The 57,671-nt window shown below is 36.5% G+C and carries 58 protein-coding genes and 6 tRNA genes (2 of these 64 running past the window's edge); 45 read left to right on the top strand and 19 right to left on the bottom strand.

Going from position 1 to position 57,671, the window contains the following annotated elements:
• Both AYC65_RS15620 and ruvB read right to left on the bottom strand, forming a co-directional pair.
• On the bottom strand, positions 1-491 hold the 5' portion of the coding sequence (locus AYC65_RS15620; protein ID WP_034867880.1) for an FMN-binding negative transcriptional regulator. It extends 139 nt beyond the left edge of the window; 491 of the gene's 630 nt are visible here — the first part of the coding sequence; the start codon lies at positions 489-491; the stop codon falls past the left edge of the window.
• Positions 492-565: 74 nt separating this feature from the next.
• Complete coding sequence (gene ruvB, locus AYC65_RS15615) at positions 566-1,588, bottom strand: Holliday junction branch migration DNA helicase RuvB (RefSeq protein ID WP_034867879.1); 1,023 nt, start codon at positions 1,586-1,588, stop codon at positions 566-568.
• Between the two features lie 77 nt (positions 1,589-1,665).
• On the opposite strand from ruvB, the gene hutI reads away from it, so the two are divergent.
• From hutI to AYC65_RS15600, 3 genes are read left to right on the top strand one after another with little or no spacing between them, the layout of a single operon-like run.
• Entirely contained in the window at positions 1,666-2,889 is a 1,224-nt protein-coding gene (hutI, locus tag AYC65_RS15610; RefSeq protein ID WP_034867878.1) for an imidazolonepropionase, read from the top strand.
• Between the two features lies 1 nt (position 2,890).
• A complete protein-coding gene (gene hutG / locus AYC65_RS15605) occupies positions 2,891-3,808 on the top strand; it encodes a formimidoylglutamase (RefSeq protein ID WP_034868106.1) in 918 nt (305 codons plus the stop codon).
• 19 nt (positions 3,809-3,827) lie between these two features.
• A complete protein-coding gene (locus AYC65_RS15600; RefSeq protein ID WP_052114632.1) occupies positions 3,828-5,129 on the top strand; it encodes an aldehyde dehydrogenase family protein in 1,302 nt (433 codons plus the stop codon).
• A 62-nt stretch (positions 5,130-5,191) separates the two neighbouring features.
• On the opposite strand, the gene AYC65_RS15595 is transcribed toward AYC65_RS15600, so the two are convergent.
• The 6 genes from AYC65_RS15595 to AYC65_RS15570 form a co-directional block, all read right to left on the bottom strand.
• The gene (locus AYC65_RS15595; protein ID WP_034867876.1) at positions 5,192-6,649 is read right to left on the bottom strand and encodes an alanine/glycine:cation symporter family protein; all 1,458 of its coding nucleotides are present in this window, start codon (positions 6,647-6,649) and stop codon (positions 5,192-5,194) included.
• A gap of 98 nt (positions 6,650-6,747) precedes the next feature.
• Positions 6,748-8,193, bottom strand: a complete 1,446-nt coding sequence (gene pyk / locus AYC65_RS15590) for a pyruvate kinase (protein WP_034867875.1) — start codon at positions 8,191-8,193, stop codon at positions 6,748-6,750.
• A complete protein-coding gene (locus AYC65_RS15585; protein ID WP_009085607.1) occupies positions 8,186-8,656 on the bottom strand; it encodes an IPExxxVDY family protein in 471 nt (156 codons plus the stop codon). Before AYC65_RS15585 ends, pyk begins: the two co-directional genes overlap by 8 nt.
• Positions 8,628-9,398 carry a ribonuclease III family protein gene (locus tag AYC65_RS15580; protein ID WP_034867872.1) on the bottom strand — a complete coding sequence of 257 codons (771 nt, stop codon included), beginning with the start codon at positions 9,396-9,398 and terminating at the stop codon, positions 8,628-8,630. Before AYC65_RS15580 ends, AYC65_RS15585 begins: the two co-directional genes overlap by 29 nt.
• Entirely contained in the window at positions 9,398-10,645 is a 1,248-nt protein-coding gene (fabF, locus tag AYC65_RS15575) for a beta-ketoacyl-ACP synthase II (protein ID WP_034867870.1), read from the bottom strand. The genes AYC65_RS15580 and fabF overlap by 1 nt, the downstream gene beginning before the upstream one ends.
• A gap of 26 nt (positions 10,646-10,671) precedes the next feature.
• Positions 10,672-10,911, bottom strand: a complete 240-nt coding sequence (locus AYC65_RS15570) for an acyl carrier protein (RefSeq protein ID WP_002976354.1) — start codon at positions 10,909-10,911, stop codon at positions 10,672-10,674.
• A 193-nt stretch (positions 10,912-11,104) separates the two neighbouring features.
• Between AYC65_RS15570 and folE the strand changes: the two genes are divergently transcribed.
• The 8 genes from folE (at position 11,105) to hutH (ending at position 20,413) form a co-directional block, all read left to right on the top strand.
• Complete coding sequence (folE, locus tag AYC65_RS15565; RefSeq protein ID WP_034867868.1) at positions 11,105-11,770, top strand: GTP cyclohydrolase I FolE; 666 nt, start codon at positions 11,105-11,107, stop codon at positions 11,768-11,770.
• A 144-nt stretch (positions 11,771-11,914) separates the two neighbouring features.
• Positions 11,915-13,378, top strand: a complete 1,464-nt coding sequence (gene cysS / locus AYC65_RS15560) for a cysteine--tRNA ligase (protein WP_034867866.1) — start codon at positions 11,915-11,917, stop codon at positions 13,376-13,378.
• 10 nt (positions 13,379-13,388) lie between these two features.
• Positions 13,389-16,043: a 4-alpha-glucanotransferase gene (locus AYC65_RS15555; RefSeq protein WP_034867864.1), complete on the top strand. Its 2,655-nt coding sequence runs from the start codon at positions 13,389-13,391 to the stop codon at positions 16,041-16,043.
• 123 nt (positions 16,044-16,166) lie between these two features.
• Entirely contained in the window at positions 16,167-16,628 is a 462-nt protein-coding gene (locus tag AYC65_RS15550) for a hypothetical protein (RefSeq protein WP_034867860.1), read from the top strand.
• Between the two features lie 127 nt (positions 16,629-16,755).
• Positions 16,756-17,739, top strand: a complete 984-nt coding sequence (locus tag AYC65_RS15545) for a glycosyltransferase family protein (protein ID WP_034867857.1) — start codon at positions 16,756-16,758, stop codon at positions 17,737-17,739.
• A 100-nt stretch (positions 17,740-17,839) separates the two neighbouring features.
• Positions 17,840-18,259 carry a hypothetical protein gene (locus AYC65_RS15540; protein WP_034867855.1) on the top strand — a complete coding sequence of 140 codons (420 nt, stop codon included), beginning with the start codon at positions 17,840-17,842 and terminating at the stop codon, positions 18,257-18,259.
• A gap of 78 nt (positions 18,260-18,337) precedes the next feature.
• The gene (locus AYC65_RS15535) at positions 18,338-18,847 is read left to right on the top strand and encodes a ferritin (protein ID WP_024564743.1); all 510 of its coding nucleotides are present in this window, start codon (positions 18,338-18,340) and stop codon (positions 18,845-18,847) included.
• A gap of 72 nt (positions 18,848-18,919) precedes the next feature.
• Positions 18,920-20,413: a histidine ammonia-lyase gene (hutH, locus tag AYC65_RS15530; RefSeq protein ID WP_034867852.1), complete on the top strand. Its 1,494-nt coding sequence runs from the start codon at positions 18,920-18,922 to the stop codon at positions 20,411-20,413.
• Between the two features lie 59 nt (positions 20,414-20,472).
• Here hutH and AYC65_RS15525 read toward each other — a convergent pair whose 3' ends face one another.
• Together AYC65_RS15525 and AYC65_RS15520 are read right to left on the bottom strand one after the other, a co-directional pair.
• A complete protein-coding gene (locus AYC65_RS15525; protein ID WP_034867850.1) occupies positions 20,473-22,101 on the bottom strand; it encodes an acyl-CoA carboxylase subunit beta in 1,629 nt (542 codons plus the stop codon).
• A gap of 320 nt (positions 22,102-22,421) precedes the next feature.
• A complete protein-coding gene (locus tag AYC65_RS15520; RefSeq protein ID WP_034867848.1) occupies positions 22,422-23,249 on the bottom strand; it encodes a TerC family protein in 828 nt (275 codons plus the stop codon).
• Positions 23,250-23,307: 58 nt separating this feature from the next.
• Between AYC65_RS15520 and AYC65_RS15515 the strand changes: the two genes are divergently transcribed.
• Positions 23,308-24,198, top strand: coding sequence for a DMT family transporter (locus AYC65_RS15515; protein ID WP_059333894.1), 891 nt, complete (start codon positions 23,308-23,310; stop codon positions 24,196-24,198).
• Here AYC65_RS15515 and AYC65_RS15510 read toward each other — a convergent pair.
• Complete coding sequence (locus tag AYC65_RS15510) at positions 24,188-24,937, bottom strand: 4-hydroxy-tetrahydrodipicolinate reductase (protein ID WP_034869627.1); 750 nt, start codon at positions 24,935-24,937, stop codon at positions 24,188-24,190. The genes AYC65_RS15515 and AYC65_RS15510 overlap by 11 nt on opposite strands.
• A gap of 192 nt (positions 24,938-25,129) precedes the next feature.
• Here AYC65_RS15510 and AYC65_RS15505 point away from each other — a divergent pair, with 192 nt between their 5' ends.
• The gene (locus AYC65_RS15505; RefSeq protein ID WP_034869625.1) at positions 25,130-25,936 is read left to right on the top strand and encodes a hypothetical protein; all 807 of its coding nucleotides are present in this window, start codon (positions 25,130-25,132) and stop codon (positions 25,934-25,936) included.
• Positions 25,937-25,974: 38 nt separating this feature from the next.
• Here AYC65_RS15505 and uvrC read toward each other — a convergent pair whose 3' ends face one another.
• Positions 25,975-27,777 carry an excinuclease ABC subunit UvrC gene (gene uvrC / locus AYC65_RS15500; RefSeq protein ID WP_034869623.1) on the bottom strand — a complete coding sequence of 601 codons (1,803 nt, stop codon included), beginning with the start codon at positions 27,775-27,777 and terminating at the stop codon, positions 25,975-25,977.
• Between the two features lie 98 nt (positions 27,778-27,875).
• Between uvrC and AYC65_RS15495 the strand changes: the two genes are divergently transcribed.
• Together AYC65_RS15495 and AYC65_RS15490 are read left to right on the top strand one after the other, a co-directional pair.
• Entirely contained in the window at positions 27,876-28,709 is an 834-nt protein-coding gene (locus AYC65_RS15495; protein WP_034869646.1) for a GLPGLI family protein, read from the top strand.
• 138 nt (positions 28,710-28,847) lie between these two features.
• Positions 28,848-29,669, top strand: a complete 822-nt coding sequence (locus AYC65_RS15490) for a GLPGLI family protein (RefSeq protein WP_034869622.1) — start codon at positions 28,848-28,850, stop codon at positions 29,667-29,669.
• Positions 29,670-29,752: 83 nt separating this feature from the next.
• On the opposite strand, the gene AYC65_RS15485 is transcribed toward AYC65_RS15490, so the two are convergent.
• The gene (locus AYC65_RS15485; RefSeq protein ID WP_034869621.1) at positions 29,753-32,884 is read right to left on the bottom strand and encodes a UvrD-helicase domain-containing protein; all 3,132 of its coding nucleotides are present in this window, start codon (positions 32,882-32,884) and stop codon (positions 29,753-29,755) included.
• A 92-nt stretch (positions 32,885-32,976) separates the two neighbouring features.
• On the opposite strand from AYC65_RS15485, the gene rpsU reads away from it, so the two are divergent.
• The 11 genes from rpsU (at position 32,977) to nusG (ending at position 37,309) form a co-directional block, all read left to right on the top strand.
• Positions 32,977-33,174, top strand: coding sequence for a 30S ribosomal protein S21 (rpsU, locus tag AYC65_RS15480; RefSeq protein ID WP_034869620.1), 198 nt, complete (start codon positions 32,977-32,979; stop codon positions 33,172-33,174).
• A 79-nt stretch (positions 33,175-33,253) separates the two neighbouring features.
• Positions 33,254-34,144, top strand: a complete 891-nt coding sequence (locus AYC65_RS15475; RefSeq protein WP_034869618.1) for a tyrosine-type recombinase/integrase — start codon at positions 33,254-33,256, stop codon at positions 34,142-34,144.
• Positions 34,141-34,431, top strand: coding sequence for a ribosome hibernation-promoting factor, HPF/YfiA family (gene hpf, locus AYC65_RS15470; protein ID WP_034869616.1), 291 nt, complete (start codon positions 34,141-34,143; stop codon positions 34,429-34,431). Before AYC65_RS15475 ends, hpf begins: the two co-directional genes overlap by 4 nt.
• Positions 34,432-34,544: 113 nt before the next feature.
• Positions 34,545-34,618: transfer RNA gene (locus AYC65_RS15465), tRNA-Thr, on the top strand.
• A gap of 20 nt (positions 34,619-34,638) precedes the next feature.
• Positions 34,639-34,721 (top strand) — tRNA-Tyr (locus AYC65_RS15460).
• Positions 34,722-34,809: 88 nt separating this feature from the next.
• Positions 34,810-34,882 (top strand) — tRNA-Gly (locus tag AYC65_RS15455).
• Between the two features lie 44 nt (positions 34,883-34,926).
• Positions 34,927-34,998: transfer RNA gene (locus tag AYC65_RS15450), tRNA-Thr, on the top strand.
• A 228-nt stretch (positions 34,999-35,226) separates the two neighbouring features.
• Entirely contained in the window at positions 35,227-36,414 is a 1,188-nt protein-coding gene (gene tuf / locus AYC65_RS15445; RefSeq protein WP_034869614.1) for an elongation factor Tu, read from the top strand.
• 52 nt (positions 36,415-36,466) lie between these two features.
• A tRNA-Trp gene (locus AYC65_RS15440) sits at positions 36,467-36,537 on the top strand.
• 13 nt (positions 36,538-36,550) lie between these two features.
• Positions 36,551-36,754 carry a preprotein translocase subunit SecE gene (secE, locus tag AYC65_RS15435; protein WP_034869613.1) on the top strand — a complete coding sequence of 68 codons (204 nt, stop codon included), beginning with the start codon at positions 36,551-36,553 and terminating at the stop codon, positions 36,752-36,754.
• A 12-nt stretch (positions 36,755-36,766) separates the two neighbouring features.
• Entirely contained in the window at positions 36,767-37,309 is a 543-nt protein-coding gene (gene nusG, locus AYC65_RS15430) for a transcription termination/antitermination protein NusG (RefSeq protein WP_009085655.1), read from the top strand.
• 491 nt (positions 37,310-37,800) lie between these two features.
• Here the strand turns inward: nusG and AYC65_RS15425 are convergent, their stop codons facing one another.
• Together AYC65_RS15425 and AYC65_RS15420 are read right to left on the bottom strand one after the other, a co-directional pair.
• Positions 37,801-38,406: an OmpW/AlkL family protein gene (locus AYC65_RS15425; protein ID WP_034869612.1), complete on the bottom strand. Its 606-nt coding sequence runs from the start codon at positions 38,404-38,406 to the stop codon at positions 37,801-37,803.
• A gap of 268 nt (positions 38,407-38,674) precedes the next feature.
• Positions 38,675-39,046, bottom strand: coding sequence for a winged helix-turn-helix transcriptional regulator (locus AYC65_RS15420; protein ID WP_024564732.1), 372 nt, complete (start codon positions 39,044-39,046; stop codon positions 38,675-38,677).
• A 78-nt stretch (positions 39,047-39,124) separates the two neighbouring features.
• On the opposite strand from AYC65_RS15420, the gene AYC65_RS15415 reads away from it, so the two are divergent.
• The 5 genes from AYC65_RS15415 to rplL all read left to right on the top strand — a co-directional run bounded on the left by AYC65_RS15415 (position 39,125) and on the right by rplL (position 42,863).
• Positions 39,125-40,534: an MFS transporter gene (locus AYC65_RS15415; RefSeq protein ID WP_034869611.1), complete on the top strand. Its 1,410-nt coding sequence runs from the start codon at positions 39,125-39,127 to the stop codon at positions 40,532-40,534.
• Positions 40,535-40,695: 161 nt separating this feature from the next.
• Positions 40,696-41,139, top strand: a complete 444-nt coding sequence (rplK, locus tag AYC65_RS15410) for a 50S ribosomal protein L11 (protein WP_009085663.1) — start codon at positions 40,696-40,698, stop codon at positions 41,137-41,139.
• A gap of 11 nt (positions 41,140-41,150) precedes the next feature.
• Positions 41,151-41,843, top strand: coding sequence for a 50S ribosomal protein L1 (gene rplA, locus AYC65_RS15405; protein WP_034869610.1), 693 nt, complete (start codon positions 41,151-41,153; stop codon positions 41,841-41,843).
• 13 nt (positions 41,844-41,856) lie between these two features.
• The gene (gene rplJ / locus AYC65_RS15400) at positions 41,857-42,444 is read left to right on the top strand and encodes a 50S ribosomal protein L10 (RefSeq protein WP_034869609.1); all 588 of its coding nucleotides are present in this window, start codon (positions 41,857-41,859) and stop codon (positions 42,442-42,444) included.
• Positions 42,445-42,494: 50 nt separating this feature from the next.
• The gene (gene rplL / locus AYC65_RS15395; RefSeq protein ID WP_034869608.1) at positions 42,495-42,863 is read left to right on the top strand and encodes a 50S ribosomal protein L7/L12; all 369 of its coding nucleotides are present in this window, start codon (positions 42,495-42,497) and stop codon (positions 42,861-42,863) included.
• A 74-nt stretch (positions 42,864-42,937) separates the two neighbouring features.
• Here rplL and AYC65_RS15390 read toward each other — a convergent pair whose 3' ends face one another.
• The 3 genes from AYC65_RS15390 to AYC65_RS15380 form a co-directional block, all read right to left on the bottom strand.
• A complete protein-coding gene (locus AYC65_RS15390; protein WP_034869607.1) occupies positions 42,938-44,035 on the bottom strand; it encodes a TlpA family protein disulfide reductase in 1,098 nt (365 codons plus the stop codon).
• 101 nt (positions 44,036-44,136) lie between these two features.
• Complete coding sequence (gene lpxK / locus AYC65_RS15385; RefSeq protein ID WP_034869606.1) at positions 44,137-45,168, bottom strand: tetraacyldisaccharide 4'-kinase; 1,032 nt, start codon at positions 45,166-45,168, stop codon at positions 44,137-44,139.
• A gap of 50 nt (positions 45,169-45,218) precedes the next feature.
• Positions 45,219-46,298: a baeRF3 domain-containing protein gene (locus AYC65_RS15380; RefSeq protein WP_034869605.1), complete on the bottom strand. Its 1,080-nt coding sequence runs from the start codon at positions 46,296-46,298 to the stop codon at positions 45,219-45,221.
• A 178-nt stretch (positions 46,299-46,476) separates the two neighbouring features.
• Here AYC65_RS15380 and AYC65_RS15375 point away from each other — a divergent pair, with 178 nt between their 5' ends.
• From AYC65_RS15375 to miaA, 14 genes are all read left to right on the top strand, one after another.
• The gene (locus tag AYC65_RS15375; RefSeq protein WP_034869603.1) at positions 46,477-47,334 is read left to right on the top strand and encodes a YicC/YloC family endoribonuclease; all 858 of its coding nucleotides are present in this window, start codon (positions 46,477-46,479) and stop codon (positions 47,332-47,334) included.
• An 81-nt stretch (positions 47,335-47,415) separates the two neighbouring features.
• Positions 47,416-48,183, top strand: a complete 768-nt coding sequence (locus AYC65_RS15370; RefSeq protein ID WP_034869602.1) for a methyltransferase domain-containing protein — start codon at positions 47,416-47,418, stop codon at positions 48,181-48,183.
• 64 nt (positions 48,184-48,247) lie between these two features.
• Positions 48,248-48,811 carry a guanylate kinase gene (gene gmk, locus AYC65_RS15365; protein ID WP_034869600.1) on the top strand — a complete coding sequence of 188 codons (564 nt, stop codon included), beginning with the start codon at positions 48,248-48,250 and terminating at the stop codon, positions 48,809-48,811.
• Positions 48,812-48,852: 41 nt separating this feature from the next.
• The gene (nadA, locus tag AYC65_RS15360; RefSeq protein ID WP_009085683.1) at positions 48,853-49,869 is read left to right on the top strand and encodes a quinolinate synthase NadA; all 1,017 of its coding nucleotides are present in this window, start codon (positions 48,853-48,855) and stop codon (positions 49,867-49,869) included.
• 78 nt (positions 49,870-49,947) lie between these two features.
• Positions 49,948-50,307 carry a dihydroneopterin aldolase gene (gene folB, locus AYC65_RS15355; RefSeq protein ID WP_034869645.1) on the top strand — a complete coding sequence of 120 codons (360 nt, stop codon included), beginning with the start codon at positions 49,948-49,950 and terminating at the stop codon, positions 50,305-50,307.
• Positions 50,308-50,319: 12 nt separating this feature from the next.
• Positions 50,320-51,462 (top strand): hypothetical protein, encoded by a 1,143-nt coding sequence (locus tag AYC65_RS15350; protein ID WP_034869599.1) that lies wholly within the window; start codon positions 50,320-50,322, stop codon positions 51,460-51,462.
• A gap of 7 nt (positions 51,463-51,469) precedes the next feature.
• Entirely contained in the window at positions 51,470-51,976 is a 507-nt protein-coding gene (locus AYC65_RS15345) for an RDD family protein (RefSeq protein WP_034869597.1), read from the top strand.
• A 68-nt stretch (positions 51,977-52,044) separates the two neighbouring features.
• Positions 52,045-52,115, top strand: a tRNA-Cys gene (locus AYC65_RS15340).
• Positions 52,116-52,382: 267 nt separating this feature from the next.
• Positions 52,383-52,979: a glycine zipper domain-containing protein gene (locus AYC65_RS15335; protein WP_034869644.1), complete on the top strand. Its 597-nt coding sequence runs from the start codon at positions 52,383-52,385 to the stop codon at positions 52,977-52,979.
• A 163-nt stretch (positions 52,980-53,142) separates the two neighbouring features.
• Positions 53,143-54,204: a chorismate synthase gene (gene aroC / locus AYC65_RS15330; protein ID WP_034869594.1), complete on the top strand. Its 1,062-nt coding sequence runs from the start codon at positions 53,143-53,145 to the stop codon at positions 54,202-54,204.
• The gene (locus tag AYC65_RS15325; protein WP_034869592.1) at positions 54,204-54,782 is read left to right on the top strand and encodes a thioredoxin family protein; all 579 of its coding nucleotides are present in this window, start codon (positions 54,204-54,206) and stop codon (positions 54,780-54,782) included. Before aroC ends, AYC65_RS15325 begins: the two co-directional genes overlap by 1 nt.
• A 9-nt stretch (positions 54,783-54,791) precedes the next feature.
• The gene (locus tag AYC65_RS15320) at positions 54,792-55,343 is read left to right on the top strand and encodes a TlpA family protein disulfide reductase (protein WP_034869589.1); all 552 of its coding nucleotides are present in this window, start codon (positions 54,792-54,794) and stop codon (positions 55,341-55,343) included.
• A 57-nt stretch (positions 55,344-55,400) separates the two neighbouring features.
• On the top strand, positions 55,401-55,739 hold the full coding sequence (locus AYC65_RS15315; protein WP_034869587.1) for a YkvA family protein: 339 nt from the start codon (positions 55,401-55,403) through the stop codon (positions 55,737-55,739).
• Positions 55,740-55,822: 83 nt separating this feature from the next.
• Positions 55,823-56,758, top strand: a complete 936-nt coding sequence (gene miaA / locus AYC65_RS15310; protein ID WP_034869586.1) for a tRNA (adenosine(37)-N6)-dimethylallyltransferase MiaA — start codon at positions 55,823-55,825, stop codon at positions 56,756-56,758.
• Between the two features lie 63 nt (positions 56,759-56,821).
• Here the strand turns inward: miaA and AYC65_RS15305 are convergent, their stop codons facing one another.
• Positions 56,822-57,671, bottom strand: partial view of an efflux transporter outer membrane subunit gene (locus AYC65_RS15305; protein ID WP_034869585.1) — the 3' portion only. It continues 563 nt past the right edge of the window; 850 of the gene's 1,413 nt are visible here — the last part of the coding sequence; its start codon lies beyond the right edge, outside the window — the gene reads right to left on this strand; the stop codon is at positions 56,822-56,824.

Raw genomic sequence — 57,671 nt, 5'->3', positions numbered from 1 at the left:
TTAATGAAGATTTCGTCCGGAATAATATTCATCCCAAAGGCTCCTTTCATTTCTTTCCTTACAAACTCATCTCCCATATTCTGAACATACATTGGGCACTTCTGGTATTTCTCATATTTAATCGTCAGCTTCTCCAGATGTTTGTAGAGCTCTTCATCGGTCATTATTCTTATTGTACCGCGAACCTGTACTGCTTCATAATTCCATGTTGAAACATTTATATGATCGTACCAGGAGGACGAAATATAGGTATGCGCACCAAGAAAATCACATAGCACCTGATCTCCGTCTTTCAGAGCTTTAGCCTGAAAATTGGCTTTAGAAATATGGGTTTCCAGTATAAAATCCTCATTGGTGCCACTCATCAAAAACATAGAATGGGTAGCAAACAGTTTTTCTTTGGAAGAGATCAGAAGACCAAAGGAATGATTACTAATAATCTCCTCTAGCAAATCAAAATCCTCACTTTTATAGAGTTTAGGAATATGCATGTATATAAGTTTTTATCTGAAACAATAGATTTTAGCAAAGTCCTCAGGAGACAATGCTACACTATAAAGATAAATTAAAAAAGCTCGTCCGGCCTCTTAGGCTTGGCCATATTTAAATGCTTGTAGGCTTTATCTGTTACTTCACGCCCTCTCGGAGTTCGGATAATAAAGCCTTCCTGAATAAGAAAAGGTTCATATACTTCCTCCAGTGTTTCCGGATTTTCTCCAATTGAAGTAGCCAAAGCACTGATGCCAACGGGACGTGCCTTAAAGTTTTCGATCATGGTTCTCAATATCTTGTTGTCCATTTCATCAAGTCCATATTCATCAACTTTTAATGCATTTAGAGCAAATTTGGTAATTTCAATTTCAATATCCCCGTTGCCTTTTATTTCTGCAAAATCACGTACTCTTCTCAGCAAAGCATTAGCAATTCTGGGTGTACCACGACTTCTTCTAGCAATTTCTATAGAAGCATCTTCATAGATTTTGATGCCCATAACCCTTGCGCTTCTCTGTATAATAGTAGAAAGCAATTCGATGTTATAATATTCCAGTCTGGATTGGATACCAAATCTGGCAAGTAATGGCTTTGTTAGCATACCGGAACGCGTAGTTGCACCTACCAGTGTAAAAGGGTTTAGTCCTATCTGTACTGAACGCGCATTGGGACCGGTTTCCAGCATAATATCTATCTTAAAATCTTCCATTGCAGAATACAGATATTCTTCGACGACTGGGGATAGTCTATGGATTTCATCGATAAACAATACATCATTCTCTTCCAGGTTTGTCAGTAATCCTGCAAGATTTGCAGGTTTATCCAATACCGGACCAGAAGTCAGTTTGCAGTTAACACCAAGTTCATTGGCAATAATGTGTGCTAAAGTAGTTTTTCCTAATCCCGGCGGGCCGTGTAATAAGACATGATCCAGAGAACTGTTTCTGGATTTGGCTGCCGCAACAAAGATTTCCAGATTTTCCAATGTCTGGCGCTGCCCTGCAAAATCTCTGAAACTTTGCGGACGAATATGATCCTCCTGAAAAAGCTCATCATCGGAAAAATTCTCTTTATCGGGGTGAAGGAAGTTAGGCATAACTAAATTTGTGTAGAGTCAAATTTATAAAAAAATAAAGCGCAATCAAATTTCTATTTTTATCGTAAATTAGTGAGATGAAAATAATCGGACCTTTTAAGCAAGTAGTAACACTTGCCAACTTACCTCTACGAGGTAGTTTAAAAGATGAACAGCTGGAAATTATAGAGAACGCCGGGATATTAATTGAGTCATGTAAAATCGTTAAAGTTGACAATTTTGAAACTTTAAGAAAAGAATTTCCAAATGTTACTTTGGAAGAAACGGAAGGAGAGCAAATTGCTATGCCTGCATTTACAGACTGTCATACACATATCTGCTTTGCAGGAAATCGTGCTAATGATTTCTCTATGCGTAATGCCGGAAAAACATATCTGGAGATTGCAGAATCCGGTGGTGGGATTTGGAGCTCGGTAAAGCATACCCGTGAAGCAACGGAAGAAGAGCTGCATAAAACACTTTGCGTTAGAATAGATGACCTTGTTCGTCAGGGAATTACAACAATAGAGATTAAAAGTGGCTATGGGCTAAAGCTTGATTGTGAGCTTAAAATGCTGAGAGCAATTAACCATGCTAAAGAAAAGACACCAGCGAAGCTTATACCTACGTGCCTTGCAGCACATATGAAGCCTAAGGATTTCAACGGAGATTCAGAAGAATACCTTAATTATGTATTAGAATACGTCTTGCCTGTGGTTCAGGAAGAACATCTGGCAGAAAGGGTAGATATATTTATTGAGAAATCTGCTTTTCAGCCGGAAGAGAGCAAGGCATTCTTACAAAAGGCAAAAGCAATGGGCTTTGAAATCACAGTTCATGCGGATCAATTTACGCCAGGAAGTTCGCGTGTTGCTGTAGAATGTGGTGCTAAGTCTGCTGATCATTTAGAAGCAACTTCTGATGAAGATATAGATTATTTAGCAAAATCAAATACTGTTGCAGTGGCACTTCCGGGGGCAAGTATAGGCCTGGGAGATTCTTTTGCTCCGGCCCGTAAAATATTAGATGCCGGCGGAATATTAGCTATCGCTACAGACTGGAATCCTGGCTCAGCACCAATGGGTAAGCTGGTTACACAAGCTTCGATTCTGGCAACATTCCAAAAGTTATCCACAGCAGAAGTTTTAGCGGGGATAACATTCAGATCGGCTTATGCTTTAGGCTTTGAAGACCGTGGCGTATTATCCGAAGGAAAAAGAGCGGACATGGTTTGCTTTAAAACAGATAACTATCAGAATGTATTATACAGACAAGGTGCATTAGAGCCATGTGCTGTTTACATCAAAGGAGAAAAATACTAATATGGAAAGAATCTGGTCCGGCCGTTTTGATGGTGAAGACTTATTAAGCAGAAGGCTTTTTCAGGCAGTTGAAGATAAAATAGATTATAAAGAGATAGTAGATAACAGCTATTTTCTACATGGCTTTGCAGTAGATGAAGGCGTGAAAAGAAATAAAGGCAGGGTAGGAGCAGCAGCGGCACCCAATGTTATCCGAAAGAATATGAGTAATTTTCCGGTGGTATCACCAAGTTTCAGACTTTTTGACTTCGGGGATATATACTGTCCGGATGAAAATCTGGAAAAAACACAACAAAGTTTGGCAGATGTTGTAGCCAGTGGATTGCTAAATAATGGTAAAAGCATTGTATTAGGCGGCGGACACGAAGTTACTTATGCACATTATTCAGGCATAAAAAAAGCTTTTCCGACTAAGAAAATTGGGATTATTAATTTTGATGCTCATTTTGATAACAGAGAACCGGAAAATAATTTAGCTTCATCCGGAACAGGGTTCTGGCAGATTGCTAATGAAGGAGAAATCCACTCTATGCATATTGGAATTCAAAGGAATAGTAATACTCTGAAATTATTCGATACTGCGCACCAGTATGGGATGAAATATATTCTTGCAGATGAACTCTTCTTCGAAAATCTTCCACAGTTATATCCAAGGATAGATGAATTCCTGGACGGAATAGATGTACTGTATGTTACGATATGTATGGATGTTTTCAATGCATCTATCGCACCTGGAGTAAGTGCTTCGGCCTATAACGGAATTTTTACGGATCAGGCATTTATGCTGTTATACAGGCATATTTTGCGGAATAATAAATTAAAAGCTTTAGATGTTGCTGAAGTAAATCCTGCCTATGATATTCAGGACAGAACAGCGCGGCTGGCGGCATCTTTAGTAAATGAATGGTTAATGATATAGAAAATATATAAAACAGAAAATGCTTACAACAGAACAAATTGAGAATAAGTTGCTGGAAGCTGATAAAGCTTTTGGAGAATGGAGAAAGGTAACTTTTGAGGAAAAGCAGGAATTGTTGGCGAAAGCAGCACAGCTGCTGTTAGATAAATCCGAAGAATACGGAAAGATCATCACACGTGAGATGAATAAGCCTATTTCTCAGTCTATTGCTGAGATCGAGAAATGTGCTTTGATGATGAATTATTATGCGAAAGCAGAGAATATATTAAAGCCGGAAGAAGTAAAAACTAAATTCAATGTGTGTGAAGTTCATCATACGCCAATGGGAGTTATACTAGGTGTAATGCCATGGAATTATCCTTTCTGGCAGGTGCTTCGTTTTGCTGTTCCCGCACTACTGGCAGGAAATACAGTTGTGGTAAAACATGCTTCGATCTGTTTTGAAAGTGGGAATACGATAGAGAAAATATTAACAGAAGCAGGATTTCCTAAAGGAGTATTCCTGAATCTGGAATCCGGACATAAAGAAATTAAGGGGATCATAGAGAACCCTGTAATACAAGGAGTAAGTCTTACCGGAAGCGAACCTGCCGGAGCATCTGTTGCTTCTATTGCAGGTACAAATATTAAGAAATCAGTTTTAGAATTGGGCGGAAGCGATGCTTTTATTATTCTTGAAGATGCTGATTTTGATAAAGCAGCAAGAGTAGGAGCGGAGTCAAGGCTTCAGAATTGTGGACAGACTTGTGTAGCAGCAAAAAGATTTATTATCCATCAGAATGCTGAGAACGAATTCCTTCCTAAGTTTATTGAAGAATTCAAAAAGTATGTTCCGGGAGATCCTAACGATAAAGAAACTAAACTTTCTGCAATGGCTCGTAAAGATTTAGCCGATGATTTGGAAGCTCAATATAAAAAAGCACTGGATAATGGAGCAGAGCCAATAGTTCCGTTAGAAAGAATCTCGGATATTGTTTTTAAACCAGGATTAATGAGAGTGAATGAAGGTAATCCTATTCTGGAAGAAGAGCTTTTTGGCCCGTTAGGAATGGTATTAATAGCAAAGAGTGATGACGAATGTTTGCGACTGGCAAATAATACCAGATTTGGATTAGGGAACTCAATCTGGACAAAGAATAAAGAGAAAGCTTTCTTTTTTGCTGAAAATCTGGAATCCGGAGCTGTAGGCGTTAATGAAATGACTAAATCTATGCCTGATATGCCTTTGGGAGGTGCTAAACGTTCAGGATATGGCACAGAACTATCCTTATTTGCACTAAAAGAATTTACAATTCCTAAAAGTATTATAGGAACACTTTAATAAAATAAAAACCGACAGTCAGCTGTCGGTTTTTTTATATAATCAGTAATCTGTCCCGGAAGCTATTTCTCCCAAAAGTCAGCATTTTTAATTTCTGCTTCTTTGGAATTAAAATACATATTCCCAGATTTCTTTTTAAGCTTATAGTCTTTCCATACTTTTAGGGTAACATTTCCCAGTAAGAGAATGGCAATAATATTTACCCATGCCATTAACCCTACGCCAAGATCTCCCAGTGCCCATGCAATTTTTGCTTCCTTAACAGTTCCGAAGTATGCCGCAAACAAGAAGACAACTCTTAAAATCCAGATGTATGTTTTTTTATTGCCAGACTTAACCAGATAAGAAATATTGGTCTCCGCATAATAGTAATAGGCCATAATAGTGGTAAAGGCAAAGAAGAATAAAGCAAAAGCAACAAACTGCTTACCAATACCAGGGAAAATATGGGAGACTGCAGCCTGTGTAAAGCCTGTATAGTCAATTCCCGGAATATTTTGCACCAAATATGTATCGTTCGGTCCTAATACGTTATACTGCCCTGTAAACAGGATAATAAATGCCGTTGCAGAACATACAAATAGTGTATCTATATAAACTGAAAATGCCTGAACAAGACCTTGCTGAGCAGGATGTTTTACTTCCGCAGCTGCCGCAGCATGTGGTGCAGTTCCCTGACCAGCCTCGTTGGAATAAATTCCTCTTTTTACTCCCCAGGCTATAGCCATCCCGAAGATCCCGCTAAAGGTTGCGTTCATATTGAATGCAGAACTGAAAATCAGTTTTAAAACAGAAGGAACTTCTTTAATGTTGAGAACAATAATAATGACCGCCATTAGAATATAAATTCCTGCCATAAACGGAACTACGAATTCGGCTGTTTTTCCAAGTCTTTTTATACCCCCAAATATAATCAGCGCCAAAAGGATAATAATCACAATTCCGATATAGTTTACCGGCAGTTCTCCAACCAGGGGGAAATTATAATGTTCTGTTCCTATAGAAAAAGAATTGTTTACAGCTGAAGCAATACTGTTACTCTGTACACCCGGAAGCAATAGACCAGTACTGATAATGGTAAGAACTGCGAATAATACTGCATACCATTTTACTCCAAGACCTTTTTCTATATAATAAGCGGCTCCGCCACGATATTCACCATTAGATTCCTGTTTGTACAACTGCCCCAGTGTAGCTTCTACGAAGGCGGATGCGGAGCCGAGGAATGCAATCAGCCACATCCAGAATACAGCACCCGGTCCTCCCATAGCTATAGCTGTGGCAACTCCGACAATATTTCCGGTACCTACACGTCCTGAAATGGCTAATGAAAATGCTTGGAATGATGAAATTCCTTTATCAGATTCGTTTTTACTGAAGAGAAGTTTCACCATATCTTTCAGATAGGTAACCTGAAGAAATCCTGTTCGGATAGAAAAATAAAGACCGGTAATTAAGCAGAGATAGATAAGAGCATCGGACCATACAAGGTCGCTAAAAGAATGAATAATTTTGTCCATGTATTAATTTGTCCTAATATACAATTATTTGGTGATGGACTAAAAACGAAAAAATCCCTGTCTGCTGACAGGGATTGTATATAAAAGGATAGGTCTTCTTAGATTGTCGTTAAACGAAGTGTGTTTGTTTTTCCACCTTCGTGAACCGGCATCGCGTTAAGGTTAACTACAAAATCTCCTTGCTCTACAAGGCCATAGTTCCAGGTAAGCATATTAACCTGAATAACGGTTTCATCAGTAGATTTTTTCATGTCATAGAAGAATGCTCTTACACCCCAAAGAAGGTTTAGCATTGTAAGAACACGCTTGTTAGAACTGAATACTACAATGTGAGAATTCGGTCTGTGAGATGAAATCTGAAATGCTGTATAACCAGAATAGGTAAGTGTTACGATCGCTTTAGCATCTGTTTTCTCAGCAATTCTTACAGCTGAATAACAAACAGAATCTGTAATGAAACGGTCGTCTACACAGTTAATCTTTTCTATAGGCTCATTTCTTGTACTGTACATCTGAGTATTCTCGATGTTGCTTACAATCTTAGCCATTGTTTTTACAACGTCTACAGGGTATTTACCCACAGATGTTTCTCCAGATAACATTACCGCATCTGCTCCGTCTAATACAGAGTTTGCAACGTCATTTACCTCGGCTCTTGTAGGAGTCATGCTGTTGATCATTGTTTCCATCATCTGGGTTGCAACGATTACAGGCTTAGAATATTTTCTTGCTTTTTCAGCTAGTTTCTTCTGAATTAACGGAACTTCTTCCATAGGAACCTCTACACCAAGGTCTCCACGTGCCACCATTATACCGTCGCATTCAGCAAGAATTTCGTCGATATTTTTCACACCTTCAGGCTTTTCAATCTTAGCAATAATAGGTGTACGGAATAATTTTCCGTTCGGGTGGTTAGAAATAAGTTCTTTCAGATCTATGATATCCTGTGCATGACGTACAAATGAAAGTGCGATCCAGTCGAATTCATTATCTAAGATAAAGTTAGCATCCTGAATATCTTTTTCAGTCAATGCAGGAAGAGATATCTGGGTATTAGGAAGGTTTACCCCTTTCTTTGAACTTAGAGGGCCTCCTTGTATTGTTTTTGCTTTAACAGTGTCTTTACCATTAGTGTCGATAACTTCTAAAACAAGCTTTCCGTCGTCGATAAGGATTCTTTCTCCTACTTTTACATCTAACGGGAATCTTTCATACGTCATGTACACTTTTGTAGAGTCACCTTCTACTTTTTCATTTGTGAAGGTAAGTACGTCTCCAGGATTCAGGTAAGAACCCTCTTTTACAACACCTACACGAAGCTTTGGTCCTTGAAGGTCTCCTAAAATAGAAGTAGAGAAACCATATTCAGCATTAATCTCACGAATAAGGTTAATGTTTTGTTTTACCAGATCGTAATCAGCATGTGAAAAGTTAATTCTGATAACATCTGCTCCGGCTTGTACCATGCGCAGGATTGTCTCTTTATTGGAGGATGCAGGCCCAAGGGTTGCAATAATTTTAGTTTTCTTTAGATATTCACTCATTTTCTTGAATATATTGGTATATTAATTCTTCAGGTTGAATTTGATATTCCTGAATTGGAAAGATCACATTTTCAGGAAACAAAATTAAGGAAAAATCGGGAAACGAATCCTGAGTTTTTATTAAGAAATCGACATCTTGGTGTTCTTCCAGCAGATAATGTATCTCCTGCAAACCCTCGAAGAGGTTAGACGGCGTGTTTTCTTCCTTTTTGAAGGATTTATTAGCTATTATCTGATAACAGTTTTTTTCACCTTTATCATAACCCTGCATGGACAAGAATTCATATTCTGTTAATCCGTTTTGGGTGATAAAGTCTTCTGTTCTGTGAAATTGGAATTCGTTACAACGATTAATGTCAAAAAAAAACTGATGATATGAAACAGGTTTCGTCAAGCGGATAAGCCCGACGGTTATAGCTTCGTCATCATCAAAATCAAGGCGTATTTTTTTTACTTTCGCCATTAATGTTTTCTTTTTTTTGCAATGCGTAGTAAGCCCGCTGTGCAGCTTTTTCCTCAGCTTTTTTCTTGGAAGCTTCGGATGCATTGGAAATTTGTCTGTCCTCCATCCATACGCTGCTACGGAAATGAACAGTCTTGTTGACATAGTTCTCTTCAGTAGTTTCGAAACGAAGGTGAATTTTTTGCTTTTGACCCCACTCCAGTAATAATCCTTTGTAGCTGATAATCTTATTTTCCAGATTAAGGATGTCCTGTTTAGTCAGAAGCTGGCCCAGAATTATTTCTCTGCATTTATCATAGTCTATGTCCTGATAAATAGCGCCAACTAATGCTTCGAAAAGATTACCGTGGATATTTTCACTCAAAGTGGTATTCTCTTCTTTGTTTTGTAAAAATCTGGTAAGCTCCAGACGCTCTCCCAGCGCATTCAAATTTTTACGGTTTACCACTTTAGATTTCATCTGTGTAAGGAAACCTTCATTGGCATTAGGATATTCATGAAAAATGTGGCAGGAAACAATACTTCCTAATACAGCATCCCCCAGATATTCTAATCTTTCGTAGTTGAAGGCTTCTTTTGTGGTGTTCGGAGATTTTAAAGTGAAGGCTTCTTTGAATAATCTAAGGTCATTCACTTTGTAGCCCACCAGTCTGTTAATGGCGGCTTTAAAATTTTTATCTTTATCGGATAAAGTTTTGGTTCGTTTTTTTAAAAGATTGGAAAAATAGCTTTTAATCTCCATTAAATCTTTTTGAATAAAACGCAGGCATTATGCCCTCCAAATCCAAAAGTGTTGCTCATTGCAATATTCACTTCCTTCTTCACTGCTGTGTTGAAAGTAAAGTTAAGTCTGCTGTCCAGTCTCTCATCATCTGTGAAATGATTGATCGTTGGAGGAACAATTCCGTGGATAATAGTGCCTAAAGCTGCTATAGATTCTATAACTCCGGCTGCACCTAATAAATGCCCCGTCATAGACTTAGTAGAATTGATCTGAATATCAAATGCGTGTTCACCTAATAATTTAGCAATTGCCTGAGATTCCGCAATGTCTCCTAATGGAGTAGAAGTACCATGCATGTTGATGTGGTCTACTTCATCAGTAGTAACTCCGGCATCGTCCAGACATCTTTTCATTACTAAATAAGCACCTAATCCTTCCGGATGTGGAGCTGTCATGTGGTGAGCATCTGCACTAAGACCTCCGCCCAGTAGTTCGGCATAAATTGTAGCGCCTCTTTTTACAGCGTGTTCATATTCTTCAAGAATGATACATCCTGCTCCTTCACCCAGTACAAAACCATCTCTGTCTTTGTCGAATGGACGGGAAGCTGTTTTAGGATCGTCATTTCTTGTTGAAAGCGCATGCATAGCATTGAAGCCACCTACACCACTAGCTGTTACAGCTGCTTCAGATCCTCCGCAAACAATAACATCCGCTTTGCCTAGCTGAATAAGCATTTTAGCATCAATAATTGCATTGGCAGAAGAAGCACAAGCTGAAACTGTAGTATAGTTAGGACCATGGAATCCAAATTCTATAGAAATATTCCCCGGCGTAATGTCGGCGATCATTTTAGGTATAAAGAAAGGATTGAATCTTGGGATACTATTTGAAGCAGCATACCCTAAAACTTCAGTTTCAAAAGTTTCAAGTCCGCCAATTCCGGATCCCCAGATAACACCTACACGGTCTTTGTCTACATTGTCCTCAATAATACGGCTGTGAGCAATCGCCTCACGTGCAACAACCTGCCCTAATTGCGAGTTACGGTCCATTTTTTTAGCCTCCTTCTTATCGAAGTGGTTTAATGGATCGAAGTTTTTAACCTCACAGGCAAATTGAGTTTTAAAATTAGTGGAATCAAAAAGAGTAATCGGCGCTGCTCCACTTGTGCCTTTTACAAGGCTCTCCCAGTACTCATTTGCATTATTTCCTATCGGTGTAAGGGCCCCGAAGCCAGTTACTACTACTCTCTTTAATTCCATAAATTTTCTTTAATGTTCTTCAACAATTATTTGTTGACTACTTCTTCAATATAAGCGATTGCGTGTCCTACTGTTGTAATTTTTTCAGCTTGGTCATCAGGAATCTGAATGTTGAATTCTTTTTCGAACTCCATGATCAACTCAACAGTATCCAGAGAATCTGCTCCTAAATCGTTAGTGAAGCTAGCTTCTGGTGTTACTTCAGTTTCTTCCACGTCTAGCTTATCAGCGATGATAGCTTTAACTCTTGATGCGATGTCTGACATAGTAAATGTATTTTAAAAATTGTTAATCCAACTGCAAATATATAAAAAATCGAATCATTTGCTATTTTTTTACTCAATTTTGATGATTTACGTGGTTTGAAAAATTAAGGTTCTAAAAACGAATTATTTAAAATTTAATCTGGATTCTTTCATCCTGATTTTATTCATTATTTTTGCTTGAAAATATTACAGAATGAATGATTTTTTTGATAATGATGATGATATTTACGACGGAAATCAACATACACCACTAAGAAAAGATGCTTTTAAGCTGTCTACAGACGAAAAAGTTCAGAAGATTGAAGGTCTTTTTAGTGAGATAATGGAAACACTTGGACTGGATATGACCGACGATAGTCTGAAAGATTCGCCTAAGCGTGTAGCGAAGATGTATGTTAATGAAATCTTTGGTGGATTACTTCCTGAAAATAAACCCGGAATATCTACTTTTAAGAATCAATATAAATATAGACAGATGTTAGTAGAAAAGGATATTACTGTTTATTCTTTTTGCGAACATCATTTTCTTCCTATAATAGGGAAAGCTCACGTAGCTTATATATCTAATGGTAAAGTAATCGGACTTTCCAAGATCAACAGGATTGTAGATTATTATGCAAAGCGTCCGCAGGTACAAGAGCGTCTTACAATGCAGATTGTAGGAGCGATGAAGGAAGCTTTGGGAACTAAAGATGTAGCCTGTATTATAGATGCAAGACATCTTTGCGTAAATTGCAGAGGTATAAAAGATACAGCAAGTTCAACAATTACTGCAGAACTAAGTGGTATTTTCAGAACAAACCCTATTACAAGACAGGAATTCCTTCACTATGTAGGAAGCCATGCAAAACTGGATTAAAGTAATATAAAATGATAAAATTTAAAAAAGTTTCGAACCGAATTTTTCTTGCTACAATTATTTGTTGTGGCAAATTGTAATTATATTGGTAGAAAACTACAACAAGATCATTTTAATCTTTCACTTTAAACAACATTATAAATAATGCAACTTAAAATATATAACTCGCTTACAGGAGAAAAAGAAGACTTCAAACCTATATTGGACGGAAACGTTGGAATGTATGTCTGCGGACCTACAGTATATAGTAATGTCCATTTAGGAAATGTAAGAACTTTTCTTTCCTTTGACTTTATATATAGATCCCTGCAATTTTTGGGATATAAAGTAAGGTATGTAAGAAATATTACAGATGCGGGGCATTTAACTGATGATGGTAATATAGATAATGACCGTTTCATTAAACAATCCCGACTGGAAAAATTAGAACCAATGGAAATTGTACAGAAGTATACAGTCGATTTTCATGAAGTACTAAAGAAATTCAATCTGCTCCCGCCTACAATAGAGCCAACGGCAACAGGTCATATCATCGAGCAAATTGAACTGACAAAAAAATTAATTGAAAAGGGATTCGCTTATGAAAGCAATGGATCCGTTTATTTCGATGTTTTGGAATATAATGCAAGAGGTCTTAACTACGGAGAATTAAGCCGCAGAAATATAGAAGAGCTTTTTGCCAATACTCGTGATCTGGATGGCCAGGGCGAGAAAAAAAATCCACAGGATTTTGCACTTTGGAAGAAAGCATCTCCACAACATATTATGCGTTGGATTTCTCCTTGGGGAGAAGGTTTTCCGGGATGGCACCTGGAATGTACAGCAATGAGTACTAAATATCTTGGAGATAAGTTCGATATTCACGGTGGCGGAATGGATCTTAAATTCCCACACCACGAATGTGAGATCGCTCAAGGGAAAGCTTGCAATGGTACAGAGCCGGTAAACTACTGGATGCACGCTAATATGCTAACGATGAATGGGCAAAGAATGAGTAAATCTACAGGTAATTATATTCTGCCAATGGAGTTAATTACCGGGAATAATAATTTCTTCGAAAAGCCATTCCATCCAAGTGTATTGCGTTTCTGCTTCCTGCAGGCGCACTACAGAAGTGTACTGGATATTTCCAATGAAGCAATGCTGGCGAGTGAAAAAGGCTTTAGCCGTCTGATGGATGCTGTAAAAATATTAGATGAAATTCAAGCATCTGATGTTTCTACAGTTAATGTTCAGGAATGGCTGGATAAAGCATATTCTGCACTTGTTGACGATTTTAATAGTCCAATACTTATATCACATCTTTTCGAGGCTGTGAAATGGATTTTCCTTCTTAAAGATGGGAAAGAAACAATTACAGCAGAAGATCTTGCATTGCTAAAAGAAAAGCTGAACGCTTTTGTATTTGATGTGCTGGGATTACAAACGATAACAGAAGAAACGGGAAGTGATAAACTGGATGAAACATTACAGTTATTGATTGAACTGAGAAATCAGGCAAGAAAAACTAAAAACTGGGAGTTGTCGGATCAGATAAGGGACCGCCTTCTGGAGAAAGGTATTGAACTAAAAGACGGAAGAGAAGGGACATCTTATACGATTAACTAGATCATCCGGAATGAAGAAAATACAATTCAATATTCACTACAGAACAGCTATAGGAGAGAGCCTTTTCATTAAAATAAAAGAACTGGGGACAGGGAAAGTATTGGAAGAAGAACTGGACTATGTCTACGACAGTATCTGGCGTTTTGGTAAAGAAATAAAAGAAGGTGATGCCGAATACCATTTTTTGGTAAAAGATGTAGCCGGGAGAATATTGAATGAAGAAATGAACGGACATTTGCTTAGCACATATCCTTCATTTGATAGCTATTGTATTTTCGATTCATGGAATAATAAAAATTTTCCTGAGAATTATCTTAATAATAAGATAATTCAGAATGCTTTAAAAGGTAGGGAATTTCAAAAAATACAGCCTGAACAGAAAGAGAGTCATCTTTTCACTGTTCAGGCTCCTTTATATAATAAGGATGAAAAAGTTGTACTTCTGGGAAGTGCATCAGAATTGGGAAACTGGGATCTGGATCATTGTATAGAGATGCATCAGACAGATATTGTTACATGGGAGGTATTTGTTGATTTGTCGGATAATATATATGTTGAGTATAAATATGCAATTCTCAATATCAAAACAGGAGAGATCGTCTATGAAAACGGACCAAACCGTAAAGTTCGGACAGCTCCGAATCCGGAAACTCTTAATGTTCTGCATGATCATTATTTCAAATTTCCTGTAGAAAAATTGTGGCGAGCGGCAGGAGTAGCAGTGCCTGTATTTTCATTACGTTCAGAAAATAGCTTTGGAGTAGGGGAGTTTGCAGATCTTAAACTGCTTGCAGACTGGGCAGCGCAGACAAAACTATCAATGTTACAGATTCTGCCGATTAATGATACCACTGCTACCCATCAGTGGACAGATAGTTATCCTTATGCTGCAATTTCGGTATATGCACTCCATCCACAATATTTGTCATTAGGTGATTTAACTTATCCACTTTCAGAAGCATTAAAAGAAGAATATGAAAGCGAAAAGAAACGACTGAATTTGTTGTCTCAGGTAGATTATGAGGCCGTAATGAGTGGAAAGCTGAAATATCTGAAAGCTATATTCAACGAGAATCAGAACAATATCTTTATAGATAAAAACTTTCAGAACTACCGTAAACAAAACTCAAGCTGGTTAGATGCTTACGCTGTGTTTTGTACATTAAGAGATGTATACGGAACACCAGATTTTAGTAAATGGAAAAGCCTTTCAGTTTATAATGCTGAAGAGGTAAACAGGTTTTTAGACTCAGGTCATCCGGATTATACTACCGCTATATTCCATATCTGGGTGCAATACCAGTTGCATTTACAATTAACAGCAGCTATAGATTATATACATAGTAAAGGACTGGCAATAAAAGGTGATCTTCCTATTGGAATTTACCGGCATAGTGTAGAAGCCTGGACAGAACCTGAATTATTTGGTATGGACTTTCAGGCAGGAGCTCCACCGGATGAATTTACGGATCTGGGGCAAAATTGGGAATTCCCGACTTATAACTGGGAAGTCATGAAAGAAAATGGCTATCAGTGGTGGGAAAACAGATTTACTGCTTTATCCCAATATTTTGATGCCATGCGCATAGATCATATACTAGGTTTCTTTAGAATATGGAGAATGCCGGTATCTGCAGTACAGGGAATACTGGGTAGCTTTTATCCTGCAATTCCGGTAACTATAGAAGAATTGGAAGATAAGAAGATCTGGTTCGATCGTGACAGGTACTGCAAACCTTTTATCAATGATGAAATTCTTCAGCATGTATTAGGAGATCTAAAAAATGATGGGATTAATACTTTTTTAATAAAGGATAAAGAACTCTATCATTTCAGGCCTGAATATGATACGCAGAAAAAAATAAAGGCTTATTTTAAAGAGCACGATGATTCGCTGAAGATTAAAGATAAATTGTATTATCTGCTGGCAAATGTGCTTTTTCTGGAAGAAGAAACAGAAGAAGGAATCGTTTATCATCCAAGATTTAATCTTTCAAAAACCTTATCATACCAATATCTTGAAGATGAAATAAAAGGTAAACTGTTTGGTCTGTATATCAATTATTTTTTCCATCGTCAGGATCAAATGTGGAAAGAAAATGCAATGGACAAACTGCCCATACTATTGCGGGCAACTGATATGCTTATTTGCGGAGAAGATTTAGGACTTGTGCCGGAAGTAGTACCGGAGGTCATGGACCATCTTGCTATTTTAGCATTGAAAGTACAGCGTTCTCCTAAGGAAAATGTGGCTTTTTATAATCCCAAAAATGCGACTTATCTTAATGTGGTTACAACGTCATCACATGATACCAGTACATTGAGGCAATGGTGGAAAGAAGACCGCGCGCTTACTCAAAAATATTATAATGAGCAGCTAGACCAAAATGGAAAAGCTCCGGAAGAATTAACGCCTTATCTGGCAGAAATTATTATAAAACAACATTTGCATACAGAGGCAATGTTGGCCATATTCCCGATTCAGGAATTTTTTGCAACAGATAAAGATCTTCAGAATCCGGATGAAAATGCAGAAAGAATTAATATTCCTGCAATCTTTCCTCATTATTGGAGGTACAGAATGCATATCGGATTAGAAGATTTATTAAAAAATAAAAGTTTTAATCAAAAGATAGCTAATTGGGTGAACGCTTCCGGAAGATGATCTTTTTACATCCCGATTTTTCTTAATTCGAATATCGTATACTGAAAATAACAAATTGTAATCAAAACCGTTATGTAAAAAATGGTACGCTTTTGGGTATGCATCTTTAAAGTAAAATTGATTATGAAAAAGTTATTAACAGTATTAGCCCTAGGAGTATTTGCACTAGGCTTTTCACAAAATTATTATGACGACTACAGGGGAAGTGTTTCTTCTATCAACTGGAGGGATGTTGCTTCTTATTTAGGTCTTAACGGAAGACAGATAGCAGCTATTGATGTACTAAATAACCGTTATCCAAACTATGATTCCTGGGATCGTGTTTACAGAGGTACACCAGACAGATGGTACAGAGACCGTTATGGAGAAATGGAGCGCATCATGACGCCTGCACAATATAAACGTTTCTACGATCGTTATTACAGAGGGCAAAATCCAGTATGGATCTACGGTAAAAACTACGATAAAAAATACTACAAAGAAAGAGACAAGTATTATAAAAAACAGTGGAAACAATATCGTAAAAATCGTGATAACGACAATGACCAGGGAAGAGGATGGGGCCGAAGAGATCATGATGATTAATTAAAAGGCAGAAAGAGATTATCAATCAAAAGAACCGGAAGAGAAATCTTCCGGTTTTTTATTTGTTTCTGTGTTAAATTTTGTTAGCAAAAAACATCACATTAAGAAATGTATTTATCTTCGTAAGATGAAGATTTTGTATGCGATACAAGGTACAGGGAACGGGCATGTAAGCCGTGCGAGAGAAGTGATACCGATTTTACAGCAATATGGAGATGTGGATCTTCTTATTAGCGGTACTCAGGCGGATGTAGGTTTACCCTATTCCATAAAATATCAGCTAAATGGATTTGGGTTTGTCTTTGGGAAAAAAGGGGGAGTCGATTTTCGGGAAACATGGAACAGATTCAATACAAAAGCTTTTATATCGGATATTAAAAACTTACCATTGCATGAATATGATGCAATTATCAACGATTTCGAGCCTGTTACAGCATGGGCGTGCAAAAGAAAGCGTATAAAGAGTGTTGCTCTGAGCCATCAGTCCTCTTTTTTGTCAGACAAAACGCCTATGACGCAAGGCTTCCATTGGGGGAAACTGATTCTGAAAAATTATGCACCAACCACTTATCAGATAGGTTTTCATTTTGAAAAGTATGATGATTTTATCCATACACCTGTTATAAGAAATGAAATCAGAAACCTTAATCCGCAGGACAAAGGGCATTATACAATTTATCTTCCTGCCTATAACGACGATTTTATTATTAACAAACTTCAGAAATATAAGGATAAGGAATGGCATATTTTCTCTAAACATTCATCTCAGGCATATGAAAAAGAGAATATAAAGGTAACGCCTGTGAATAATGAGCTATTTAATAAATCCTTAGAAACCTGTAAAGGACTTTTAACCGGCGGAGGGTTTGAGGGCCCGGCTGAAGCTTTGTATCTGGGAAAGAAACTACTTTCTGTTCCTATGAAAAATCAGTTTGAGCAACAGTGCAATGCTTTGGCAATGGAGAAAATGGGAGTGCCGGTTATTTGGAAAACTGCGGACTGGGAAAAAAAGCTGGATGAATGGATTTTCGATTCGGATGTAATCAAAGTTTCTTATCCGGATGAAACAAAAAACATTGTCAGGAATATGTTTGAACGCTATTTTAACTAAAATTCTGTTTTTTTAACGATAAATAACATGAGGGGTCTTTAACAGGACTCTCTTTTTTTTATCAAATACATACAATTCAATAATATAAAAACAGAACAAAATGAAAAAAATAGTTTTCAGCCTATTGCTAATTGGCGCTACAGGATTCGCATTTGCACAACAGACTACTGAACCTATGAAGGCTGACCGCCAGGCTAAAAGACAAGAAATGATGCAAAAGCGTCAACAAAACTGGGATCAGATGAAGAAAGATCTTAATCTGACTGCCGATCAGGAAAATAAAATTAAAGCACTGCATGAAAGAAATGCTGCCGACATGAAGCAAAAAATGGCTGAACGTAAAACGGACAGAGAAAACATGAAGCAGGAAATGAAAGCTAAGAAAGAGCAGAATGATGCTGAAATGAAAAAAATTCTTTCCCCGGAACAGTATGCTAAATGGAATGATATAAAGGCTCAGAAAAAAGTCGAACGTCAGAACAGGATGAAAGCTTACAAAGAGAAATCAAAAAACATGTAAGAATATCATTTAAAATAAGAGAGCGAGAATTTTTCGCTCTTTTTTATTTTCCTTATTTTTGATACAAATATCTAAACTATGATCAGTACAAAAGTTGAATCTTTAATTAACGAGCAGATTGCTAAAGAACAGTATGCCGCACAATATTACCTTGCAATGTCTGCATGGTTTGAAACTCAGGATCTTGAAGGACTGGCTAATTATTTCAGAGTTCAGTCTAAAGAAGAGCTAATGCATGCTGATAAAATGTTTGACTATCTTAATGATGTAGGTGGAAAAGTAATTTTACAGACTATTCCGGCTCCCCCAAGTGAGTTTGCAGATGCACTGAATATTTTCGAGAAAGCATTAGCACACGAAAAGGAAGTTACCAAAAGCATTTTTAATATTGTAAAAGTTGCAACTGAGGAAAATGATTTTGCAACAACATCTTTCTTACAGTGGTTCATAAATGAGCAGGTAGAAGAAGAAGCAACGGCTTCACAATATGTTTCAAAAATTAAAATGGTAAAGGATAATCCATCGGCCCTGTATCTTTTTGATCAGGAATTGGGACAGAGAGTCTTTAATGCTGATGCAGAAGCATAAAATAAACCGCCGAAAGGCGGTTTATTTTTTTTAGTATGCCTAGTTTTCTTAAATTTAAGCAAAATAAAATTTATGAAGACTTACGGTGTAGATTACCTTCAGTATGAGGACATTATTAAGATTATAGATGCTCCTGAAAAAGCAGAGATGTCTGCGAAAGCAATGTTGCAGGTTAAAAAATCGCAGGATAATGTAAAGAAAATCATTGCAGACGGGAAAACTGTTTACGGAATTAATACCGGCTTTGGTCCTTTATGCGATACCAAAATTTCTGATGACGAGATTTCTCAGTTACAGCATAACCTTATTATCAGTCATAGTGTAGGTGTAGGAAAGCCTATCGACAAGAAATTGTCTAAGATAATGATGGTGGCAAAGATTCATGCTTTATCCAAAGGTTTTTCGGGAATTTCTCCACAAGTTGTGGAAAGACTTCAGATTATGGTAGAGAAAGATATCATTCCGGTAATTCCGGAGCAAGGATCTGTAGGCGCTTCTGGAGATTTAGCACCTTTATCACATATGGTATTACCTCTTTTAGGTTTAGGAAAGGTGTGGAATGGTGACCAGATTGAAGAGACTAAAACAGTTCTTGACCAACACAATCTTGAACCATTAAAACTGGGACCAAAAGAAGGATTGGCTTTAATTAACGGAACTCAGTTTATGCTGGCACATGGTGTTGCAGGTTTAGATAAAATGAAGTATCTGTTGGATCTTGCAGATCTTGCTGCTGCGATGAGTCTGGAAGCTTATCAGGGATCAGCAAGTCCTTTCAAAAAAGAATTGCATGAAATAAGACCATTTGAAGGAAGTCAGAAAGTTGCAGAAAGAATGACTAAACTTTTAAAAGGTTCTAAAAATCTTAAAAATCACGAAAATTGCGATCGTGTTCAGGATCCTTATTCTTTCCGTTGTGTACCGCAGGTACACGGAGCAAGCCGCAATGCATGGCTTCATTTGAAAAGTGCTATAGAAACCGAATTGAATTCTGTAACCGATAATCCAATTGTAGTTAGCGATGAAGAAGCTATTTCCGGAGGAAACTTCCACGGACAATTAATTGCTTTGCCATTAGATTATGCCACATTGGCAGCTGCTGAAATAGGGAATATTTCTGACAGAAGAAGTTATTTATTGCTGGAAGGTAAATATGGACTTCCAAAATTATTGGTTGAAAGTTCAGGTCTTAATTCCGGATTTATGATTCCGCAATATACCTCTGCAGCATTGGTAACAGAGAACAAAACATTATGTTTCCCTGCATCTGCGGACAGCGTACCAACTTCTTTAGGCCAAGAAGACCATGTATCTATGGGAAGTATCAGTGGAAGAAAGTTCAATCAGGTTTTAGGTAATCTCGAAAATATTCTGGCGATTGAATTAATGTTTGCTGCCCAGGGCTTGGAATTCAGAAGACCTCTGAAATCTTCAGCAATTATCGAAGAAGCTTATGATCTGATTCGTACTAAAGTTGCAAAACTGGAAAATGACCGTGAAATCGGAAAAGATATTCTGGCAATTGCAGACCTTATAAGAGAAAGAAAATTCAATGTGAATATCTAAATAGAAATAGAAAAGACATCCAAACGGATGTCTTTTCTATTTAATCACAAATTATCTGATCAAACCTGGATAACACCCAGATTAAATTTCTCTGTAATAGGGGAGTGGTTTGCAGCCTCAATCCCCATGCTAATCCACTTTCTGGTATCAAGCGGATTGATAATAGCATCTGTCCATAATCTTGCTGCTGAGTAAGTAGCCTGAGTCTGCTTATTATAATTCTGGGTAATTTTATCCAGAAGTGCCTGATGCTCTTCAGCGGAAAGTTCTTTTCCTTGTTTTTTTAATGTAGCCTCCTGGATCTGTAATAAAACCTTTGCAGCTTGTGCTCCTCCCATTACGGCTAACTCAGCCCATGGCCATGCTGCTATGAGGCGAGGATCATAGGCCTTTCCACACATTGCGTAATTACCTGCTCCAAAAGAATTACCTGTAATGATAGTAAATTTAGGAACAACAGAGTTAGAAACGGCATTCACCATTTTAGCCCCGTCCTTTATAATACCACCATGTTCAGATTTGGATCCTACCATAAAGCCTGTAACATCCTGTAAAAACACCAACGGAATTTTTCTTTGATTACAGTTGGCGATAAATCGGGTCGCTTTATCTGCACTGTCGGAATAGATTACACCACCAAACTGCATTTCGCCTTTTCCACTTTTTACAAGTTTTCTCTGATTGGCAACAATACCTACTGACCAACCATCAATTCTAGCTGTAGCACAAACAATGGTTTTGCCATAGTCTGGTTTGTATTCTTCATACTCGCTGTTATCAACAAGTCTTTTAATAATATCATATGTATCATATTGCTCCGCTCTGGATGCTGGCATAATTCCGAAGATATCATCGGGATTCTCTTTTGGCTGTGCAGGTTCAATTCTGTCGAACCCTGCTTTATCATAATCACCAAGAGACTTCATTATATTTTTAATTCGGTTTAAAGCATCTTTATCATCCTTAGCTTTATAATCAGTTACACCAGATACTTCACAATGAGTTGTTGCACCACCCAGTGTTTCATTATCTATATTTTCTCCAATAGCAGCTTTTACAAGATAGCTTCCTGCTAAAAATATACTTCCGGTTTTATCCACAATCATCGCTTCGTCACTCATAATAGGAAGGTAAGCACCACCAGCTACACAACTTCCCATTACAGCTGCAATTTGTACAATTCCCATGGAACTCATCTTAGCATTGTTGCGGAAAATCCGTCCAAAATGTTCTTTATCCGGAAATATTTCATCCTGCATAGGAAGATATACACCGGCAGAATCCACCAGATAGATGATTGGTAAACGGTTTTCCATTGCTATTTCCTGAGCCCGCAGGTTCTTTTTCCCGGTAATCGGAAACCATGCTCCGGCTTTTACAGAAGCATCGTTGGCAACAACAATACATTGGCGTCCTGAAACATGCCCCATCATTACCACGACACCGCCACTAGGGCATCCGCCATGTTCGGCATACATCTCATAACCGGCAAGAGCCCCAATTTCAATAGCGTTTTCAATATTATCCAAAAGATATTCAACTCTTTCACGGGCAGTCATCTTGCCTTCATCACGAAGTTTTTGCAGACGTTTTTCACCACCTCCTTTTTTTACCTGGTTCAGTACCTGATTAATTTCTGAAAGTTTTAATTTATTCTGATCTTCTCTTTTATTGAATTCTATGTCCATTGGGTTTATTTTATCCTCTAAATATAAGCTTTTTCAGAGGATTTTAAAATGATAGATTTTAGTGTTTTAAATTATTGATAAACAATATGTTATTTTAATATATTTTAACTTTTATTCTGTTGCATATGGATCGTGTTTTGAATAACTTTGCATATAGGAAATGAGTTACGGTAAGAGGTAATTCATGAGTTGTGTCTTAATAAAGATCAATTCCTAAGTTTATTTTTTTAATAGTTTATTATTTGAAGATCCCGAGTACTGATAAGGTACCCGGGGTTTTTTTATTAAAAAAAGCTCCAGAATTTCTGAAGCTTTTAGTTTTATAGTTTGTCTATAGTCTCTGAGTTTTTCAAAGCTACAGGTTTAGTGCTTTTTCGGAGTTTCATATTGATAAATTCTACAGCGAGCGAGAAGAAGATAGCAAAATAAAGATAGCCTTTAGGAATAACACCAACTTCCTGTTCGAATATTACAACGTGGGCAAGGTGAGAAGATTCTGCAAGAAGCATTACACCGATAAGGATAAGGAAAGATAGTCCCAGAATCTGTATAGTAGGATGTCTGTTTACAAAATGGCTAACAGGTCCTGCAAAGGCCATCATAATTATAATTGAAATAATAACCGACAAAATCATTATAGATAAAGCTCCGGTTTCCCCAAACTCTTTAAAGCTTACCAAACCAACTGCAGTAAGAATACTGTCGAAAGAGAAGACAAGATTAAGAAGCGCAATTTGTACAATTGCACTATTGAGTCCTACTTTTTTATTGTTTTCTGTTTTCAGCGATTCTTCTCCTTCCAGCTTATGATGGATTTCTGTTACACTCTTATAAAGTAAGAAGAGTCCACCAAGGAAGATAATAATGCTCTGTCCGGTTATTTTACCATGGAACCAGCTTAGGTTAACTTCCAGTAAAACTGAATTCAGGCTGAGTACCCATTTGATTCCAAATAAAAGGGCTATTCTGAAAACCATTGCTAATCCCAAACCTATATTTCTGGCTTTAGGCTGGTCTTTAGGACTTAGTTTGGAAGATACAATAGAGATAAATACGATATTGTCAATACCTAAAACAATCTCTAAAAATGTTAGTGTTAGTAATGCAACCCATGCATCTGTAGAAGCGAAAACGCTCAGAAAATCCATATTAATTTTTTGGGTAAAAATATGAATAATTCGCTAATTTTGTATTTTAATAATTATGATGTTCAGGTCTTCGCAGTTTCGGTTGCATTTAATTGTTTTTTTATGGGGATTTACAGCGATTCTGGGAAAGCTGATTACAGTTGATGCCCTTCAGCTTGTATTTTTCCGCATGTTGTTTGCGGCTTTATTTCTTTACCTTTTCATTAGGGTTGTGAAGAAACAATCTATGAAAGTTTCCCGTAAACTATTCTGGCAGTTGATTGGTGTTGGCGGATTAATGGGCGGACACTGGTTGTGCTTCTTTTATTCGATTAAGATATCCAACGTATCTATAGCATTGTCCTGTCTGGCTACAGTTACATTGTTTGTATCTATACTGGAACCTATTATCTACCGCAGGAAACTGGATTGGGTAGAGCTGTTGCTCGGGCTTATTATTGTATCCTGTATGCTTCTTATATTCAATGTTGAATTTGAACACAAAATAGGGATTATTTTTGGAGTGATATGTGCTTTCTTAGGTGCTTCTTTTACAGTACTGAACGGAAAGCTATTTGGAAAGACATCCTCAGAAAACATCATTTTTTATGAAATCTTCGGAGGATGGATATTGGTGAGTTTATTCTTACTTGGATCCGGTGAAATAGGATATGTAGTAAATATAGACTGGAAGAATATTTTATTGCTTTTGCTCCTGGCTAGTTTTTTTACAGCCTATCCAATGCTGGAATCGGTAAAGCTTATGAAATATATTTCTCCGTTTACATTGGCACTCACAGTAAATCTGGAGCCTGTCTACGGAATTATTTTAGCTTATTTCATCTTTGGTAAATCTGAAGAAATGAGTCCTGTATTTTATGGAGCTTCAGCAGTAATGATTTTAGCGATTATTGTAAATGCTGTTATCAAAGCCAGAAGAAGAAAGGCGTCTGAAGTTGCTATACATTAAAATAAGGATGTAATAAATCTTCGAATTTGTAGAATCCCGATTTTTTATCTGCAAGGTGTTCGGCCGCAAACAAAGCACCATTACCAAAAGCATCTCTGGAAATTGATTCATGAATTAACCGGACAGTCTGAAAAGGAAAACCGAATATAACTTCATGTTTTCCTACAATGCCTCCTGCTCTTACGGTGTTTATGTTTTCGTCTTTTATATCTAAAGCATCTGCAATTCGTATGGCAGTGCCTGAAATTCCTTTTTTGTCTTTGAAGTGTTCTTCAATAATCTCGATATCCACAGAAGGTGCTATTTTTTTAAGGAATGTAGAAGCGTAAAGTAAATAGTTGATTCCGAGTGTAATATTGGGGGACCAGAATACAGTAGCTTTTTTTGCCAGTTTTTTCAGGAAATTAATTTCTTTAGCGGTATAATGAGAAATTGCAGAGATTATTTTTATATCCTTCCTGGCAGCAGCATCTCCATAAGTATATATTCCGTCCGAAGAAGAGAAATCGATGATTGCATCAACAGGTTGTTCGTCTAATAACTTTTCTATACTAAGATTGTTTTCAGAATAAATATTACCAGCGTCTGTACTTTCTATTCCGAAAAATTCAGAAGCATTTCTGTTATTTAGTCTGTTTGTTTTCCGGTAAATCCATTGCAGGGAGTGTTCTTTATTCTGAAGAATAACAGAGGCAACTGCTTTCCCTGTTTTTCCAAATCCAAAAAGTCCTATTTTCATAATAAAAGGTTTTAGTTAATACTCAGTGATTTTACACAGTTCAAAAATGGAATGTGTTTATATAGTGTAAGTTACTAAAATATAAATAAAGCCTTTTTCGGTTATTTTTATAATAAATTGAAAGATTCAGTGATTAGAGTTTGTTTTTTGATTAATTTAGTTCAAAATTTTATTAGGTAAAATACCCATGTTATGAAGAAGTTATTATCAATATTCCTTATTAGTAGTGTAGTTACAGCTTATGGTCAAAAAATAAGTGACTTTCAGTATATCTATGTTCCGAAGACGTTTGAGAAAGAAATGAACAAATATGATCTGAACAAACAACTGGTAAAGGGATTAGAGAGTAAAAATTATAAGATTATTCAGGAAGAGAAGGAAGATTGGCCGGCAGAATTGTCACAAAACAGATGTAGTGTAGCACGTGCTAACCTTCTGGACAATAGCAGCATGTTCCGAAACAGAGTTATTGTAAAGTTTAGCGATTGTAATGATAAGGTATTACTAGAGGCTAAAGGAATGTCTATGCAGAAAGAATATGAGACGGGCTTTCCGGATGCTTTAGAAATTTCTCTAAGATCAGTACCTTTATCTAATCCGTCTCAGACCATCAGTATTGTAGAAAATACGAAGAAGTCTAAAGAAGAAGTCGTTGCTAAAGTTGAAAAGGTGAAAACAACAGAAGCTGTCGCTGCTCCGGTGGTAACAAAATCTGAAGTTTCTTCTTCACCTATTGCAACAACAAATAAAGCAGAAGTATTCAGCAACGGAAAGATTAGTGTACAGAAGATTAATATGGGATCAGGTCAGTTTATTCTGGCAAGCGGAAGTAGCTCTTCTCCATATGCAGTATTTACTGAAACCAGCAAACAAGGTGTTTACCGTGTGAAGATGGAAAACGGAGCTACAGCATTAGGTTACGCAGAGAACGGAAGCTTAATCATTGAAATTCCTCAGGCTAATGATACTTATCAGAAAGAAGTCTTTCAGAAGAAATAATAAAAAATAAAAAAGCAGTGAATTAATCACTGCTTTTTTTATGCATTTTCGTTTCCGTTAAAATATTCGAATACCATTTTAGCTTTACTTTTTCCCAAAATCTCTTCCAGTGTTTCCATATTGGCTTCACGGATTCGTTTTACCGATTTCATTTTGGACAGAAGCAATTCTATACTTTTGGGTCCTACACCCGGTATTTCTTCCAGTTCAGATTTTATAGTCGAGTTTTTTCTGCGGGTACGATGGTGCTTCACTCCAAAACGGTGGGCTTCATCTCTTACGCGCTGTAATATTTTAAGAGTTTCCGATTTTTTATCCAGATATAAAGGAATAGGATCTTCCGGGAAGAAAATTTCTTCCAATCTTTTAGCAATGCCAACGATTGTTATTTTACCGTATAATCCGAGAGTTTTCAGACTTTTTACTGCAGAACTCAGCTGCCCTTTTCCTCCATCTATCAGGATTAACTGTGGTAAATCTTCCCCCTCATCTAGAAGACGGCTATACCTGCGGAGAATAACTTCTTCCATCGTAGCAAAGTCATTGGGACCTTCTACTGTTTTTACATGAAATATGCGGTAATCCTGTTTACTGGGTTTTCCATCTTTAAATACAACACAGGCTGACACTGGGTTTGTACCTTGAATATTCGAGTTATCGAAACCTTCTATATGCCGAGGCTCAACAGGCATACGCAGATTTTTCTGCATTTCTGCCATAATACGGTTGGTATGCCTTTCCGGATCAACAATTTGCACCTGCTTTAGTTTTTCCAGACGGTATTCTCGGGCATTCTTTTCGGAAAGCTCTACAATTCGCTTTTTGTCCCCAACCTTCGGTACAATAATCTTTGCCCCCGGAATTTCTACTGAAAGATGGAATGGAAGATAGATCTCTTTGGATTTGGAGCTAAACTTCTGACGAATTTCTACTAAGGCTTCTTCCATAATTTCTTCGTCACTTTCCTCCAGAACTTTTTTAATTTCTGTAGTAAAGGATTGTACGATGGAGCCATTGTTGATTTTAAAATAATTAACATAAGCCGCGGATTCGTCTGAGAAAATACCGAAAACATCTACATCATCTATATAAGCATTTACGACCATGCTGTGTGTTTGGTAGTCTTCCAGGATTTCCAGACGCTCTTTTACCATCTGGGCATTCTCGAATTCCATTTTTTCTGCAAAATGCATCATTTGGTCTGTCAGATACTGTCGGGCAATTTTATAATCACCTTTTATAATCCCACGGATAGCTTTAATCTTATCATTATATTCCTCTTCAGATTCCAAACCTTCACATGGACCAAGGCAGTTCTTAATATGGTATTCCAGACATACTTTGTATTTCCCATCGTCAATTTTGTCCGGACTAAGATTGAGATTACAGGTTCTGAGTTTGTAAATCTTCTTAATAGTATCGATAAGAATCTTTGCCTGACGGGGCTTGGCATAGGGACCGTAATATTCGGATCCGTCTTTTATAACGTTTCGGGTAAGAAAGACTCTGGGAAAAGATTCATTTTTAATGCAAATCCAAGGATAGGTTTTATCATCCTTCAGCATTACATTATAATATGGATTAAGCTCCTTAATAAGATTGTTTTCCAGTAAAAGAGCATCGTACTCACTATTTACAATAGTAGTTTCAAGGCGTATTATTTTAGATACCATAATACGGGTACGGTAGCCGCCATGATTTTTATTGAAATAGGAGAGGACTCTTTTTTTTAGATTTTTGGCCTTACCTACATATAATAAGTTGTTGTCTTTATCATAATAACGATAAACACCAGGATCTTGTGGTAAGGTTTTTAGCTGAAGTTCTAAGTTGGGATTCACAGAGTAAAATTACAAAAAAGTACCTGACGTTAATGATTTTAAAAAGATATAAGCTAAAATTATATCTTTATCAAAAGTTATTTCTACCAAATTGTAAAATGAAAAATCAGACCTTAATATTTTTATTTTGCTTTTTAGCAAGTCTCATTAAATCTCAGAAGATTGAATTTAATGGAGAAATTCCAATGAGATTCTTTTCTTTTAGTGGAGAGACGCTGGATAAGAGCCAGCAAAATATCTATTATGAATTCTCTTTTATTAAGAGATCGAAATCCAAGATACAAACGATATGTATTTTAGAATTAGGCAAATCAAAATCAAAATTTTCTGATCTTAATAGTATTAAGTCTGATTCCCTCACGAAGATTTATAATACCCAAAAAAGGGTTACAAATGAAGAATTTAATAAATTGTTTCAAATGAGAGGTAAGTGGAATAATGTTTTAATAAAAGATAGGGATAATAAAACAATTATAGTTCAGGATCGTGTTCTTAACGCTTATCAATATGATGAAAAGCAGCCTGATTTTAATTGGAAACTTGAAACTGAAACTAAGATAATACTAGGATACAATTGTAATAGAGCTACAACGCAATACCGAGGACGGAAATATGTAGCCTGGTATACTACTGGAATTCCTATTAGTAATGGACCTTATGTTTTTGAAGGACTTCCGGGACTAATTATGGAAATAGAAGATAGTAAAGATGAGTTTCATTTTAAAGCGGTTGCAATGGATAAAATACCAAGAGAAATCTATAGAAGAAATGATAAGGAAATTCGAATTGTTACCCGAGAGCAATTCAGAAAACTTGCAAAGGATTATCATGAAAACCCAGGTTACTATCTGGGAGAGACTTATGATGCGGCTGGAAACCAGATACGAGACAGAGGAAAGTCTATTCCCTATAATCCGATTGAAAAAGAATAATTTTAAAAGTATTAGAAATATTTTTTTTGTTATAAAATCTGATCAACTATTCACTTAATATTTATAGGAAAAACATTTTCGTAACACTAAAAAATTAGTTAAATTTAATTTTCACAAAATCAGGTTTAATAATATTATATGAATAGAAAAATTACTTTTTTTATTTTCCTTTTAATCATCAATCAATATTTTACCCAAAGTATTAAAGAGGAAAGCGTGAACAGATTCACGTATGAACTTACCTATAAAATAGATTCAACAGATTTGGGAGATGTAAGAAAAGAACTGTTTTTTCTGGATGTCTTAGGAAAAGAGTCGCGCTTTGCCAGTCAGAACAAGCTGATGAAAGATTCTGTCATTTATTCTGTTGCTGTTACCAACGATGCCGCAGCAGCGCTTTCGATGATGGGACGGATGAAAACAAAATTTAACTATAATATTTATACCAATTCGGATAAACAGGAGCAGATGATTGTAGAAACAATTGGTATGAAAAATTATAAATACCAGTTCCCACTCCCGAAAATGAACTGGAAGATTGAAGATGAGGTTAAGAAGATTGGTGTATACAATTGCCAGAAAGCAACGTTGGCAATAGGCGGCCGAAAATGGATAGCATGGTTCACACCAGATATTCCATTGAATTTTGGACCATATAAGTTTCAGGGATTGCCGGGATTGATTGTTTCAGTTTCGGATGAAAAATCTCATTATTCCTTTATGTTGCACGGAAATAAAAAAGAAAAGGTACTCTTTTCTCCACTGACAATACAGCGGGTGACTGAAATAAAACCTAAAGATCTAGCAAAGCTGCGGGAAAATACTGATGGAGTAGGGGTGTTTAATATGAGTGGTTTCCAGCTAAGCCCTGAAATGCAACGTGAAGCAGAAAAGAGGTTGAAGGAAAGAAAAAAGAAAGAAAATAATCTTCTGGAGTTAAAGTCATTTGAAGTATTTTAAGAGAGAGTCATCAAAAAATGTCATCCTGAGCTCAGCTCAGGATGACAAAATAAAATACTTATGGATTTTGGGATAATCTCTTCTTATATATATAATACCTCCACTTTCCAGACTTTTTCTCCGGATTTTTCTAATGCCCTTTTATAGATATCGATCTGGGCTTCATATTTTTCCCGTTCGGCTCCCGTTTTAAAGTCTATAATAATCCAGCCTTCAGGTGCTTTTAGCAAACGGTCGGTACGCAGTAAGCGGGATTCTCCCTTATCAGAAAACAGAATATCCCGTTCATTAATAACTTCATAATGACCATCGAAATACTGCGGATATGCTTCAAATAATTTATTCAGCCTAATCTGTACAGCTTCGAATTCCGCCTGAGTAATAGTACCATCCAGTAAATATTGTTTCAGAACATATGGAGCGTCATCTTTTGTAACAACCTTTTCCAGAATTTGGTGAGTGAATATACCCGTTTTTACACTTTCATTTCGTTCCTGATAGCTTTTGGAAGGTGTCGCAATTTTTATTTCAGTACTGAAGGTTTCATCAGAAGCTCTTAACGAGCCAATGTGAAGATCTTGTCCTGTATGCTGTTTTGTTTTTTTATGTTGTTTTAGCAAATGCTTTTCATCTGTTTCGAAAAAATCGAAACTATCCTCATCAGTATTCTTTTGCCCCGCAATAAAATCATATATTTCCAGATATCCCGAAGTTTTTCCTGGTTTCTGAATATAGAAAAACATTTGCTCTACCGCTCTTGTAGTTGCTACATACTGAATACAAAACCTGTCGATTTTATTTTTATAGGTGTTTTCTTCATTAAAAGATGTCATGCTATGATCATATTGTGCGAGATCTTTATTAAAAGAAGTAAGGTTTACTGTTTGTAAAGGCTGTTCTCTGGAATCCGAAATGTCATACCAGTCATTAAACTGAGTATCCTTGTGGCTGTTTCTCATAGGAAGAAAAACGACAGGGAATTCAAGTCCTTTAGATTTATGAATCGTCATCAGGTTAATGGCATCTGTGTTTTCTGAAGCCTGGATACTTATAGAATGCCCCTCTTCCTGCCAGTACTGAAGGAAATCTTTTAGTGTGGCTGCCATATTTTGGAAGAAGCCATATAAAAGTTCCAGAAAATTGATGAGGTAATCGGTTTCCTTTCCTTTTACCGAAAATTCCTGTAAAATACTTTCGATAAAACTATAGGTATTGAGATTTGGAATATCGGAAGTAAGCTTCAGTTTGTATTTTTCCTCTACTTTCTCTTGCAGTGACAAGGTATTTTCAGCCAATAGGATATCAGAAAGTTCAGCACTGAAGTCTTCTATGTTTATACGACCCGATTTATTCAGATAGTAAAGGCAAAGAACAAGATATCTTCTGTTTTTCGGAAACGAATACCATAGCAGATACTGGATAACAGCATTGATAGTTGAAGAAAGATCGAGTGTGAGTCCTTTTTCTGAAATAGTCCGGATAAATTGTTTTTCATTTTTATAATCTACTTCCAGAGCCGAAAGCGACTGGGAGAACTTTAGAATATCATTATTGCCTCGACATAAAATAGCAATATCTGAAAAACTAAAACCATTGTCCAGGCATTCCTGAATATCATTTTTCATTTTTTCGGCTACATCGTCAAAGAAAACATCTGCACTATTGTTTTCTACAAGGTTTATTTTTACGCGGCCTGCATTTTCCGAATGTGGCCTCTGCTGCGCCAGAGTACCAAATATGTCGCGATAATCTTCCTCCACAAAATCAGAAAGATACTGGTATAGTTTGTTGTTAAATTCTACAATGTTATAACTACTCCGGTAATTATGCTCCAGATTATGAATATCTGCATATCTGGGAGTCTCCTCCTTTTTATTAATAATGTCCAGCATCAATTGTGCATCTCCGCCCCGGAATCTGTATATACTTTGTTTTGGATCGCCTACAAGAGTAAAGCTGGTACTTTCTTCGGAAAGAATATGATCCCGAAGAGGAAGGAAATTCTGCCATTGCAGGAATGAAGTATCCTGAAACTCGTCGAAAAAATAATGTTGATATTGCTCACCAACTTTTTCATAGATAAATGCGGAAGGCTCATCACGGAGTTGTTCGTTGATTAATACATTGAAGCGGGAGAGCATTAGCAAGTCATTTTCGTCTTCAATAAATTTTAGCTGGTCCTGTATCTCTTTATTTACTTTCAATGGAAGGAGAGCTGTATGGATCTTCTTCTTCTTTTCTATTTCCAGATGATTAAGGATAATGTTTTTTCTGTTATCCAAAAGAATAGGGAGAATAGCAGCGATCTCATCGGCACGGTTTTTAGATTTGGCACCGGACAGCTTATTGTAGTTTTCCAAAGCTTTTTCCTCCGAGTTGGTAGGAAGGGCAGGGGATTCAGTATTTAGATATTTTTCAAAAAAGACAGCAATACTGTTTACTTTACCACCAGCAAAATCTTCTGTTAACAAATCGCGGGACTTTATTAGCTCAACAGACGAAAGAGCTTTTTCTTTAGCATCTTTCATCAGTTGCTTTATTTCTTTCCTCAACTTTTCTTTTTCATCAGAATAAGCATCCCAGTCAAAATTCTTATTCTTTCCTAAGGTAAAATAATGAATGTCACTATTGAAGTTCTTTGCACTATCGAATAAAGTCTTCTGTAGGTTCTCTCGCTTCTGATTATCCAGATTGTAGTTTACATAATCCATAAATGCTACAGAAAGCTGCTCATTATCACCAATTTTATCCAGTGTCTGGTCTACTGCTTCCAGAAGAAAGGGGGCGGCATTAATTTCCAGATTGAAATTCTGAGGCAATCCCAGTTCGTAGGCGAAAGAGCGAATTAATCTGGTGTTGAATTTATCAATAGTACTAATATTCAGTGCTGAATAATGATGGAGGATGTAATCCAGTAAATTTTTGGATCTGTAATGAAGGTCTTCCAGAGTCAGGTGAATACCTTCTGCTTTCAATTCTTTCTGAATATCAGTCAATGCCTGAATATCCATATAACGATCCGATGTGAAGTCCCCAAGCCACGACAGAATCCTTTCCTTCATTTCATTGGCCGCTTTATTGGTGAAAGTGAGCGCCAGAATATTTCGGATAATTTCAGGTCTGTTATTGCGTAGGCAGATCTTCAGGAGATTTTTGATAAGACTATAGGTCTTCCCGGAGCCTGCAGAGGCATTTATAACGGTATAAGTGTTCATTAAAGAATTGAGAATTAAGGTTTAAATTTAAAAATAAATTTGCGCTTTCAGAAATTTTATTTACTTTTGCATTCGAAAATGAGATGTAAAATATGTTAATAATTCCAGTAAAAGACGGAGAATCTATCGATAGAGCTCTAAAGAAGTACAAAAGAAAATTTGATAAAACAGGTGTTGTAAGAAAGCTAAGAGCTAGACAACAGTTTGTTAAACCTTCTGTGACTCATAGACAAAAGATTCAAAAAGCAGCTCACAAGCAAAGAGGCGTTAGCCAGGAAGAACAAGCATAAGCCAATTTTTCCAGGTTTATTAGATACAATCACTTTCCGAATGTTTATATTTGGAAAGTGATTTTATTTTATAGCTATTATGGCACTTATAGATAAGTTTCTCGAATATATAAGAGTTGAGAAGCGTTACTCGGAAAACACGGTTACCAGTTACAAAAAAGATCTCCGTGATTTTATGGCTTTTCTCATGGATACGGAAGGGATAGAAGATACGTTACAGGTTGATAAAAAGATTGTACGGAACTTTATTATATCTCTGAATGAAAAAAAGCTTACTAATAGAAGTATAAATCGTAAACTATCTAGTCTGCGGAGCTACTATTTGTTTCTGATGAAGGTAGGGGATATAAAAGTATCGCCACTGGAAGCAATAGATTCTTTAAAGTTCTATGCCGAAAAGCAGATTCCGATGTCTCAGGAAGAGATGGAGGAATTGCAGCAGGTTTTTACAGAAAAGCCCGATATCCTTACGAAAGCAATTATTGAAACCCTTTATCAGACAGGAATGAGAAAGTCTGAATTGTGTACACTTCAGTTTCACGATGTAGATTTTAGCAGCCGAATCCTGAAAGTACATGGTAAAGGAAATAAACAAAGACAGATTCCAATGTCTCCTGATCTGGAAAATATCCTTCAGGAATACCTTGCGGAAAGGAATTCTCTACCTGATTATAATCATCTCTTTTTTGTCAATCACAGAGGGAAGAAACTGACTGAAAAGTTTGTTTATTCCAAAGTAAACTTCTATCTTAGTTATGTTAGTTCTAAGAAGAAGAAAAGCCCGCATATGCTCCGGCATAGTTTTGCAACACATGTGTTGGATAACGGCGCGGAGATATTTGCGGTAAAAGAAATCTTAGGTCATGCTAGCCTTGCAAGTACGCAAGTGTACACTAATGCAAGTATTGAACAGTTGAAAAAAGTGATTAACCAGGCTCATCCAAGAGCCACAAAAAAAGATGAATTATGAAAATTACTGTACAATCCTTTGGATTAACCCCTCATGCTCCGTTAGAAGAACATATTGAGAAAAAAGTAAACAAACTGGAAACATTCTATGACAGAATTCAGTCATGTAAAGTTCTTTTGAAAGTTGAAAATACAGCGGATAAAGAAAATAAAACAGCTGAGGTTATTTTGGATATTCCGGGGGAAGATATCGTTGTTAAGAAAACATCGGCAAGTTTTGAGGAAAGTATTGACAGTTGCGTGGATGCAGCTAAAAAGCTGTTAATCAAGAAAAAAGAAACTGCGTAGAAAAAAAAATGAAAAAAAGTTTAAAATAATTTTGAAGATTTCAAAAAAACGTTCTATATTTGCACTCGCAAAACGGATACAAATATAGATTAGTTGTTCTTTTGAAATCTTTTGCCTCCATAGCTCAGTTGGCCAGAGCACGTGATTTGTAATCTCGGGGTCGTGGGTTCGAATCCCTCTGGAGGCTCAATATATTTAAAAAAAACTGGGGAGATACCAGAGCGGCCAAATGGGACGGACTGTAACTCCGTTGTCGTGAGACTTCGCAGGTTCGAATCCTGCTCTCCCCACAATTTTTAAATAAAATTTGCAGTTTTGAATTTTTGTTGTATATTTGCAAACGCTTACCAACAGGCGTAAATATTCAAAACTTAATAAGCGGAAGTAGCTCAGTTGGTAGAGCGTCAGCCTTCCAAGCTGAATGTCGCGGGTTCGACCCCCGTCTTCCGCTCAAAAAAATCACAAACCCTTGCGGAATGTGATTTTTTTTTACCTGCCGATATAGCTCAGGGGTAGAGCGCTTCCTTGGTAAGGAAGAGGCCTCGGGTTCAAATCCCGATATTGGCTCAGTGCAAAGATTGGAAGTCTTCTCTTAATGAATGGGAGGGTTTTTTGTTAAAGCTCATTTAGTCTTTTTGTTTTTAAGAAGATTTTTGAAAGTATTTAAAAAACCTTTTGTGTTTTTTAAGGAATAAAATAGATATAAAATTTTTCAAAAAAAATTTTGTTATCTAAAAAATGACTATATTTGCACACTGAAAAAAATCAATTAGTTAATAATTAAACATTAAGATCATGGCAAAGGAAACGTTTAATCGTAACAAACCACACCTTAACATTGGTACTATTGGTCACGTTGACCATGGTAAAACTACTTTGACTGCTGCTATCAGTAAAGTATTATCAGATAAAGGTCTTGCTGAGAAAAAAGACTTCTCTGCAATTGACTCTGCACCTGAAGAAAAAGAAAGAGGTATTACTATCAATACTGCACACATCGAGTATGAAACTGAAAACAGACACTATGCTCACGTTGACTGTCCAGGTCACGCCGACTATGTAAAAAACATGGTAACTGGTGCTGCTCAAATGGACGGAGCTATCTTAGTATGTGCTGCTACAGATGGTCCAATGCCTCAAACTAGAGAACACATCCTACTTTGCCGTCAGGTAAACGTACCTAGAATTGTTGTGTTCATGAACAAAGTTGACATGGTAGATGATCCAGAATTGTTAGAGCTTGTTGAGCTTGAACTTAGAGATCTATTATCTACTTACGAATATGATGGTGATAACTCTCCAGTAATTCAAGGTTCTGCTCTTGGTGCTCTTAACGGAGACGAGAAATGGGTAGCTACTGTAGATGCTCTAATGGAAGCTGTTGATACTTGGATCGAGCAACCAGTAAGAGATTCTGATAAGCCATTCCTTATGCCAATCGAAGACGTATTCTCTATTACAGGTAGAGGTACTGTTGCAACTGGTAGAATCGAGGCTGGTGTAATCAACACAGGTGATCCTGTTGACATCGTAGGTATGGGTGACGAGAAGTTAACTTCTACTATTACAGGTGTTGAGATGTTTAGAAAAATCCTAGACAGAGGTGAAGCTGGTGATAACGTAGGTCTATTGTTGAGAGGTATTGAAAAAACTGACATCAAGAGAGGTATGGTTATCGCTAAGAAAGATTCAGTTAAGCCACACAAGAAATTCAAAGCTGAGGTTTATATCCTTTCTAAAGAAGAAGGTGGACGTCACACTCCATTCCACAACAAATACCGTCCTCAGTTCTATGTAAGAACTACTGACGTTACAGGTGAAATCTTCTTACCAGAAGGTGTAGAAATGGTAATGCCTGGTGATAACTTAACTATCACTGTAGAATTGTTACAACCAATCGCTCTTAACGACGGACTTAGATTCGCGATCAGAGAAGGTGGTAGAACAGTAGGTGCTGGTCAGGTTACTGAAATCTTAGACTAAGATTTAAAATAATATAAAGCTTCCGCAAGGAAACTTGCGGAGCTTTTAATCTACGGGCATCGTCCAATGGTAGGATACCGGTCTCCAAAACCGTTGATCTGGGTTCGAATCCTAGTGCCCGTGCAAATTAATAATGATGAGTTTAATAAGTTTTCTTAAAGATTCTTTCATAGAATTTAAAGATAAGGTAGAATGGCCAAAGTGGCCTCAGTTGCAGTCTTCTACTACGGTAGTTGCGATAGCTACTATTCTGCTTGCTGTTTTTACTTTCGGGATAGATACGCTTTTTAGTGAAGCTATCAAGAATATTTATACTCTATTAATTGGTGCTTTTAACTAAAAATTATTTTCTATGAGCGAATTGAAATGGTATGTCATAAAAGCTATCAGTGGTCAGGAAAATAAAGTTAAGAACTATATTGAAACTGAAGTTAAAAGACTTAGTCTGGAAAAAGACGTATCGCAGGTAGTAATACCAATGGAGAAGGTTATCCAGATGAGAAATGGTAAGAAAGTTCCAAAAGAGAGACCTTACTATCCAGGTTACATTATGATTGAGGCAAACCTTGTTGGAGAGATTCCTCACATCATTAAAAACATTCCGGGAGTGATTTCATTCCTAAGCTTAACAAAAGGAGGAGATCCGGTTCCGATGCGTAAGGCAGAAGTGAACAAGATGTTAGGAAGAATGGATGAATTATCCGAGTTTGCGCAAGATGCAGGTATCCCTTACACAGTAGGAGAGAATGTAAAAGTAATCGACGGACCTTTCAACGGATTCAACGGAACAATCGAAAAGATCCACGAAGACAAAAAGAAACTGGAAGTTATGGTTCTTATCTTCGGAAGAAAGACTCCACTAGAACTAAACTACATGCAGGTAGAAAAGAATTAAGGTTCTTGAAAATATATAAACCGAAAGTTATTCTTTCGGTTTTTTTTGTGCTTAATTGTATCGAGAATTGTATGTAAATATATGTATGAGGAGCAAAAACTGAGTACTGGGCAAACAGTTTAGCTGATAAGAGAGTGAAATAAATATTCTATTTTAATAGTAATCTAAAGTTTTTGATTTTCATCTGAATGGTTTTGCTTTTCGGATTAAGATAAGGTTCCTCCGGAACACTCTTGAGGTTCATAATTACAACCCATAGAGATAAAGCTCCTAACAGTGCTCCCTGTTATAATACTGATCCGGAGTAAGATTGGTAATAAAGTATTAGATATAAAAAAGACTGTCATCAGAATCCTGAGACAGCCTTTCCATCAATTAGCCGGTTTTAACTCCTAAAAATGTCCTTGAATTTTTGCTATTACTTGCCTTAAAGTTGTTGGTAACTGAATAGCACTGGCTATTGATTTTTATAAATAACGAGTTTAGTTTATCTAGAATTTCATTCCAACACCAAAACCCCATAAAAATGGATCCAATGTTACTTTTGCGGGAATATTAGTTCCGGCAGCATCTACTGTTACATCGGTTTTCAGGAATATCTTTTTCATATCAAAGTTGACAAAAAACTTATCATTGATCATATAATCTATACCTCCCTGTAATGCAAAGCCTGCATTGTTTTTGTAATCTACATGGGTGACATCACCAGGTTTGGAACTGTAAAAGAAAGTATAATTAATACCAGCACCTATATATGGCTTTATTGTTTTTGTCGGATAGAAGTGGTATTGAAGTGTAAGAGTTGGTGGTAACAGCCATACACTACCCAGATTTACATTTCCCAAAGAAGTGTTCTCTGCATTTACATTATGCTTTGTCGTTCCCAGAATTAATTCTGCTGCAATATTCTTGTTGAAGAAGTAGGTGAAATCTACTTCAGGAATATATGAGTTGGAAACATTTGCATTTCCTCCGATTACATCAATAGTAGATTTCTCATTAGGCTGAACGCTAATTCCTCTTAATCTTACCTGCCAGTTTTGAGCACTTAGTCCCACTGAAAAAAATAATCCTGCTAAAATAAAGTACTTGTTCATTTTTTAAATAATTCATTGTTTACAGTGCTAAATTATATATTAATTATGCCGCTTGTTTGATGATATTTTTCATAGGGAATAATCATGTGCTGAAAATCATGCAATAGAAGTTTTTCTACTAAAGAAAATTTGAATTAGTAGTTATAGGTCATATATAAATTTTAACTTATACATTTTTTGGCTTTTAAATAGTGAGATAATTATTAGTAAATGACTAAAAAAAGACCTTCTGAAGAGAAGGTCCTTATATAAATTAATGTTGTTTTTTCTATTTGTTTTTTATGCAAAGCGAATAATCCTGCCACCAGTTTTCCAGTTCAGAGATAATGGGAAGTAATGTTATTCCCAGGTTACTAAGTTTATACTCTACTTTGGGTGGTACTTCTGCATATATTTTCCGGCATATAAGTCCGTTCTCTTCTAGTTCCCGTAATTGGGTGGTAAGTGTTCCCTGAGACATCGAATCCATATCTTTCCGAAGTTCTCCAAATCTTTTAGGACAGCTTTCGGCAATAGATTTCATTATTAATATCTTCCACTTACCACTAATCAGCTGAAGAGTATTGAGGGCATCATAATTTTTTTCTGATTTTTCTGAATATGTAATACACTCATTCTCTGGATTAGTACTGTTTTCCATACTATGTATTGTTTTTTTACCTACTTGACTTTGGCAGCTTTTCAATGCTATAATTGTAGCAAATTTAGATATAAAATTATGAAAAGTTTTAGAAATATTGGTGTTTTGCTGCTGCTGTCCATGAGTGTATTTTTAGCTGTAATAGACCTGTTTGTAGTGAATGTTGCTGTGCCAAGTATAAAGGAAAGTCTGAACGGAACTAATTCCGAAGCGATGTTTATTATTGTGGCCTATGTTCTGGGATATGCCGCGTTTCTTATAACGGGTAGTATTGCCGGAAATACTTGGGGTAAGAAAAAAGTATATGCATGGGGAATGTTGCTGTTTACTGTATTTTCTCTTTTTTGCAGCATTGCACAAACTACATTTCAGCTCAATATATTTAGATTTTTTCAGGGAGTAAGCGCTGCTTTTATGGTGCCGCAAGGCGTTGGAATGATTCCTTATGTCTTCCCAGACTTCAGGGATCGCACAAAGGCTTTTGGGATTTACGGAAGTATTGCTGGAGCAGCCTCTGTTGTCGGACAATTTTTAGGAGGTATATTACCGGAACTGAATGTCTGGGGAATTGAAGGCTGGCGGCTTATTTTTATGATCAATATCCCTTTAGGCGGAATTGCTTTTGTTCTGAGTATTTTAAAACTGAAAGAAGTACCGGTTGTCAAACAAAAGTCTTTTGATGCTTTTGGATTACTCCTGTTAACTGTTTTTCTGATCACTTTAATTTATCCTCTCATTGTAGGCAGCGAGTCGCACTGGCCTGTATGGAGTATTGCAATGCTCATGTTATCCTTTGTTATTCTGCTTCTATTCTATTTATACGAAAAGTACAGACTTACAAAACAGAATCCGGTTCTGATAGATGTTAGTCTTTTCTCACTTAAAGAATTCAATATTGGTATACTGGCAGCGGTATTCTATTATATTGCACAGGATTCTTATTTTTTTCTAAATGCTATTTACCTTCAAAGTCATCTGAACCTTTCCTCTGTACATGTAGGTAATATGTTTGTGCTGCAGGGTATAGGTTATTTTATTGCCTCGTTATTTTCGGTAAGGATGGTTATGAAATACAATTATAAAGTGATGCTTGGTGGTAGTTGTATTATGATTGTGGCATTGGTACTTCATATCTGTTGCTTTACAAGCGAGCATATCAGCAGTTTTTTAATTTACTTCATACTATTCTTATATGGTATAGGATGCGGAACTATGCTGCCATCTATGATGACTATGGCACTTCGTAAAATTTCTTCAGATCTTACCGCATCTGCCTCCGGAGTATATTTAACTGTACAGCAAGTTTCAATAGCCTTGGGTGTAAGTATTATTGGCGGAATTTTCTTTCGTTTACTAGGGAAGGAGGGCGATATTTTGAAGGCAACAGTTGCCTATCATTATAGTACTTATGCGAATATAGCATCATTAATCATCGTTGGCGGAATATTTTTATTCCTGAGTAGCAGGAGAAATCGGGTTAATGAATAAAAAAATAAAATCTTTTTGATTTTTAGGTTATTACGTATTGCTAATTCAAAAATAATTTATAATTTTGCAGTCCAAATAGTAGGATTAACCATGTGAGAATGTTAATCCTCTGATTTATAAATGCTTCCACATTATAAATTTAAAATTTTAAAAAAGCTAAAATGGCAAAGAAAGTCTTTAAAATGGTAAAGCTTCAGGTGAAAGGAGGTGCAGCAAACCCTTCTCCACCAGTAGGACCTGCTTTAGGTTCTGCAGGTGTTAACATCATGGAGTTTTGTAAGCAATTTAACGGAAGAACTCAAGATAAGCCAGGGCAAGTTTTACCTGTAGTAATTACAGTTTACGAAGACAAGTCTTTTGAATTCGTAATCAAAACTCCACCTGCAGCAATCCAATTAATGGATGCGGCTAAAATCAAGGGAGGTTCCGGAGAACCAAACAGAAATAAAGTAGGAAGTGTTTCTTGGGATCAAGTTAAGAAAATAGCAGAGGACAAAATGTCGGATCTTAATTGCTTCACAATGGAGTCTGCTGTAAGTATGGTTGCAGGTACTGCAAGATCTATGGGTCTTAAAGTAACAGGTACAAATCCGTTTAACGCTTAAAAATTGATTTCATGGCAACATTGACAAAAAAACAAAAAGAAGCTGCAAGCAAAATCGAAAAAAACAAAGTATACTCTTTAGAAGAAGCTTCTGCTTTAGTAAAAGAAGTAAACACTGCTAAGTTCGACGCTTCAGTAGATATCGCCGTAAGATTAGGCGTAGACCCAAGAAAAGCTAACCAAATGGTAAGAGGTGTTGTATCTCTTCCTCACGGTACTGGTAAAGATGTAAGAGTTCTTGCTCTTGTAACTCCAGATAAAGAAGCAGAAGCTAAAGCTGCTGGTGCTGACTATGTAGGTCTTGACGAATATTTAGATAAAATCAAAGGAGGTTGGACAGATGTTGACGTTATCGTTACTATGCCAGCTGTAATGGGTAAATTAGGTCCATTAGGACGTGTATTAGGTCCAAGAGGTTTAATGCCAAACCCTAAATCAGGAACTGTAACTTTAGAAGTTGGTAAGGCTGTATCTGAAGTGAAGTCTGGTAAAATTGATTTTAAAGTAGATAAATATGGTATTATCCATGCTGCAATTGGTAAAGTATCTTTCGATGCTGACAAAATCAGAGAAAACGCTCAGGAATTAATCCAGACGTTACTTAAATTGAAACCAACTGCTGCTAAAGGAACTTATGTAAAGAGTATCTATATCTCTTCTACAATGAGTCCAGGTATTGCGATTGATTCTAAATCTGTAAACTAAAATCTGAAGAACAATGACTAAAGAAGAAAAAGTACTAGTAATACAAGAGATCAAAGAATTGCTACAAGACGCAAAAGCTGTTTATGTAGCTGATCTTGAAGGATTGAATGCTTCTCAGACTTCAGATTTCAGAAGACAAGCTTTCAAAAACAACGTTCAATTAAGAGTAGTAAAAAATACATTGCTTCAAAAAGCAATGGAGCAAATCGAAGGAGTAGATTATTCTGAAATGTTTGAAACTTTCAAAGGTAACTCTACTTTAATGATTGCTGATACTGCAAACGCTCCTGCAAAACTTATCCAAGGTTTCAGAAAGAATGCTGAGAAACCAGCTTTGAAATCTGCTTATTTGCAAGAAACTTTCTATATCGGAGATAACCAATTATCTGCTCTAGCTAACATCAAGTCTAGAGAGGAAATGATCGGAGAAATCATCGGATTACTTCAATCTCCTATCCAGAGAGTTGTTTCTGCTCTACAGAACAAACCAGAAACTGTTGAAGCTAAAGCTGAAGAAGCAGCAGCTCCTGCAGTTGAAGAAACAGTTGCTCCTGAGGCAGCAGCTGAAAGCACTGACGCTCCTGAAGCAAGTGCTGAATAATAGACACTCAAGAAAAAATATAATCGTTCAACAATTTAAAACATTTAAAAATGTCAGATTTAAAAAATTTAGCGGAAACGCTTGTTAACCTTACTGTAAAAGACGTAAACGAATTAGCTGCTATCCTTAAGGATGAGTACGGAATCGAGCCTGCTGCTGCTGCTGTAGTTGTAGCTGCTGGTGGAGCTGGTGAAGCTGCTGAAGAAAAGACTGAATTCGACGTAATTCTTAAGTCTGCAGGTGCTTCTAAATTAGCTATCGTTAAATTAGTTAAAGATTTAACTGGTGCTGGTCTTAAAGAAGCTAAAGACATCGTTGATGGAGCTCCGGCTGCAATCAAAGAAGGTGTATCTAAAGACGAAGCAGAAGCTCTTAAGAAGCAACTTGAAGAAGCTGGTGCTGAAGTTGAATTGAAATAATTCATTTTACATACAAAAAAAAGACTGCTGCAAAGCGGTCTTTTTTTTGTTTATAAGCATAAGCACTATAAAATTTATTTATTTGCGCCCTTGTTTAGTTCTTTTAATAATGAAATTACCTGATCACTTCCGTCTGCAACTTTAGCAATAATACCTTCTTTATTGACCATATATAAAATAGGGTAGCCGGAAATGCCATATTCCGTTTCAAGATCCTTTCTGTTCGTAATTATGGTATTATTTGCAGATTTATTTCTGAAATATTTAATGACATTTTCTTTAGAGTCCGAACCAAATATATTGATCAGCGAAATATTCTTACTCAGTGCATAATTCGGTTGGCAGAGATAATCGTTTACTACTTTTGAAGCGCCGCAATTGGTGGCAGAAAATAATATGAGTTTCTTTTCTGCCGGAAATGTATTCAGAGATACTTTATTTCCGTTAATATCTATAGCTTCAAAGAGAGGAGCCTCTGTATTTTCTTTTATTGGTTTCAGTTGTTCAATTCTTTCAAAATATTTTAAAGAGTAATCTTTCGGAAGAGAATAGTTAAAAGACTCTTTTTTATTTGAAAAAGTATAGTTACTAAATTTATAAGTTACGGTTTGTCCTAACTTGTTATCTACATAGCTTTTTCTTTCAAATTTTGAAACGGAATTATCTGGTGCAATGTAAAGATGAAATACAGTTTTAACGATTTTACCATTGTATTCATGTTCGTCTTCTATAAATGAATAGTGTGACTGAAGTTTACCGTCAGCTGATATGTCGTCTATATATTTCCATTTGTTTTTTAGTAGTGCTACTGGACCGTATTGTGCTAAACGAGAAGACTGCATTGCTTCATCCTGATTCTGTTTATTTTCATACTGGTAATATGCTTTCTCCGACTTCTTAATTTCTGTGTAAATCCCGTTTTTATAAAACTCTTCAGTATCATCATTTTGACTATGAAAGTCAAAAACCATGTTTTTGGAGTTATAAATAGTATAAAAGACGCTGAAACTAGTAATTTCGTCTGTATCCGGATTGGGATAAAAAGCTGTCGATTTATAACTGATTGTAGTTGCTTTATTATACTTCTGGCGGGTATTTTCTAATTTTACATCATTGGCATATACAAATACTGTATTGGTTAATACTAATGATAAAGCAATAAATTTGTTCACTTAGGATTTATTTATGCGATTAATACTGTGAAAGTACAAAAATAAAATCCTTGCTTCATTGTTGAAATAAGGATTTTAATATAGTGCTATATAAGATGTTATTACTGCTTCTTTTCAGCGTAAGCAAGTATCATCTCATTAAATTCATTTTTCTTGTCTATAACCACATTTATAGGCCAATAATAGAGTTTGTCCCGAAGATAGTCGAAAGTCTTCAGGCGGACATAGTCCTTTTCTGTAGTTAAGATCAGTTTGTATTCACCAAGTTTTTTATACTCACTGGCAATTTTCTTAATATCCTCTTCAGTAAATGAATGATGATCCTTGAATTTAAGGTGCTTTACACGCTGTGAATATTTGCTTAGTTCTTTTAGCAAATGTTTAGGATTTGCTATTCCTGTAATGAGTAAAATATCGTAATAGTCTAAGTTATTTGTGGGTAAATATTTGTCTTTAGAGTATACTTCATCCGCATAATCAATAGAGGTGAAGAATATTTTCTGCCCGTATTGTGGCTTTATTCTGGAAATATAATATTGCTTCTTTTCCTCCGTCAAATCTTCAGGACATTTTGTTACCAGAATCATGTTGGCTCTTTTATAGCCACTTCTGGATTCACGCAGATCTCCAGCAGGAAGTACAAAGTCTTTAAAGAAAGGATCCGAATAGTCTGTTAATAAAATATTGAAGCCCGGCTTTATATAACGATGCTGATAGCTGTCATCCAATACAAGAACATTAAGATCCATATCTTCTATTAATTTTCTTGCCCCAAAAACACGGTCTTCGCAAACAGCGATAACAATACGGTTTTTAAAACGTTCGAATAACTGCATTGCTTCGTCTCCAACCAGTTTATAGGTTGAATCGTAGTTCACGACTTCATAACCTTTGGTATGTCGTCCGTAGCCACGTGATAAAACTCCGGTGCGCTTCTGATGTTTGGAGAGAATATCTGCCAGATACATAACGATTGGAGACTTACCCGTTCCACCCACAGAAAGATTACCCACGCCTATAATCGGAGTGCGGAATTTTTTGCTGGAAAGTATGCCTATATTAAAAAATAAATTCCGGACAGAGGTTACAAAGCCATAGCCCAGAGAAAAAGGGTAGAGGTACCATCTCTTCATAGGTGCAAAAGTACATGCTTTTTGTAGGATTAAAAAATCAAAATAACAAATTAATATCTTGTCTTCATAACAATGTCGCCCAATTCTTTTATTTCGTCCTGAGCAGTAAATATAACTCTTCCATTTCTAGAAAAAACTTCCCAAGCTATATTACTCGTAATATCGTCAATGACATTTGGAAGACTTAAGTCCGTTACTATATCGAAATTTCTATCACCTCTCATAAGAACAGGTTGGGAGAAGTCATGATGTATAATTAGAAGATCTCCTTTTCCATCCAGAGCTGCCTGATAAATCTCCTGTAGATCTGTAAGTACTGTACCCTGGGCAACAGCTTCTTTTACTTCACTAATAGATTCGGCTCTTTCTGTTTTTTGTATTTCCTGTATCAACTTCCAGGCTTGTGCAGCAATGGTATGGGTAGCCGTGTCATTATAATTTATAGAATGGTAGCCATTATAGATCTTTGGTATATCTGCTACCTGTAAAAGTTTACTATAATTATCTTCTGTACAGATGACAATACATGGGATATTCTCTTTTTGGTAGATTTTAACCACTGCTTTATCTATCTTATTAAAATATTCCCTTACCATATCATCAACTTGTTTTGGATCACTGCGTTTATCAGAATGGGTAATGTAATGTAAGTTTTCTGAAAAGGGAAATCCTTCTTCTCTAATTTCTTCTACAATACCATCATTAAAAGCTTTATATAGATAAGAACCACTTTGGGAAAGTAATAATATCATATATTCTTTACTTGAAGAGTATGCTCTGATTATAGGTCTTAATGCAAAGTTGCTGGTGATTTGTACTTGGTTTTCCGGAATGGGAAAAGGTAGTTTAATAATTTCCTGAGTATCGTTGGAGAGAAAAATATGAAGACTGTCTAGATTGTAATTAACATCTATTTCCTTGGAGATATTATCAATCTTATTCAATAAAGCTTCTACTGGTCTTTTTCCAAATTCATTAATAATCCGGTTTTCTGCCTCTTTGGTAAGATTTTTTAATAGAATTTCATCTTGTGAATTGTCAGGATATGTCCTATGGGTATTAAGAGATATGCTAACACACGGGGCGCTTTTTTCATAAGCCAATTTTTGTAATTTTTCTTTAAGTGACATATTGGTGTTTTTATTATAATTAAACCTAAATATATGGAAAAAATAATTTTTCAATATCCTGATAATTGTATTTAACGTAGTTATATAGTCTTGAATGCATTAGTGGAGGAGACTTCATGCTTTTCAAATATTTTCACCTATAATGATGTATCTTTGTATAATTTTATAGGAGAAAAATATGGTTTTATCTATGACAGGCTTCGGCAGAGCAGAAGGTATATGTGGAGGCAAGAAGATAAGTATTGACGTAAAGTCACTAAATAGTAAAGGTTTTGACTTGAACTTAAAAATTCCTTTTCGTTATAAAGAAAAAGAATTTGATATCCGCAAAATATTAAGCGAAAGAATCGTTCGTGGCAAAGTCGATTTCTATTTAAATGTAGAAATTATTGATGGTAAGACCGATACAACTCTTAATAAAGATGTTATCAGAGCTTATATGGACGAACTTTCGGATATCGTTACAGCTGCCGACAGAGTAGAACTTCTTAAAATTGCAACAAAGCTTCCTGATGCTGTTTCTACATCCAATTCAGAACTTACTGAAGAAGAGTGGAGCGAATTGTTGTTGATTATAGAAAAAGCCATCGATAACTTCATAGACTTCAGAATTACAGAAGGTAAATCTCTGGAAACTGAACTTAGGTCTTATGTTAAAAATATTGAAAACAACCTTACCCTTGTCGCTCCTTTTGAAGAAGCTAGAATAGAGGTGACCAAAGAAAGAATGCTGAACAATCTTAAGGACTTCAGAGATGTGGATGAAAGCCGTTTCTACCAGGAACTGACTTACTATGTTGAGAAGCTTGATATTTCTGAAGAAAAAGTAAGATTGGCACAACACTGCAAATACTTCACTGAGGTATTGAACGAAGAAGATAATAATGGTAAGAAACTAGGATTTATATCCCAGGAAATAGGCCGTGAAATTAATACTTTGGGTTCTAAAGCAAACCATCAGGAAATCCAGAAGCTGGTAGTACAGATGAAGGATGATTTAGAAAAAATTAAAGAACAAAGTCTTAACGTACTTTAGAATACTGATATAATCAGCTCTTCTGTAATGGAAGAGCTTTTTACCGGGCTAACAGAATATAAAACATAAAAGAATAATGTTATGGCATGGAATCCGGATGTTTACGAGAAATTTAAAAACGAACGTTATCTTCCTTTCTACGATCTTCTAAGTTTGGTTCAAGTGAAAGAAAACCTGAAAGCTATAGATCTTGGATGCGGAACGGGAGAACTGACAGCCAAACTGGCAAAAGAATTACCCGGAAGTAAAGTCCTGGGTGTCGATTCTTCTGCCGAGATGCTGCAAAAAGCGAAAGCCTATGCAGATGATGATCTTCATTTTCAGCAAAGAGATATAGAACAAGCTCTTTCCGATGGAGAGAAGTATGATCTGGTTTTTTCCAATGCAGCACTGCAATGGCTGAACGAACATGAAATAGTTTTTCCTAAAGTGATTGGTCTGCTTGAAAAAGGAGGACAGGTAGCAATACAGATTCCTTCCAATCATGATCATTTTACACACAGACTGATAAGAGATCTTGCATTCGAATCCCCGTATAAAGAAGCATTGAATTCATGGGTTAGACCATTGACCGTACTAAAGATAGAAGATTATGGTAAAATCTTTTTCGAAAATGGTCTTAGTGATATCTGTGTCTTCGAAAAAATATACCCACACATCCTTCCAAACGCAGATGCTCTTTATGAATGGACATCGGGTACGGCATTGATTCCTTATATGGAAAAACTTCCGGAACACTTACAGGAACAGTTCAAAAACGAATATATTAACCGGTTACGCATAGAATTTCCGGAATCGCCTGTATTCTATCCCTTCAAAAGAATACTGATGTCCGGTATCTTAAGCTAAAAAAAAATTAAATAGAAATAATAACGATTATTGACCGTTTCATACGATCAGTTAATACAATATAATGAATAAAGTAATCATATTTTCAGCGCCATCAGGAAGTGGCAAAACTACATTGGTAAAGCATTGCTTAGGACAGTTTCCTAAACTTCAATTTTCAATTTCTGCAACAACCCGTGCTCCCCGTGGAGAAGAAAAACACGGAATAGATTATTTCTTCCATACACCGGAAGATTTCAGACAGAAAATAGCTGAAAATGCATTTGTGGAATTTGAAGAAGTGTATACTGATAAGTATTATGGAACATTGAAAACAGAAGTAGAAAGAATTTGGAACTATGGAAACGTAGTTATATTTGATGTGGATGTAAAAGGAGGTGTTAATCTGAAAAAGATATTCGGAGAGCAGGCTCTGTCTATATTCATTGCACCACCTTCCATTGAGGAGCTGGAACAAAGACTGATTAAAAGAAATACAGAAGATGCCGAAACTATTAAAATCCGCGTTGCTAAAGCTGAAGAAGAGATGGCTTATGCAAAGGATTTTGATAAAGTAGTGGTAAATGATGATCTCGCAAAAGCAAAAGAAGAAATTGAAGAGCTGGTTGAGGCATTTATTAAAGCATAAAAATTAGTACCTTTAACTATACAATAAAGAACACGTTACTTATGAACGAAACGCTGGAACAAGCAAAATCCAATCTTCCTGTACAGGGATTTTTAAAATATAAGGATCTGATTATTCCTCAGGGAGAAGAGCTGAAACAAGCTATTCTGGATTTGAAGAAAGAAAAGAATGCAGTTATTCTGGCTCACTATTACCAGCCGGGAGAGATTCAGGATATAGCTGATTTCTTAGGAGATTCTTTGCAATTAGCACGTCAGGCAAAAGAAACAAATGCAGACATGATTGCTTTTTGCGGGGTACATTTTATGGCAGAAGCTGCGAAGATTCTTAATCCGACTAAAAAGGTCGTTTTACCAGATACATTGGCTGGTTGCTCGCTGGCTGACGGTTGTAGTGGTGAAGGACTTCGTAAAATGCGTGAGCAGCATCCGGATGCTTTAATTGCAACTTATATCAACTGTAATGCTGAAACTAAGGCTGAAAGTGATATTATTGTAACAAGCTCCAATGCTGAAACGATTATCAAGGCCTTACCAACAGATCGTCCAATTATCTTTGCTCCGGATAAAAACCTGGGAAGATATTTGTCTAAAAAAACCGGAAGAGATATGATCTTGTGGGATGGTAGCTGTATTGTACACGAAGCGTTCTCCATGGAACGTATTGCGCAACAGTTGGCAGATCATCCTAATGCAAAATTAATTGCTCACCCGGAAAGTGAAACACCAGTACTAGATCTGGCACATTTCATCGGATCTACTTCTGCATTGTTGGATTATGTACAGAAAGACGATTGTCAGGAATTTATTATTGCAACTGAAGAAGGGATTCTACACGAAATGAAAAAACGTGCACCTCATAAAACCTTAATTCCTGCATTGGTATTCGATGAAAGTTGTAATTGCTCCGAATGTTTCTATATGAAGAGAAACACAATGGAGAAATTATACTTGTGTATGAAATATGAGTTGCCTGAAATCTTAATCGACGAAGAACTACGTTTAAAGGCATTGAAGCCAATTGAAGCAATGCTGGATCTATCGAAGAGCATAAAATAAAATTCAAACAAACTATTAAAAAATATTAAAAAAGTTTTGTTCAGTAATTGGCAAAACTTTTTTAGTTTTATGACCATTATGATCTCAAAAATTATTTTAGAAAATATCAAGATTTACGCTTATCATGGCGTATTGCCGGAAGAGACAATTCTGGGAACTTATTACCTGATTAATGCAGAAATTCATGCAGATTTGTGGAAAGCAACGGAGAGTGATGATCTGAAGGATACCATTAACTATGCATTGGTAAACGAGATTATTCATCAGGAAATGAAAATACCATCTCAGCTGTTAGAGCACGTTATTGGCAGGATCATGAAACGTATTGCTGCGGAATTTAAACAGGTGAATTTTATTAAAATAAAGCTGACTAAAGTGCAGCCTCCAATGCCTGGCGAAATGACAGGGGTAAGCCTGGAGATGGAAAAAGCATTCTAAAAACACATAAAGATGAAAAGAACTTTATTTTGTTTATTGTTTCTGTGTTTATTTTTCTCTTTTTTATCCGGACAGAACAAAAGATATATTCTTGAGGGGAATATCGGGAAGTCGCCTGTTGTTTTCATGCTGGACGATTATGGTAATAATGATCTGTCGGCAAAATATTTTTATAAATCTACACTTCGGGATATCAGACTGGAATACGAAAAAGCAAACAATGGCGATCTCGTTTTTAGCTTTGCCGACACCTACATAAAATACAAAGAGAAGTTCGTGCTGAAGAGAAAATCAGCAACGGCCTTCGAAGGAATTTGGAAAGACAGTAAGAATAAAGAATTGCCGGTTAGTTTACACGAAGCTGATCTTTCACAGGTTAAAAATCCTTTTCTGGATAGTGATTATATTCAGCAATTGAGGAAAGAAGCTCCGGAAGATTTTATCAGATCCTCTTATTTGGTTTTTAGAAAAGATACGGTATCAGATTATAGCGGACATAAAGCCGATTGGTATTCCGAAAAATTCTCAAAAACCAGTTTTATGAGAATCTCGGCAACTGAGAAGTCAGAAGCTAAAAATGTAATTAATAACAAGTTATTCGATCTTCATCTTGAAATGGCTATTAATCAGCTTAGCTGTTCTAATTATTCAGCGTATAATGATGCCGATGGAATAGATTATTCTACAAGCATTTCTTATTGGGATAGCAACCTTTTGGGATTCAGTAATTTTTCAAGCTATTTCTGTGGTGGGGCACATCCTGACTTTGGTTCTACAGGGTATCTTTTCGATTTGCATAACGGGAAAGAATATGAGTTGGATGATATTATAGCATTTGATAAATCCGTTACCACAGAGTCTAAAACTAATTTTACAGCCTATTCTGCTTACAGATCCAATTTTTTCGCTCCAACTCTGGCAAAACTTATGATAAGACAGCATCAGTTTGAGAAACCAAAAAATGACGAAGAGGATCCTTGTGATTATACAAATATTGAATACTGGAATTTTCCTGGCTGGACGTATACAAAAGAAGGAATAGTATTTACGCCAATATTTTATCGGGCGGCGAGATCTTGTGAAGATTCATTTCTTCTTCCTTTTAAAACACTAACACCTTATAAAAATAAAGACTTCAAATATCAATTTAAATAAATATTCTATGACAAACAATTACACCCTTGTGGAAAGATCTCAGGCAACTAAATGGACACGGTTTTTTAATTACATTATAGATGCTACTATTTTTTATATTTTAATTTTTCTGTTCGGAGGCTTATTGGGGGTATGGTATTCCCTAACACAATCCGAATTGGCTTATTCTATAATACAAGCAATGACTAATGCCAATAGGTTGGTCGATCAATTTATTACAATGATTCTGTATGCTACATTTATGTTTGTACAGGAATGGATTTTTAAAGGCAGATCGATTGGAAAATTTATTACAGGTACCAAAGCTGTTAATGAAACGAATCTTCCCCTAAATGTTATTGACTTGCTAAAGAGAAATTTTACAAGAGCTGTTCCTTTTGAAGCATTCTCTTTTTTCGGGCAAAATGGGCTTCATGATAAATGGTCTAATACACGAGTGGTCAATGTCAAGCAATTTGAAGAGAGTCTTAGACTTAGAGATGAAATGGAGGAAATAGGGCAAATTGCAGTCTGAAATTTTCAAAGATTTTGCGGAAACATTTTATCTTTAAAGAAAAATTGCTATATTTGCAAACCTAAAACGGTGCTTTGGCCGAGCGGCTAGGCAGTGGTCTGCAACACCATCTACAGCGGTTCGAATCCGCTAGGCACCTCTTAATAAAACCTCTGATTATCCAGAGGTTTTATTTTTTTATAGACTTTGTATCTGTAATACAGTGATATACAATTCTTATTTTTTTACTATAAAAATAAATTTTCTTTCCGATACTAAAACTCAATATTTATCGTTGTTTCATTAGATCAATGACTTTTTGTCCATAATAATTAACATTCGTTAACGATAGAATGGAATCAATATTGGAGAGCATAGGAAATAAATGCTTTGAAAAGTCTTTTTTTTCAGAGGTAAAATGAAAGATATGAAAAATATAGTATTAACCGGATTGGTAACAACATTGCTATTGGCTTCGTGTAATAAAGGAGACCAGAAAGTAGAAGGACCTACTGTAGCAGAACAAAAATTAGATTATCAGGCGAAGCAACTGGAAATCGAAAAACAGAAGTTAGCCATAGAGAAAGAAAAATTTGCTTTTGAACAGGAAAAGAAAGCAGACAGCTTGGATAAAGCTAAGAAAACAGCGGTAGCAGCATCTTCTGTAGCTGCAGGAAAAGCTAATTATGCAGGAAATACGAATTATACACCAAGAAAAAAACGTACAAAGAGGAGTTCTTATAGTGGTAACTCTGGTTATAATGGAGGTTACGCAAATAACGGAAGTTCAGGAAATAGCGGCTACAGCAATGCAGGAGTACAGCAACCACAAAAGAGAGGAATGTCTTCAGCAGCTAAAGGTACCATTATCGGTACTGTAGGTGGTGCAGCAGCCGGTGCATTGATCAGCAAAGGAAACAGAGGCGCCGGAGCTGTAATTGGTGGAGTGCTTGGCGCCGGAGCAGGATATGCAATCGGTAGAGCAAATGACAGAAAGACAGGTAGAGTACAACCAAGATATTAATTTACTTTTACTTAAATTAAGTATAGTTTCAGAGGGATGCAGAGATTGCATCCCTTTTTTATGCATTTTGGATAAAACTATATTTTTATAATAATTGAAATAGATAAATGAGACCTCTTTTAGAGTAGTTTTTTATCCCAAAATAACCTAATTTTGTATTACTATGTCGAATCAACTAGGTAATTTACTTACACTTAATACTTTTGGAGAAAGCCACGGACTGGCTTATGGTGGAATTATAACAAATTTTCCGGCAGGACTGGAGGTAGATCTTGAAGCAGTACAGCATGAGCTGGACAGAAGAAAGCCGGGACAGTCTGCAATCGTTACTCAGCGTAAAGAAAGCGATACAGTTAAATTTCTTTCAGGAATTTTTGACGGAAAAACAACAGGTACACCAATAGGCTTTATTATAGAAAATGAAAATCAGAAGTCTAAAGACTACGACCATTTGGCTCAGGCTTACAGACCTTCGCATGCAGATTATACCTACGATCAGAAGTTTGGTTTTCGCGACCATCGTGGTGGAGGGAAGTCTTCTGCAAGAGAAACCATTAATTGGGTTGCGGCCGGAGCATTGGCAAAGCAATTATTGGCAGATGTACAAATCAATGCTTACGTATCTTCAGTAGGTGATATTTTCTGTGAGAAGCCATATCAGGATTTAGATTTTAGTAAAATCGACGATAATATTGTTCGTTGCCCGGATGAAGAAACTGCTGAAAAAATGATTACCAGAATCAAGGAAATTAAAAAGCAGGGAAATACAATTGGTGGGACGATTACCTGTGTAATGAAAAATGTGCCAACAGGCTGGGGAGAACCTATCTTTGGTAAGCTTCAGGCTGAATTAGGAAAGGCGATGCTTAATATTAATGCTTGCAAAGGATTCGAGTATGGCTCAGGTTTCTGTGGTGCCAAGATGTTGGGAAGCGAACACAACGATTTGTTTAATGAAGACGGAACTACAAAAACAAACCTTTCAGGAGGAATTCAAGGAGGAATTTCCAATGGTATGGATATTTACTTCAGAGCTGCTTTTAAGCCTATAGCCACTATTTTGCGTCCGCAGGAAAGTATTGATAAAGATGGCAATTCGGTAACTGTGGAAGGGAAAGGCCGCCACGATCCTTGTGTATTACCACGTGCTGTGCCGGTAGTAGAGGCTTTAGCTGCATTTGTACTGGCAGATATGATGTTAATTAATAAAACGAGAAAACTATAATGGATATTAAAAAATTCTGGAACGAGGCTGTTACTTATAACGAATACTTAAGACATGCCGGAGAAATTTTGGGAAATCCGAGAAATCAACAGGATGTTGATTATCTGGAATACTACAAGTTAGGAATTCAGAGAATGAACAGAATGTCTGAAAAATATCTTCCGAATGAAAAGCAGGTGGAAACACTTGCGCAAAAAAACTTCAGAGGAAGAATACTAATTATTTCTGAAGCATGGTGTGGTGATGCAAGTCAGGCGATACCAGTTGTTGTGAAATTCTTTGAGCAATACGAAGTAAGAATTACATACCGCGATCAGGAACCTTCATTAATAGATAATTTTTTAACCAATGGCGGAAAGTCAATTCCTATTATTCTGTTTTTGGATGAAGATTTCAATGTAATAGGTCAGTGGGGGCCGCGTCCGGCACACGGGAAAGAACTTTTAAATAAGCATAAAAACGATCCTGAGAATTATACAAAAGATGATTTCTACCATGAATTACAAGTGTATTATGCCAGAAACAAAGGCTATGATACTATTGAAGAACTTTTGGAAATAATCCCTTCGGGTAAATAATAATTACAGATGAAAGGTTCAAAAATATGGATATTGGTACTGGTTGCTGTTGTTGCAGTGATCTTTCTGGTGCCGGGTCTTAGAAACTTTTTTAAAGATCAGGTGATGATGAAGCCAACGGTTGAAAAGCTGAATAATGAAGTGACTGTAACCGATGCTGAGTACAATATTGAATTAAAAGGGATGAATGTGCCGAATGCTAATCTTAAAGATTTCAAAGGCAAGGTTGTATTTCTGAATTTCTGGGGAACATGGTGTCCGCCATGCCGTCAGGAATGGCCGACAATCCAGAAACTGTACGATGGCAAAAAAGATAAAATAGATTTTGTTCTTATTGCCATGCAGGATAAAGAAGAGGATGTTGCTAAATTTTTGAAAGAAGGTAACTACACAGTTCCTGTATATATTGCAACAAGTCCGCTTCCGGATAAGTTTCTGGTAAAGATTTTCCCTTCTACATTTATTCTTGACAAAACAGGAAGAATTCTGAAAAAAGAAGAAGGTGCAGATGACTGGAACTCAGAATCTAATCAGCAATTTGTAGATACTGTCACAAAATAAACATTGGTATAGATTTTGAGATTTTAATGCTATCAAACCAAAATATAATTTACAGAAATGGCATTAAAAGCATCAAAAATCAGACTGATACAAGAAGCATTCAGACATAAAGGTTTTATCCGAAAGCTTCCGGATTTATTCAGAATGATAAAATTCATTTCAAAAGGAGATTACAAACCCGATCTTAAAGGTTTTATTCTTCCCGGTCTGGCACTTGTATATGCTATATCACCAATCGATGTGCTTCCGGATTGGATTCCGGTAATAGGGCAGATGGATGATTTAGCAGTATTAGCACTGGCTATGCCGGTACTGATGAAAGAAGTTGAAAAATTTCTAATCTGGGAAGATGACAAGAAAAACGGAATTAAAACGATTGAAGTCGACGCTCAGTAAAAACAATACACAGAATAAGCCACCCATTTCGGGTGGTTTTTTTATTTTTGACCTTTGAAACGATGACTGATAAAATATCAGCGATGAATATATTACGGATGAAACAAAATAATAAACTTCTGATCTCTGTCGTAGGACCTACTGGTATAGGTAAAACTAAACTTGCAATTGAAATTGCACAGCGTTTTGGGACAGAAATAGTTTCATGCGATGCCCGTCAGTTTTTTAAAGAAATGCCTATAGGTACAGCAATGCCAGATGAAGAAGAACTGGCTGCAGCGCCCCATCATTTTATTGCTAATCTCAGTATTCAGGATGATTATTCTATTGGTAAATATGAAAAAGACGCTCTGAATAAATTAGAAGAGTTGTTTAAAAAGTATGATGTTGTAATAATGGTAGGGGGCTCCGGAATGTATGAAAGGGCTGTTATTGACGGATTAGATAAACTACCGGAAGCCAATGCAGATAATATCAGAAAACTGGAAGCTATTTTAGAATCTGAAGGTATTACAAAACTTCAGGAGCTCCTAAAAGAAGCGGATCTGAAGTATTATGAAAAAGCTGATATTGAAAACCCAAGAAGACTCCTAAGGGCATTAGATATTTATTGGCAGACAGGAAAACCATATTCTGATCTTTTGAATATAAGCCGGGAAGGTAGAAATTTTGATGTTCTCCGAATAGGAATAGAAGCTCCTCGAGAGGTCTTGTATGATCGGATTAATAAACGTGTGGATATTATGATGGAGAAAGGTTTACTGGAAGAGGCAACAGTACTTTATCCTTACCGTGAGAGGACAGCATTGCAAACAGTTGGTTATACTGAGCTGTTTAAGTATGTAGATGGCGAATGGACACTGGATTTTGCAGTTGAAGAAATAAAGAAAAACAGCAGGCGTTATTCAAAACGCCAGCTTACCTGGTATCGTAAAGCAGATGATATCCATTATTTGCAGCTGGGTTATACCCCAAAAGATCTCGAAGAGCTATTGAGACAATTATCTCTTATAAAATAAAGAAATCACGACCCTAAAGCCGTGATTCCCGTTTAAATAGATTATATAAAAATGGATTGACATTTATTTCCATCCGCCACCAAGGGCTCTGTAAAGATCTACCATGCTGCTCAAACGCTGGCGTTTTATAGAAGCAAGGTTTAGTTCAGCTTGAAGTGAATTTGCTTGTGCGGTAATCACTTCCAGATAATTTGCCATTCCGCTTTTGTAAAGCATCTGTGCATTTTTTATCCCGTCTTTCAGAGTAGATACCTGATCGACAGCTGTTAGTTCCTGTGTCTTTAACTGCTCATTAGAAGCCATAGCATCTGAGACTTCACCCATAGCATTCAGAACAGATTGGCGGAACATGAGTACATTTTTTTCACGTTGAATTTTTGCAACTTCCAGATCAGTTTTCAATTGTCTTTTCTGGAAGATAGGCTGGGTAATCCCTCCTAGTGCAGAACCGAACAATGATGCCGGAATCTGAAACCAGTTATCAAATTTGAAAGAATTAATTCCACCACCTGCAGTAATCTTCAGAGCGGGATACATATTAGCTTGTGCAATACCAACTAAGGCATTAGATTCCAATAAGGCCAGTTCATGCTGTCTTACATCCGGTCGGCGGCTGACTAATGCTGCAGGAAGTCCGGCGGAAATATTTGCAGGCATAGAAGCATCTGCAATATCCAGGGATCTGTTCACTGTGTTAGGAGCTTCTCCCGTAAGAATACTTAAAGCATTCTCCTGAATAGCAATATTCTGTTTCAGTTGCGAAATAAGAAGCTCGGTTGACTGCTTCTGTGCTTTTGCCTGTTGAATTCCCAAAGCTGTAGCATCACCGCTGTCCCACATTTTTTGTGTAATGGTTAATGTATTTTCACTTAGTTCCAGATTCGACTCTGCTATTTTCATTTGCTTGTCCAGC

The sequence above is a fragment of the Elizabethkingia bruuniana genome, assembly GCF_002024805.1.
Taxonomy (GTDB): domain Bacteria; phylum Bacteroidota; class Bacteroidia; order Flavobacteriales; family Weeksellaceae; genus Elizabethkingia; species Elizabethkingia bruuniana.
The sequence above is the reverse complement of the archived record's forward strand: the minus strand, read 5'-3'. Positions and strand labels throughout refer to the sequence as shown.

Coding starts and splice junctions, on each gene's coding strand:
- ruvB (WP_034867879.1), bottom strand. CDS start 1,588: ATGCCTAACTTCCTTCACCCCGATAAAGAGAATTTTTCCGATGATGAG.
- hutI (WP_034867878.1), top strand. CDS start 1,666: ATGAAAATAATCGGACCTTTTAAGCAAGTAGTAACACTTGCCAACTTA.
- hutG (WP_034868106.1), top strand. CDS start 2,891: ATGGAAAGAATCTGGTCCGGCCGTTTTGATGGTGAAGACTTATTAAGC.
- AYC65_RS15600 (WP_052114632.1), top strand. CDS start 3,828: ATGCTTACAACAGAACAAATTGAGAATAAGTTGCTGGAAGCTGATAAA.
- AYC65_RS15595 (WP_034867876.1), bottom strand. CDS start 6,649: ATGGACAAAATTATTCATTCTTTTAGCGACCTTGTATGGTCCGATGCT.
- pyk (WP_034867875.1), bottom strand. CDS start 8,193: ATGAGTGAATATCTAAAGAAAACTAAAATTATTGCAACCCTTGGGCCT.
- AYC65_RS15585 (WP_009085607.1), bottom strand. CDS start 8,656: ATGGCGAAAGTAAAAAAAATACGCCTTGATTTTGATGATGACGAAGCT.
- AYC65_RS15580 (WP_034867872.1), bottom strand. CDS start 9,398: ATGGAGATTAAAAGCTATTTTTCCAATCTTTTAAAAAAACGAACCAAA.
- fabF (WP_034867870.1), bottom strand. CDS start 10,645: ATGGAATTAAAGAGAGTAGTAGTAACTGGCTTCGGGGCCCTTACACCG.
- AYC65_RS15570 (WP_002976354.1), bottom strand. CDS start 10,911: ATGTCAGACATCGCATCAAGAGTTAAAGCTATCATCGCTGATAAGCTA.
- folE (WP_034867868.1), top strand. CDS start 11,105: ATGAATGATTTTTTTGATAATGATGATGATATTTACGACGGAAATCAA.
- cysS (WP_034867866.1), top strand. CDS start 11,915: ATGCAACTTAAAATATATAACTCGCTTACAGGAGAAAAAGAAGACTTC.
- AYC65_RS15555 (WP_034867864.1), top strand. CDS start 13,389: ATGAAGAAAATACAATTCAATATTCACTACAGAACAGCTATAGGAGAG.
- AYC65_RS15550 (WP_034867860.1), top strand. CDS start 16,167: ATGAAAAAGTTATTAACAGTATTAGCCCTAGGAGTATTTGCACTAGGC.
- AYC65_RS15545 (WP_034867857.1), top strand. CDS start 16,756: ATGAAGATTTTGTATGCGATACAAGGTACAGGGAACGGGCATGTAAGC.
- AYC65_RS15540 (WP_034867855.1), top strand. CDS start 17,840: ATGAAAAAAATAGTTTTCAGCCTATTGCTAATTGGCGCTACAGGATTC.
- AYC65_RS15535 (WP_024564743.1), top strand. CDS start 18,338: ATGATCAGTACAAAAGTTGAATCTTTAATTAACGAGCAGATTGCTAAA.
- hutH (WP_034867852.1), top strand. CDS start 18,920: ATGAAGACTTACGGTGTAGATTACCTTCAGTATGAGGACATTATTAAG.
- AYC65_RS15525 (WP_034867850.1), bottom strand. CDS start 22,101: ATGGACATAGAATTCAATAAAAGAGAAGATCAGAATAAATTAAAACTT.
- AYC65_RS15520 (WP_034867848.1), bottom strand. CDS start 23,249: ATGGATTTTCTGAGCGTTTTCGCTTCTACAGATGCATGGGTTGCATTA.
- AYC65_RS15515 (WP_059333894.1), top strand. CDS start 23,308: ATGTTCAGGTCTTCGCAGTTTCGGTTGCATTTAATTGTTTTTTTATGG.
- AYC65_RS15510 (WP_034869627.1), bottom strand. CDS start 24,937: ATGAAAATAGGACTTTTTGGATTTGGAAAAACAGGGAAAGCAGTTGCC.
- AYC65_RS15505 (WP_034869625.1), top strand. CDS start 25,130: ATGAAGAAGTTATTATCAATATTCCTTATTAGTAGTGTAGTTACAGCT.
- AYC65_RS15495 (WP_034869646.1), top strand. CDS start 27,876: ATGAAAAATCAGACCTTAATATTTTTATTTTGCTTTTTAGCAAGTCTC.
- AYC65_RS15490 (WP_034869622.1), top strand. CDS start 28,848: ATGAATAGAAAAATTACTTTTTTTATTTTCCTTTTAATCATCAATCAA.
- AYC65_RS15485 (WP_034869621.1), bottom strand. CDS start 32,884: ATGAACACTTATACCGTTATAAATGCCTCTGCAGGCTCCGGGAAGACC.
- rpsU (WP_034869620.1), top strand. CDS start 32,977: ATGTTAATAATTCCAGTAAAAGACGGAGAATCTATCGATAGAGCTCTA.
- AYC65_RS15475 (WP_034869618.1), top strand. CDS start 33,254: ATGGCACTTATAGATAAGTTTCTCGAATATATAAGAGTTGAGAAGCGT.
- hpf (WP_034869616.1), top strand. CDS start 34,141: ATGAAAATTACTGTACAATCCTTTGGATTAACCCCTCATGCTCCGTTA.
- tuf (WP_034869614.1), top strand. CDS start 35,227: ATGGCAAAGGAAACGTTTAATCGTAACAAACCACACCTTAACATTGGT.
- secE (WP_034869613.1), top strand. CDS start 36,551: ATGAGTTTAATAAGTTTTCTTAAAGATTCTTTCATAGAATTTAAAGAT.
- nusG (WP_009085655.1), top strand. CDS start 36,767: ATGAGCGAATTGAAATGGTATGTCATAAAAGCTATCAGTGGTCAGGAA.
- AYC65_RS15425 (WP_034869612.1), bottom strand. CDS start 38,406: ATGAACAAGTACTTTATTTTAGCAGGATTATTTTTTTCAGTGGGACTA.
- AYC65_RS15420 (WP_024564732.1), bottom strand. CDS start 39,046: ATGGAAAACAGTACTAATCCAGAGAATGAGTGTATTACATATTCAGAA.
- AYC65_RS15415 (WP_034869611.1), top strand. CDS start 39,125: ATGAAAAGTTTTAGAAATATTGGTGTTTTGCTGCTGCTGTCCATGAGT.
- rplK (WP_009085663.1), top strand. CDS start 40,696: ATGGCAAAGAAAGTCTTTAAAATGGTAAAGCTTCAGGTGAAAGGAGGT.
- rplA (WP_034869610.1), top strand. CDS start 41,151: ATGGCAACATTGACAAAAAAACAAAAAGAAGCTGCAAGCAAAATCGAA.
- rplJ (WP_034869609.1), top strand. CDS start 41,857: ATGACTAAAGAAGAAAAAGTACTAGTAATACAAGAGATCAAAGAATTG.
- rplL (WP_034869608.1), top strand. CDS start 42,495: ATGTCAGATTTAAAAAATTTAGCGGAAACGCTTGTTAACCTTACTGTA.
- lpxK (WP_034869606.1), bottom strand. CDS start 45,168: ATGAAGAGATGGTACCTCTACCCTTTTTCTCTGGGCTATGGCTTTGTA.
- AYC65_RS15380 (WP_034869605.1), bottom strand. CDS start 46,298: ATGTCACTTAAAGAAAAATTACAAAAATTGGCTTATGAAAAAAGCGCC.
- AYC65_RS15375 (WP_034869603.1), top strand. CDS start 46,477: ATGGTTTTATCTATGACAGGCTTCGGCAGAGCAGAAGGTATATGTGGA.
- AYC65_RS15370 (WP_034869602.1), top strand. CDS start 47,416: ATGGCATGGAATCCGGATGTTTACGAGAAATTTAAAAACGAACGTTAT.
- gmk (WP_034869600.1), top strand. CDS start 48,248: ATGAATAAAGTAATCATATTTTCAGCGCCATCAGGAAGTGGCAAAACT.
- nadA (WP_009085683.1), top strand. CDS start 48,853: ATGAACGAAACGCTGGAACAAGCAAAATCCAATCTTCCTGTACAGGGA.
- folB (WP_034869645.1), top strand. CDS start 49,948: ATGATCTCAAAAATTATTTTAGAAAATATCAAGATTTACGCTTATCAT.
- AYC65_RS15350 (WP_034869599.1), top strand. CDS start 50,320: ATGAAAAGAACTTTATTTTGTTTATTGTTTCTGTGTTTATTTTTCTCT.
- AYC65_RS15345 (WP_034869597.1), top strand. CDS start 51,470: ATGACAAACAATTACACCCTTGTGGAAAGATCTCAGGCAACTAAATGG.
- AYC65_RS15335 (WP_034869644.1), top strand. CDS start 52,383: ATGAAAAATATAGTATTAACCGGATTGGTAACAACATTGCTATTGGCT.
- aroC (WP_034869594.1), top strand. CDS start 53,143: ATGTCGAATCAACTAGGTAATTTACTTACACTTAATACTTTTGGAGAA.
- AYC65_RS15325 (WP_034869592.1), top strand. CDS start 54,204: ATGGATATTAAAAAATTCTGGAACGAGGCTGTTACTTATAACGAATAC.
- AYC65_RS15320 (WP_034869589.1), top strand. CDS start 54,792: ATGAAAGGTTCAAAAATATGGATATTGGTACTGGTTGCTGTTGTTGCA.
- AYC65_RS15315 (WP_034869587.1), top strand. CDS start 55,401: ATGGCATTAAAAGCATCAAAAATCAGACTGATACAAGAAGCATTCAGA.
- miaA (WP_034869586.1), top strand. CDS start 55,823: ATGAATATATTACGGATGAAACAAAATAATAAACTTCTGATCTCTGTC.